A 56,842-nucleotide genomic window follows, 5' to 3' on the forward strand; every position below is an offset into this window, starting at 1 on the left:
GGGCACTGGACTTCAGGGACAGCACGGTCAGCACGGCGAGCAGCAGCACTGTGCCCGCGCTGGCCCAGCCCACAGTGGAAAGCCCCGTAAGGAAAGCGTTCTCGGCAGCGGCAATGAGGTCGTCGGCCACATTGGAGGGCAGGTTCTCGGCCGCTGCCATGGCTCTGGGCAGGCTGTCCCCTGCCGCCGCGGCCGCCTCGCCTGCGACCCCCTCCGGCAGGGAGCCGGGGATGACGGTGCGGTAGACGGCGGTGCCCACCGCGCCCAGCGTCGCCACGCCCATCGCCATGCCCATCTCCGAGCAGGTCTCCGACATCGAGGACGCCGATCCACTGCGCTCCTTGGGAGCAGAGGCGATCACCAGGTCGATGACCAGCACCATGAGCGGACTCAGCCCGAAGGTGATGAGCATGCTCGCGATCACGCCCAGAGCCAGTCCGGACTCCGCGCCGACCTGGGTGAACAGGGCGAAACCGGCCGCGGCCACGACCAGGCCCAGGGCGATGGTGCGGCTGGCCGACAGCTTGGCAGCCACCGCCGGGGCGATCATGGCGCCGACGATGTTAGTGATCGCATAGGGCGCCATCCACAGCCCGGCCTGCAGCGGCGGCAATCCCTGGACCATCTGCAGGTACTGCGCGAACAGCAGCACGAACGCGCCAAGGGTCAGTGTGCCCAACAGCAGGCTGCCCAGCCCCACAGAGAAGGCCCGGAACCGGAAGAGACCGATGTCCATCAACGGGTCGGACAGGACGCGCTGCCTGCGAACGAACACCCAGCCGAACAGCACACCTACGAGCAGTACAGCCACCAGGAGCACGCTCCAGCCGCCCTTCGCGGCTTCCTTGACCGAATAGATGATCGGCAGGATCGCGGCCAGCGACAGGGCCACGCTGAACAGGTCGAGCCGACCCGGCTCGGGGCTGCGGTACTCCGGAAGCAGCAGCGGGGCCGCGATGAGCAACAGCAGCATCACCGGGACACCCATGAGGAAGACCGAACCCCACCAGAACCACTCCAGCAGCGCGCCGCCGATCAGCGGGCCGACGGCGCCGCCGGCGGAGAAGCAGCTTAGCCACACCGCCACTGCCAGGCCACGCTGCTTTGGGTCGTGGAACATGTTGCTGATCAGCGCCAGAGTCGAGGGCATCAATGTGGCGCCGGCGATGCCCAAAAGAGCGCGGGCGGCGATCAGCATCTCGGCGCTCGGCGCATAAGCGGCGAGCACCGAGGCGGCACCGAAGCAAGCTGCCCCGATCATCAGCAGCCTGCGGCGGCCGATGCGGTCGCCCAGGGTGCCCATCGTGATCAGGAACCCGGCGATCATGAAGCCGTAAATGTCGAGGATCCACAGCTGTTGCGTACTGCTGGGGCGCAGCTCGACGGCCAGGTGCGGAAGTGCGAGGTGCAGGACCGTGAAATCCAGTGCGAGCAGGATGGTCGGCAGGGCCAGCACGGCCAGTCCGATCCACTCCCGCGCGCCGGCCTTGGGGCCGGTGGGGGTTTCGGTGTCGGACGACATGAAGGGTCTCCTATCTCGAGGCCTCCGGGGGAGTTATGTACGGGAGGCAGTGGTCAGGATTCATAGGGGTGCAGGTCCCGGTAGCCGCTGAGTGCCCGGCCCCACCAGGTGAGGCGGTCGAGTACTCGCGCCGCCGCGGAGTCGCAGCCCCGCGGGGCCGCGGGCCGGCCCTGATCGTCGTACCGACGCTGGTGGTCGGAGATGCTGACGATGTCGCGCACGGTCACCGCCTCCACCTCGGTGAAGACCAGGCGCAGCTGCGCGACGGCGTGCCGCCCGCCGCTCTCGCCGCCATAGGCGACAAACGCCACCGGCTTAGCCCGCCACTCGTCGTTGAACCAGTCGATGGCGTTCTTCAACGCCCCGGGGAAGCTCTGGTTGTACTCCGGAGTGACGACCACGAAGGCGTCCGCCTCGGTGAGCCAGGGAGAAAGCTGGGACACGGCGGTCGGGCGGGGGTCGCCGTCCTCGGCCAGCACCTCGGGCAGGCCCGTTCGCGCGAGGTCGATGACGTCGACCTCCAGGTCTTCCCGTCGACGGGCCAGCGAGGCGAACCAGGTGGCGGCCGTTGGGGCGAAGCGCCCCTTGCGCGTACTGCCGATGATGACCGCGACGCGGAGCCGCCGATCGGCTGTCCGGGTCTCCTCCACGGCCGCCTCCCCTCATCTCGAAACCGTCGGTCCACCGCCGTGCGCCCACTCTCGCCGCCGAAGGGTCCGGAAAGGCTCCGGTCCGGTTCCGACGGGGCGCCGGCATGGCTGCACTACGGTGATGGCATGCGATTCGGGGTGCTGGGGGCACTGGAGGTCTGGCGCGCTGATGGCGAACCGGTGCGAGTTCCCGAGGCCAAGGTGCGCATGCTGCTGGCCGCACTATTGGTGCGCGAGGGGCGCCCCGTCGCTCCCGAGCGCCTCATCGACGAGCTGTGGGGAGAGGACCTTCCGGCCAACCCGTCCCGTGTGCTCCGGGCGAAGCTGTCGCAGCTGCGCGGCGTACTCGAGCGGGCCGAGGAGGGCGGACGCGGCCGGGTTCTTCACGGCCCGGCCGGCTACCGGCTGGAGGCCGACCCTGACGAGGTCGACGCCGGGAGGTTCCGCTCGCTGGTCGAGCGCGCTCGCCGGGCGGCCGGGCCCCGGGAGTCGGCCTCCCTCTACGCCGAGGCGCTGGCGCAGTGGCGCGGCCCCCCTTACGCCGACTTCCACGACGACTCCTTCGCCGCGGCGCCGGCGGCCCGCCTGATCGACGAACGGCTGAGCGCGGTAGAGGAGCAGGCCGAGGTTCGGCTGGCGCTGGGGGAACACCGACTGCTCGCCGACGAATTGGTCGACCTGGTCGAAGAGCATCCGCTGCGCGAACGGCTGCTGGCGTCGCTGATGCGGGCGCTGTACCGCTCCGGACGCCAGGCCGAGGCGCTCAACGCCTTCGACCGGCTACGCCGACGGCTGGCCGAGGAGCTGGGAGCCGACCCCGCCCCCGAGACCGCCGCTCTGCATCAAGAAATCCTGCGCCAGGTCCCCGACCTGAACACCGGAACCGGACCCGCGGCGCCGCTGCGCTCCCGCACCAACCTTCCCGCCCCCCTCACCTCCATCATCGGCCGTGAACGGGAGGTTGCGGAGGTCCGCGCGCTGCTTGCCGACGAGCGCCTGGTGACCCTGGCCGGTCCTGGGGGAGTAGGCAAGACGCGTCTTGCCCTGGAGGCGGCGTCCGGGCTCATGGATGAGGCCGTCGGCGGGGTGTGGCTGGTGGAGTTGGGTGGGCTGCGCCCCGCCACCGGCATGGCCCCGGGTGAGCGGGTCGCCGAGGCGGTCGCGGCGGCGCTCGGTATACGCCATGACGCACCCGAGCACACCGGCGGCTCCGCCACCCGCTTGGCCGAAGCGCTGCGCGACACCGCGGGGCTGCTGGTGCTGGACAACTGCGAGCATGTGGTGGAACCGGTCGTCGGCTTCGTGCGCGACTTACTGGGCGTTGCGGGGAGCCTGCGGTGCTTGGCGACGAGCCGCGAGCCCCTGGGGCTCACCGGCGAGCGGGTCTATGAGGTCGCTCCATTGCAGATCCCCGACACCGACCTCCGTCTGGATGCCGAGTCTGGCCTACCCAGTGCCGTGAGGCTCTTCGTTGCCCGTGCGGCGGCGGTCGCGCCCGGCTTCGTGCTCGACGCGCGCAGTGCGCCGGCCGTAGCCGCGATCTGTCGGCGTCTGGACGGGCTGCCCCTGGCTCTGGAGCTTGCCGCCAACCGGGTCCGTGCGCTGGGTGCCGTTGAACTCGCCGACCGCCTGGACGACCGCTTCGGTGTGCTCGCCGCCGGCGGCCGTGCGGCACCGCGGCGCCAGCAGACACTGCGTGCGGTCTTCGACTGGAGCTGGGACCTGCTCTCCGACGCTGAGCGGACGGTACTGCGACGGCTGTCGGTCCACACCGAAGGTTGCGCGCTGTCGGCGGTCGAGGCGGTCTGCGCCGAGTCCCCGGCCCAGGCGGGCGGCGTCGTGGAACCGCTGTCTCGGCTCGTGGAGCGCTCCCTGGTCGTCGCGGCGGACGGGACCGACGGGGTGCGCTACCGGCTGCTCGAATCGGTCGGCGCCTACGCCGCCGAGCGCTTGGAGGAGGCCGACGAGGCCAGTGCAGTCCGCGAGCGGCACATGCGCTACTACGCCGATCTTGCCGAGCGCGCCGACCCCTTGTTGCGCGGCCATGATCAGCAGCGGTGGCTGCGGCGGCTGGACCTGGAGAGCGCCAATCTCCGGACCGCGTTCGACACCGCTGTGCGGATCGGCGACGCCGACGCCGCGCTCCGCTTGGCCGTGGCGCCGTTCTGGTATCGCTACCTTCGCGGCAGGTTCAGAGAGGCGCACCGCCTGCTCACCCGTGCGACGGCTCTGGAAGGGGGAGCGCCGGAGATGGTCGCGGCGGCGCGCGCGTGGCGGGCCGCGGCCGAACTCCTGGTCGCCGCGCCCGAGGACCCCGTCGCCGTGGCGCGGGCGGGGCTGGCCGGGTTCGACTCCGGGCCCGGCCGCAGCGAGGACGAGCGGGCGCGTGTGGGATGGTTCCTCGGCTCCGTCCTGCTGGAGTTCGGCGAGGCGGCCGCCGGTGAGGAACTGGTGGAAGATGCACTTCCGGTGCTGCGCTCCCGCGGCGACCGCTGGGGGACCGCGGCGGCACTGAACGCACGTGCCTGGATCGCCCAGGCGAGGGGACGCCTCGCGGAATTCGAGACCGATGGGCGAAGCGCGCTGGAGCTGTTCCGCGAGATCGGCGACCGCTGGGGGCAACTGCAGGCGATGCCGGTGCTCAGTCAGCGGGCGAAGGCTGTGGGCGAGTACGCCGCGGCCTTCCGCATCGACCGGGAGGGCCTGCGCATCGCCGAGGACCTGGGCCTGTGGACGGAGGTCTCCTACCGGATGTCGGAACTGGGCCGGTTGTCTCTGCTCAAAGGCGACTACCGCGGCGCGGAAGAGTTCCACCGCCAGGCCGCCGACCTTGCCAGGGAGCAGGGCGACCGGTTCGGGGAGCGATTCGCCGAGCTCGGCCTGGCTATGGGCGACCGCCGAGAGGGCCGGCTCGACCGTGCAGCGGCCCGCCTCGACGACTGGCTCACCCGGCATCGCGAGTCCCAGGGGCCCTCGGCCCTGGCCCTGGTCTTGGCGGAGCTGGGGTTTGTGGCCGAGCAGCGAGGCGATTCCGAGGAGGCGCTGCGGCTCCACACCGAGGGTCTAGTGGCCGCACACGCCACGGGATCGCCGCTGGCGGTCGCGCTTGCGTTGGAAGGCCTGGCCGGTGCCTGGACGCTGGCGGGCGACGCCGCCCAAGGCGCGCGACTGCTGGGGGCGGCCGCCGTGACACGCGAGGCAGTGGGCGTTCCACTCCCACCGGCCGAGCGGGGCGACGTCGACCGGGTGTCGGTGGCCGCGCGCGAGGCACTGGGCGAGGCGGCCTTCGCTGCTGAGACCGCGGCCGGACGCGCGGCGGGTCCTGAGGCTGTCGATGCTTTGTCGGGCTTTCCAGGTGACGCTACCAGTGCGCGTTGGAGCCATAGTCGGTAGGGAGATCGAGGTGGGCTCCGGCGGATGCGAGGAATCAGGCGCTGGTGAAGAACGTAGACCCTCGCCTGCCCTACGCTTTCCGGCGTGCGGTACTACCGGAGCAGCCGATAACGCACATCCGACCTTCGGCCCCATGCCTGAGACGCCCGTGCATGTCGCAGATACCGAGGGTGTGGCCCGGGGCTTCGCCCTGGGGGTGAGCGGTCGGAGATCAGGTCTCCCACATGTCGCGCAGCGAGTCCCGCAGGGGTATGGTGGGCCGCCATCCCAGCAGGCGCTCGGCCGCCCCGATGTCGGCAAGCGACCACGTTCCTCCTAGCCCGGCCGCCGGTACTCCGCGCTCAGTGACCCTTCTGCGCGGTACACCGGAGACCTCCGCCATCAGCGCGACGAGATCGGTGATCGCCATGACCCGTCCGCTCCCGATGTTCATGACCTGCCCGCGCGCCTGTGCCCGATCACCGGCCGCCACGACCGCCGCGGCGACGTCGCGCACGTCGACGAAGTCGCGCCGCGCGTCAGCGATGGAGAGCGAAGCCGACCGTCCGGCCGCCGCATCGCGGAACACGCGCAGCAGCAGACCGGGAAACGACGCTGGTGAAGGATACGGGCCGCACACGTTGGCCAACCGCAGCACGGACGCGTTGACCATACCGGATCCGGTGGCGCGCAGGACTGCCTCGGAACCGGCGAGCTTGGTGCGCGCATAGGCGTTGGCCGGGTACGGACGGGCCCCTGGGCGTACGGCCTGGCCTGCCTTAGTAGGCCCGTACTCGTGCAGGGTGCCCAGGTGAATCAAGCGCGCCTGGTCAGGTAGCCGCGCCACCGCCCCCAGGAGTGTGCGTAACGGGGCGGAACTCTTGAGGGAGCCGGAATAGCGGTATCGTCGTATGCTACCGGCCGACCGGTCGGTATGTCGGCTCGTTTGGCTCCGAGTGTGGAGGCGATATGGAAACGGCCTACCGGATCTGCCCACTGTGCGAAGCGACCTGCGGGCTGAAGCTCACCATCGACAGCGGCCGGGTCACCGGCGCCCGCGGTGACCGCGACGATGTCTTCAGCTCCGGGTTCATCTGCCCGAAAGGAGCGGCGTTCGGACAGCTCGACTCCGACCCCGACCGGCTGCGTCGGCCCATGGTCCGGGAGGGCGAGACCTGGACCGAAACGGGGTGGGCGGAGGCGTTCGCGGCTGTCGAGCGCGGGCTGATGGGCGTGATCGAGCGGCACGGCCGCCCGTCGGTGGCCACCTACCTCGGCAACCCCAACGTGCACACCCTCGCCGGCCAGATGTACGCGGGCGAGTTCGCGAAGTCGGTCGGCAGCCCCAACGTCTACTCGGCGAGCACCGTCGACCAGATGCCCAAGCATGTGTCCAGCGGTTTGCTGTTCGGCGACCCGCTGGCCATCCCGGTGCCGGATCTGGACCGCACCGACCACCTTCTGATGCTCGGCGCCAATCCGGTGGAGTCCAACGGCAGCCTGTGCACCGCCCCCGATTTCCCCGGCCGCCTCAAGAAGCTGCGTAAGCGCGGCGGGCGGTTGGTCGTCGTCGATCCCCGGCGCACGCGGACGGCCGCACTGGCCGACCAGCACGTGGCGATCCGCCCCGGGACGGACGCCTACCTGCTCTTCGCGATGGTGCACACGCTGTTCGAGGAAGGGCTGGCCGACCCCGGTCCGCTCGCCTCCCATGTCGACGGCGTCGAGTCCCTGCCCCCGCTGGCCGAGGCGTTCGCCCCCGAGACGGTGGAGCAGGTGTGCGGTGTACCCGCCGGCCGGATCCGCACCCTGGCCCGCGACCTGGCGCAGGCGCCGACCGCGGCCGTCTACGCCCGGATCGGCACGACCACCGCCGAGTTCGGCACGCTGACGAGCTGGCTGGTCGACGTGCTCAACCTGCTCACCGGAAACCTCGACCGGCCGGGTGGTGCGATGTTCCCCCTCGCGCCGCACCGGCGGCGCGGCTCGGGCCGCGGGCGCGGCTTCCAGCTCGGTCGGTGGCACAGCCGGGCGCGCGGCCTGCCCGAGGTCAAGGGCGAGCTGCCCGTCGCGACCCTCGCCGAGGAGATCGCGACCCCGGGCGGCGGCCAGGTGCGGGCGCTGGTCACGATCGCCGGGAACCCCGTGCTGTCCACACCCGGCGGCGACCGGCTGGACCGGGCGCTGGCCGGACTGGAGTTCATGGTCAGCGTCGACCCCTACCTGAACGAGACGACACGGCACGCCGACGTCATCCTCCCGCCACCGCCACCGAGCCAGACCGCCCACTTCGACCTGGCTTTCAGCGAACTCGCGATCCGGAACAACGCGCGGTACTCGCCAGCCCCGGTGTCCCTGGCCGACGGCAGCATCGACGAGTGCGAGATCCTCGCTCGCCTGATCCAGATCGCCGTCGGCCGGGGCGCGGCCGCCCCTCCGGGCGAGGTCGACGACCGCCTGATCGAGCGGGACCTCGCCAAGGCCGCCGCCGACCCCGCCTCCCCCGTGTACGGGGCCGAGGCGGCCAAGCTCGCCGAGGAGCTGTACCCGGGCACCCCTGCCGAGCGAAGGCTGGACATGAAGCTGCGGCTGGGGGCCTACGGTGACGGCTTCGGCGCTGCCCCCGGCGGGCTCAGCCTGCGGCGGCTGCTGGCCGAGCCGCACGGTGTCGACCTGGGTCCCCTCCAGCCTCGGATTCCCGAGGTCCTGAAAACGGTCTCGGGGCGGGTCGAGGTGTGCCCGGAGCCCATCGTCGAGGACGTCCGGCGGCTCCGGGAGGGGCTGGAGACGCCGGGCGACGCTCTCGTCCTTATCGGCCGCCGCCACCTGCGGTCCAACAACAGCTGGATGCACAACGTGCCGGCGCTGACGGGCGGAAGCAACACGTGCACGCTGCAGGTGCACCCCGAGGACGCCGAGCGCCTCGGTCTGCGGGACGACGCGACCGCGCTGGTCCGCAGCCGCTCGGGGCAGCTCCAGGTCACCGTGGAGCGCACCGAGGCGGTGCCCGCGGGCGTGGTGAGCCTGCCGCACGGCTGGGGGCACGGCGCTCAGGGCACCCGTATGGAGATGGCGGCGGCCGACCCCGGAGTCAACGCCAACGTGCTCACCGACCCCGCTGTTATCGACCCCCTGTCCGGCACGTCGGTCCTCAACGGCGTCCCGGTCGACGTGCTGCCCGCGCCGTGAGCCGTACGGCGGGCCTCGCGTCCGCGGTCAGTAGGCCCGGACGCGGGGCGTGGACTCGCTGGTCCGGCGGACGCCCCTCGCGTTGCGATGTCCTGTGCCCGTGGCCGAGCACTTCGGGGCAATCCCTTTCTGACACGCCGGGACGTGGTGAAGGATGGGGCGATGACGCACTTTGATCTCATCCTCATCGGCTCCGGCTCGGGCAACACGATTGTGGACGAGCGGTTCGCCGACTGGAGCGTCGCGCTGGTGGAGAAGGGGGTGGGCTCCACCGGTGCCTTCGGTGGTACCTGTCTGAACGTCGGCTGCATCCCGACCAAGATGTTCGTGCACACCGCGGACACCGCCAGCGCACCCGCGCACGGTGACCGGCTCGGCGTGGACCTGCGCCTGGAGGGGGTGGACTGGCCCGCCATCCGGGACCGCATCTTCGGGCGGATCGATCCGATCGCGGTCAGCGGCGAACGCTACCGGGCCGGTGCCGACAACGTCACCCTCTATCGGGGCACCGCGCGCTTCACTGGCGTCAAGCGGTTGGAGGTGCGGACGGCCGACGGGACCGAGGAGATCTCCGCGGACCGGGTCGTGGTCGCCGCCGGAAGCCGCCCGAGCGCCCCGCCCATCCCCGGCCTGGCCGAGGTCAGGTACCTGACCAGCGACTCGGTGATGCGGCTCCCGGACCTCCCGCGCCGGATGATCATCATGGGCACGGGGTTCGTCAGCGCTGAGCTCGCCCACGTGTTCTCCGCCCTCGGGACCGACGTGACCGTCGTCGGCCGGTCCGGCCTGATGCTGCGGCACGAAGACGAGGACGTCGCGACCCGGTTCACCGACCTCGCCGCTCGCCGGTGGGACCTGCGCATGAACCGCACGGCCAAGGGCGTCGAGCGCGATGGACGATCGGTCAGGCTGCACCTTGACGGCCCGGAGGGCGTCGAGTCCGTCGAGGCCGAAGAGATCCTGGTGGCCACCGGCCGCGTCCCGAACAGCGACCTCATCGGCGCCAAGGAGGGCGGGCTCGATCTCACCGGCGACGGGAGGATCAGCGTCGACGCGACCCAGGCCACCTCCGTCGACGGTGTGTGGGCACTGGGCGATGTCAGCTCCCCGTACCAGCTCAAACACGTGGCCAACCGCGAGGCGCAGACCGTTCAGCACAATCTCTTGCACCCTGAGGCGCCGGTGCGGACCGACCACCGGTTCGTTCCGCACGCCGTGTTCTCCGGACCGATGGTCGCCTCGGTCGGCCTCACCGAGGAGGAAGCACGCCACGGCACGCGGGAGTACGTGTCGGCGCGGCAGGACTACGCCGGTGTCGCCTATGGGTGGGCGATGGAGGACACCACCGGATTCGCCAAGCTGCTCGCCGATCCCGCCACCGGGCAACTGATCGGCGCGCACGTCATCGGCCCCGAGGCGCCCACCCTGATTCAGCCGCTTATCCAGGCGATGCAGTTCGGCCTGGACGCCCGCTCCATGGCCGAGGACCAGTACTGGATCCACCCGGCGATGCCCGAACTGATCGAGAACGCTCTCCTCAGCCTGGAGCTGCGGTAGGGCGCGAACGGCGCGCGCCCCGTGGTGGGCCCGGGAAGCGCACCGCACCAGCGCGAGGGTCCAGCGCGTCCACCCCTGCTCGACAGGGAACGGGAACGGGGTCCCGACCGGCGGCGCTGGCCTCGCCCCGTCGCTGACCTATGGGACAGGGCGCGGGACGTGCCTCGGGCGGGTCATGCCCGTGCCCCGTCCGCGCCGTCGCCATTGCCGTGTATGTTCGCGGCGTTGGCCGACACGAGCAGGGTGGCGACGCTGCTGTCCCGGGTCACCACCGCCCGGGCGACCTCCGACAGACGGCGGTTGTGCTCGCGGGCGAAGCCGCGCAGGACGCCGAACGCGTCGTTCATGTCGATCACACGGCGCTCCGAGAGCACGCCCTTGGCCTGCTCGATGACGACCCGGCTGTTCAACGCCGTCTGCAGCTGCTCGGCCAGGCGCTCGCGCTCCTCGGCGGTGCGGGAGTTGAGGATGCTGATGGTGGCCACATCGGCGAGTCCCTGGGCGATCGCGATGTCGGTGTCGGTGAGTCTGCCGGTCTCGTGGCGCAACAGGTTCAGCGCCCCGACGGTGTGCTCGCGCATCCGCATCGGCACCGCCTGGATGGCGCTGTAGCCTTCGCCGAGCGCCGCCTGGGCGAAGCGGGGCCATCGGTGCAGGGCCTGCGACAGGTCGGGGCAGGACACCTGGTGGCCGCCCCGGTAGGCCTCCAGGCAGGGCCCCTGCTCGTTCTGCAACTGCAGGAGTTCCAGGAGGCGCGCCGATTCGGTGGAGGCCGCCATGAACCGCAGACTGCCGCGGTGGTCGGTGAGCATCAGCCCGGCGGCGTCCACGTCCAGCAGGTCTACGCTGCGCCGGGCGAGCATGTGCAGGAAGTCGACCACGTCGAAGTCGACCACCAGTGTGTCGGCCAGCTGGACGAAGGTACTGGCCAGTTCCTGTTCCCTAGGCACCGGGAACCTCCTTGGGAGAAGATTGCGTGGTGACTGACGATTCAGTCCGGTTGCGGGTCGGGGGTGAACCTCAGCCTGCGCCGCACGACGTCGCGCGCGACGTCGGCGAGTGGGCGTTCGTGCCCGAAGGCGTAGGCGCGCAGCCGGACCAACGCCTCGTCGATCCCCACATCGAGCTGCGCCGAGATCATTCCGGCGGCCTGGTGGACTTCGGCCTGGTCATGGAAGGCTGCCGAGCCGTCCCCGAGCGGGCGGTCTTCCACACACGTCTCTGCTCCTCCCTCCAGCATAATGTCCAGTGCCATGTCGGCCAGGGAGAGCGCATCGGACAGCTGAGTGTCGGTGAGGGGTTTCGGTCCGGTCCTATGCAGGCTCAATGCGCCCAGATAGATGGCGCCGGTCCGCAAGGGGAACACGAAGATCGCCCCCAGGCCGGCTTGGATCGCGGCCGGGGTGAACGCGGGCCACCGGCGGCGAGGGGTGGAGTCGCCGAGGTCGGGGGTGAGCACAGGGCCGTCCGAGGACAGCGCGGCCCTGCCGGGCCCCTGCCCCAATGTCGCCTGGATTTCCTCGATCTCGCGGGCCAGCGGCGTCGTGGCGCACAGTCGCTCGACCCGGCCCTGGGGGGAGGTGTTCGCGGTGAGGGAAACCCCGTCGGAAGGGACCTCGGCCGCGCACACCCCGCAGATGTCCTCCAGCGAGACCGAAGCGCCCTGCGGCCAGGCGTGCTCGGCGACGAGCGCCCAGAGTTGGGACAACCTGTTCGTCGTCACGGCGCCCTTCATGGCACACGGAAGTTCGGAATATCTGGCCTCCACCCTACCCCGGAGGGTGCCACGGCTCAGGGGGCGGATGACCGCGGACGACCGAATCGGTGGCCTAATCCCCAATTTGTCCTGCGGAAGAGGGCTTCTCTGGTTTATATTTAATTGTTTCGTCTAACATTTCCCTCCGGGTCCGGACCTCGCCCGCGGGTAAGCCGTGGCTGGGATGGGATCACTCATGTATCCACTGGATGTGGCGATCACGCGCTGGGAGTCGAGCACGCTGGTGCGGGTGACGGGCGAACTCGACCTGTCCAACATCACGTCCCTGGAGAGACGACTGGCCGAGGTGGAACAGGGCTCGGGGACCTCCCTGGTCATCGATCTCACCGCGTTGCATTTCATCGATTCCACCGGGCTGAACTCCCTGGCCCGCCTGGATCAGCGGTTGCGGCGGACCGGCGGCCGGGTCACCGTCATGACCCGGGGCCGGATCGGGCGAATCTTCCACGTCATCGGGTTAGACCAAGTACTCGACGTCCGCTGTGAGGAGTGCGACTGAGGCACTGTGCCGGACGGCCCCGACGACGCGCTGGCCCCCGTAGGCGGCGCGGCTGACCACGAAGACGGCCGTGCCGTCGCTGGGTGCGCGCGTCATCGGCCCCGATGCGCCCAGCCAGACCCAGCCGCTCATCCTGGCGGTGTGGTTCGGTCTGGACGCACGTTCCCGGCCACGTGCCCCGTGCTGGATCCACCCGGCCATCCCGACTGGTCGTCGGCGTCCTTCCTCGGCGCGGACCTCCCCTCAGGCGTGATCGGTGCACTCCAACCGCACGCGGCCCGGCTGTGATCGGGCCCGTGGGTGGGGAAATGTATTTCTGTGGCGGTAAGGCTGTATGCGCCTTACGCGATGGCGATCATTTCTTCGGCCCGCCAGGGTCACCACTGTTCGCCAGTGGACAGATCCCACGGTGGCGGAGGGATAGGTGAAGAAAGATCAAGATCGCGTGTTCCGACGCCATCGGCGCCGGAGTCCCCCGCCCGCTGAGGGGGTGGCGTGCCGGCCCGGCCGGAGGGGCCCGATAGGGGGCCGCCGGGGGCGCTCGCTGAGCGCCCCCGGCGGCGGGGAGCCTGCCGGTGCGGGGAGGGGCACGCCGCCGGGGCGGGGCGACGTGCGCGGAGGGGAGTGCACCGCAGGCGGGCCAGTGGTACGGGGGTCAGTCGTCGATGCCGAGCTCCGCGGGGTCGACGAAGATCCAGCCGTCCTCGGCGTCGGCGTCCAGGCCGAGTTCCTTCTGCCGCTCGGCGCGTTGTTCGGCCTCCGCCTTGATGCCGGAGGTGTACTTCTCTTTTCGGTTGACGAAGATGCGCAGACCGCCGTTGTCCATGTCGGTGCGGAACAGCAGGTGCTCGTCGGTGTAGGAGGAGTCCCCGCCGGTCAGCACCGGCCGCTGGACCGGGTCGACGCGTTCCTGCAGCACCCCCGCCTTGCCGGACTGCCAGGTGACCGGGGTGGACAGGTGCGCGGTGAACTCGAAGTCGTCGGTGACCTCGATGTCGCGCTCGTTCAGCTCCACGCGTGTGCCGATGTCCCCGGTGCCGGGGTTCTCCAGCAGCGTCTGGACACCGAGGACGTTGCCGGTGGGGATGTCGAGCCCGTAGTCGGGGTCGGTCACGACCATCCGGTTGAGTTCCTCGTGCGCTGCGGTGACCACGTAGACCTCGATGTCGGCCTCGTGCAGGGCGTGGATGAGCTCCTTCATGGCCGGGTAGATCTCGGGCGTCGCGACCTCGGTGTCGACGAGCTCGCCGTCCTCCCACATGTTGGTGGCGACCGGCTCGTCGCGCTTCATGAGGTCGTCGACGTAGCCCTTGACCTCGCCCAGGCTCAGCCCGGAGTAGGCCTGCGCGGCCCAGGCGTAGCAGGTGGGGGTGCCGGCCTCGTCGCAGAGCCGGTTGTAGTAGGCGTAGAGGCTCTCGTCCTCCTCGAAGGAAACGATCTTCAGCTGCGGGTCGAGGTTGTCGCGGGTGAGGACGCCCTCGTTCTCCAGGTAGGGAATGAGGGACTCTTCAAGGTCGTGCTTCCAGATGGTGTTGTCGGCGTCGAAGGCGGCGTACTCGCCGCTGTCGCCGTGCTCGGCGATCAGCCCCTCCAACTGGTCGGCGGCCTCGGCGGGCCAGTGCTCCAGCGATGCGCTATCGCCGGCGTCCGCGGTGCAGGCGGTGGCCAGCAGCACGCACGCCGCGGCGGTGACGGCCCCGGGGGCGGCGTGTCCGCGAAACAGTCGGCGCATGGTCCGTCGCTCCCAACCTCGTTCTCGTTAATTGATCACCAACCTTTCTGTCGTGTATGAAGCGATTTGTCCAATTGTGTCTGGATTGATGAACGCGGTGGCCACCGTTCAATAACAAGGGGTGTTTTCGGTCGCCGACCGGGTAGAAGCCATGCTTTTCTCTGGTGCCGCCGGGCCAACGGTGTCCAGCACGTGACCTCGGGGCGCGGCAACAGGCAGCTCAAACACGCTCTCGCCGCGTTCGCGTCCTCGCGCGATCCGGTCCCCCGGGCCCACTACGACCGGAAACGCGCTGAGGGCAAGGAGCACCCCGCGGCCCTCTAGCCCGACCCCGCGGCGCGCGACCATCGGGTGCACCGGTCGCGGATGCCGCGGCGACTCCCGCCCCAGCGCGGATACCGCGGTATCGGTGCCCGGCATCGGCGGTAGGCCGTGCGGCCTCACCGCCGGGCGTCGCGTGCGGCGGCCACGGCGGCCTGGCCGAAGCTGATCCCGCCGTCGTTGGGCGGCACGGAGCGGTGGACCAGGACCCGCAGGCCCATCTGTTCGAGCTCCTCGCGCACGCGGCACAGCAGCAGGACGTTCTGGAACACCCCGCCGGAGAGGGCGACAGCGGAAAGTCCGGTCTCCGCTGAGAGTCGGAAGCAGGCGTGCGCGAGCGCCCGGACGAGACCATTGTGGAAGCGCGCCGCGACCGTCGGGGGGTCGGCGCCGCCGGTGAGGTCGTCCACGAGGTCGCGTACCAGGTCGGTCCCGTGGATGAGCAGGGTCTCGGAGCCGGTGACGGACGCGGTGTAGGCCGAGGTCTCCGCGGGGTCCGCACGCTGTTCCAGTTCGACGGCGGCCTGCCCCTCGAAACTGACCCGGTCGCGAAGGCCGATGAGGGCGGCGACCGCGTCGAACAGCCGGCCCGCGCTCGTCGTCCACGGTGAGTTCACCCCGGACCTCGCCACCGTGAGGACGCGGTGCCAGCGGGCCGCGTTGCGGCGCGCCACCGGCAGGCCTTCGGGGATCGCCCCTCCGTACGCGGCGTCCAGGTAGGCCGCCGCCATACGCCACGGTTCCCGGATGGCGGCCGCGCCCCCGGGAAGGGCGACGGCTTCGAGGTGGCCCCGCCGCTCGAACCCGGCGAGATCGGCCACCAGCAGCTCGCCACCCCACAGCGCGCCGTCGGTGCCGTAGCCGAGACCGTCGAGTGCCACCCCGATGACCGGTCCCGTCTCCCCGTTGTCAGCGAGGCAGGAGGCGACGTGGGCGTGGTGGTGCTGCACCCCCATGAGCTCGACGTCGGCGCACTCGTGGGCGTGCTTCGTCGAGAGGTACTCGGGGTGCAGGTCGTGGGCGATGATGGCCGGGTCGATCCCGAAGAGCCGCCGGAACCGGTCGATGCCGGAGGTGTAGGCGCGCAGCGTCTCGTAGTTCTCCAGGTCGCCGATGTGCGGCGAGACGATCGCGCGCTCCCCGCTGGCCAGGCAGAACGTGGACTTCAGCTCGGCACCCGAGCCGAGCACCGGCCGCCGGGCGGGTTCGGGGAGCGCCAGGGGCGCGGGAGCGTATCCGCGGGACCTGCGCACCGGGTACTCGCGGCTCCCGACGATCCGCACGACGGAGTCATCGGCGCGGGTGTGGATGGGCCGGTCGTGTGCCAGGAGGTGGTCGGCGATCCCGGCCAGCCGTTCGAACGCCTCGGCCTCGGTGCGGCACATCGGCTCGTCGGAGGCGTTGCCACTGGTCATGACCATCGGCCGGGGGAACGCGCGGGTGAGCAGGTGGTGCAGCGGGGTGTAGGCCAGCATGAGCCCCAGGTGGCGGTCACCGGGGGCGACGGCACTGGCGATCCGGGCATCGGGGCGGCGGCGCAGCAGCACGATCGGCCTGCGGGGGCTGCCCAGCGCCTGGGCCTCGGCGGGGTCGACGGCGCACAGCTGCCGGGCCGCGTCCAGCGAACCCACCATGACGGCGAACGGTTTGGCGTCGCGGGACTTGCGGCGGCGCAGCACCCGAACCGCGGCCTCGGACGTCGCGTCGGCCGCGAGGTGGTAGCCGCCGAGCCCCTTGACGGCGACGACGCGTCCGGCGCGCAGCGAGTCCGCCGCTCCCGCGATCGGGTCGCCGCCGGGCACCTCAGTGCCGTCCAGGGACACCAGCCGCACGTGGGGCCCGCACTTCGGGCAGCAGACCGGTTGGGCGTGGAACCGCCGGTCGCCCGGGTCACCGTACTCCGACGCGCAGTCCGGACACATGGTGAACCTTGCCATCGTGGTCGACGCGCGGTCGTAGGGGACGCCGGTGACGATGGTCAGGCGCGGCCCGCAGTTGGTGCAGTTGGTGAACGGGTATCCGAACCGGCGGTCGGCTGGGTCGGACAGGTCGCGCAGGCAGTCGTCGCAGGTCGCCATGTCGGGCGACACCAGGGTGCGGGACGGGCCGCCCGAGGCGCTGCTCGCGATCGAAAAACCGCTTTCGGCGCGGCACGCGATGGTTTCGGCCGAGACGCGCTCCACCACCGCCAGCGGCGGCGCGTGGGTGACCAGGTCGGCGCGGAACCCCGCGACCCGGTCCGGTGGCCCCTGCACCTCTACGTACACGCCGTCCATGTCGTTTCCGACCCGGCCGGTGAGGCGGTATCGGGTGGCGAGCGCGTGAACGAAGGGGCGGAACCCCACGCCCTGGACGATTCCCTGCACACGCAGCCTGCAGCGCAGGGCGTCCTCCCGCTCCGGCACTGCCCGGACCTCCCCTCCTCGCGGCGTGACGAGTGCGGCGCGGATCTCGACCGGAGCGCGCGAACGCGGGGAGTTTTCGCCGCCCGGGTTCGCGCGCGGCGGCGCCGACGCCGAATGAGACCGCCCAACGCTACGCATCACGCGAGCGGGGACGGGGAGCGAACACCCGGAGACCGGGGATTCTTTTCTGGAGCTTGACCGGGAGGGGTGTGAGCAGCGACTTTTCCGCGTCATTACGTCGGAAAGTTGTTCCCCGGGTGGCGCGTCGTGGCGACAGGGCAGTGACGCTCCGCCTACGGTCGCAACTATCTGTGATGTTACGCATGCGGTGAGTGGTGATAGTGCGTGCTGGCGCACTCGAACAGACCACGCGGGAGGAACGGCGATGCACCGGTCGGCCGAGGTCGTTTCCGCGACAGGCGGCCTGCTGGCCGCCCGCGATGCGGCCGGCGAGCGGATCCCAGAAGAGGCGGAGCGAATCGCCGCGGCCTGCCGCGACATGGCGGTGCGATTCCACCGCGGCGGAAAGATCCTTGTTTTCGGCAATGGCGGTGCGGGCGCCGACGCCAATCACGTCGCCGTCGAATTCGTCCACCCGGTCGTGGTCGGAAAGCGCGCCCTTCCGGCGCTCTCGCTGAACAACGACGTCGCCACGATCACCGATGTCGCGCGCAAGGACGGTTTCGCCGACGTCTTCGCCCACCAGCTGCGCTGCCTCGCCGACCCGCGGGACATCGCACTGGGGGTCACGCCCGACGGCCACTGCCCCAACGTCGTCCGCGCCGTGGACACCGCCAAGGAGCTGGGGCTGCTCACGGTCGTGCTCGCGGGTGGGGACGGCGGCGATGTCGCTGGCCGCCCTTCGGCGGACCACGTGCTGCTGGCCCACGCCGACGACCCGCTGGTCGTCAAAGAAGCACACGTCACCATCTACCACATCCTGTGGGAGCTGGTTCACGTGTTCTTCGAGCAGCCCGGCGTCCTCGACCAGGGGGTGAGCGCGTGAGCGCCGACCATCCCGGTGCCGCCGCCACGCCACCGCGGGTCCCCGACTGCCACGACGAAGTCTGCGTCACCTGCTCCGACCAGGCGGTTCCCGTCCGGGTGCGGCGCCTGCTCGGTGACGGCCTGGCCCTCGCCGACACGGGGGCCGGTGTCGAGGAGATCAGTGTCGCCCTGGTGGAGGCGGGCGTGGGCGACCTCGTCCTGGTCCACGCCGGGGAGGCCATCGCACGCCTGGGGGAGGGAGACGGCGATGAGCCTCGGTAACCCGCGCCAGGGGTCGGACGGTGCGGCCCAGGGCCTGTACCCCTTCCTCGACAGCGAACCGGCGAGCGACATCGACGCCGTGACGGCGGAGGTGCGCGATTCCACGGTGGAGAAGGCCCGCGAGGCCACCCAGCTGCGGCGGCAGTTGGTCACGCGGTACCGCGACGAGCTGGCGCGCTGCGCCACCGCGATGGCGGACCGGTTCCTCGCCGGAGGCCGCCTGCTCACCTTCGGCAACGGCGGCAGCAGCACCGACGCCGTCGACGTAGCCACGACGTTCCTGAACCCCCCACGGGGCCGGCCCCTGCCGGCGCTGTCCCTCACCACCGATGTCGCCGTGCTCACGGCGTTGAGCAACGACGTCGGTTTCGAGGTGGTGTTCTCGCGGCAGGTCGCCGCGATGGGGCGGGAGCCCGACATGGCGCTGGGGCTGTCGACCAGCGGCGGCTCGGACAACGTGGTCGGCGCCCTGGTGGAGGCGAACCGCCTCGGAATGCTCACGATCGGTTTGGCCGGCTACAGGGGCGGAAGGTTCGCCGAGCTGGCCGCCTTGGACCACCTTTTCGTGGTCCCCTCAGCTTCGGTACACCGCATCCAGGAGGCCCAGACGACGCTCTACCACGTCCTATGGGAGCTGGTCTCGCGTGCCGTGGCCGAACGGTCGGGCTCCGCGGCGATCGCCGCGGGGAGTGGTGCAGCCCAAGGAGGTAGGCGATGAGTACCGCAGAGACCGAGCAGGACCGACCCACCGTTCACATCCTGTGGATCAACGCTGGCATGAGTTGCGACGGCGACTCGGTGGCGCTGACCGCGGCGAGCCAGCCGAGCATCGAGGAGATCGTCCTCGGCGCCCTTCCCGGCCTGCCCAAGGTCGAGGTGCACTGGCCGCTCATCACCTGGGACTCCGGCCCCGTCCAGGGCGCCGACACGTTCATCGAGTGGTTCTTCAAGGGAGAACGCGGCGATCTCGACCCGTTCGTCCTCGTCGTCGAGGGCTCCATCCCCAACGAACAGATCAAGGACGAAGGCTACTGGTGCGGCTTCGGCAACAACCCCGAGACCGGCCAGCCGATCACGACCAGTGAGTGGCTCGACCGGCTCGCGCCGCAGGCGACCGCGATCGTGGCCGCCGGAACCTGCGCCACCTACGGTGGCATCCACGCCATGGAGGGCAACCCCACGGGCGCGATGGGCGTGGCCGACTACCTCGGCTGGGACTGGCGGTCCAAGGCCGGGCTGCCGATCGTGAACATCCCGGGCTGCCCCACACAGCCGGACAACTTCTCCGAGACCCTCCTCTACCTGCTGTACCAGTTGCAGGGCAACGCCCCGATGATCCCGCTCGACGAGGGCCTGCGCCCCACCTGGCTGTTCGGCCACACCGTCCACGAGGGGTGCGACCGGGGCGGGTTCTACGAGCAGGGCCAGTTCACCAAGGAGTACGGGACTCCGGAGTGCCTGGTGAAGATCGGCTGCTGGGGGCCGGTCGTGAAGTGCAACGTGACCAAGCGCGGCTGGATGGGCGGCATCGGCGGCTGCCCCAACGTCGGCGGTATCTGCATCGCCTGCACCATGCCCGGGTTCCCCGACAAGTTCATGCCGTTCATGGACGAGCCTCCGGGAGGCCGGATCTCGACCACCGCGGTCAAATCCTACGGCGGCGCGATCCGCAAGCTGCGCGCGATCACCCAGAAGACGGTCGACAAGGAGCCGAAGTGGCGCCACACCGGGAGCCGGCTGACCACGGGATACCGGCCGCCGTGGTGACCGCTCTGCGTCAGAGTCCACGGCACCACGGCAGGAGGGCATAGCGAGATGGCAACCACCGAATCGACAGGGAAGCGCGCGAAGGGCAAGCGCGCCAGAGACACCCAACTTGTCGACATGTCCTGGGACCCGATCACCCGGATCGTGGGGAGCCTGGGCATCTACACCAAGATCGACTTCAAGCAGAAGGAGGTTGCCGAGTGCCACAGCACGTCGTCGATCTTCCGCGGCTACAGCATCTTCATGAAGGACAAGGACCCCCGCGACGCGCACTTCATCACCAGTCGCATCTGCGGGATCTGCGGCGATAACCACGCCGCGTGCTCGGTCTACACGCAGAACATGGCCTTCGGCGTGCGGACACCGCCGATCGGTGAGTGGATCATGAACCTCGGCGAGACCGCCGAGTTCATGTTCGATCACAACATCTACCAGGAGAACCTGGTCGGGGTGGACTACTGCGAGAAGATGGTCCGCGAGACTAACCCCGGGGTCCTGGAGTTGGCCGAGCGTACCGAGGCGCCGCACGCCGGCGAGCACGGCTACCGCACCATCGCCGACATCATGCGGGCGCTGAACCCCATGGAGGGTGACTTCTACCGCGAGGCCCTGCAGCAGAGCCGGCTGACCCGCGAGATGTTCTGCCTCATGGAGGGGCGCCACGTCCACCCCTCCACGCTGTACCCGGGAGGTGTCGGCACCCACCCGACCGTGCAGCTCTTCACCGACTACCTGACGCGCCTGATGCGCTATGTCGAGTACATGAAGCGGGTCGTGCCACTGCACGACGACCTCTTCGACTTCTTCTACGAGGCCCTGCCCGGATACGAGAAAGTGGGCCAGCGCCGCATCCTGCTCGGCTGCTGGGGGTCGCTGAACAACCCCGACCACTGCGACTACACCTACGCAAACATGTCGCACTGGGGCCGCCAGATGTACGTCACACCGGGCGTGATCGTCGACGGCAAGCTGGTGACCAACGACCTCGTCGACATCAACCTGGGCATCCGGATCCTGCTGGGCAGCTCGTACTACGACGACTGGACCGACCACGAGATGTTCGTGACCCGGGACCCGCTCGGCAACCCCGTCGACCGGCGGCACCCGTGGAACCAGCACACCATCCCGCACCCGCAGAAACGCGACTTCGACGACAAGTACAGCTGGGTGATGTCGCCGCGCTGGTTCGACGGCAGCGACCACCTGCCGCTGGACACCGGCGGTGGGCCGATCGCCCGGCTCTGGTCGACGGCGCTGTCCGGCCTGGTGGACATCGGCGGGTACGTCCAGGCGACCGGCAGCAGCGTCAAGATCAACCTGCCGCGCACGGCGACCCTGGGCGAGCGCACCTTCGAGTGGAAGATCCCCAAGTGGAGCAACGCGCTGGAACGCAACCGGGCGCGCAGCTACTTCCAGGCGTACGCCGCGGCGGCCGCGATCCACTTCGTCGAGAAGGGCCTCGCGGAGGTCCACGCGGGCCGCACCCAGACCTGGCAGCCGTTCACCGTCCCCGACGAGGCGATCGGGGTGGGGTTCCACGAGGCCGTGCGGGGCGTGCTGTCGCACCACATGGTGATCCGCGACGGAAAGATCGCCAACTACCACCCGTACCCGCCCACACCGTGGAACGGCAGCGTCCGCGACAGCTACGGGACCCCGGGCCCCTACGAGGACGCGGTGCAAAACACCCCGATCTTCGAGGAGAACGGGCCCGACACGTTCAAGGGCATCGACATCATGCGCGCTGTGCGCAGCTTCGACCCGTGCCTGCCGTGCGGCGTCCACATGTTCGTCGGGAACGGCCGGACGGTGCGGGCCCAGCACACGCCGACCGCGTTCGGCGGCAGCGCCTAGACGGCCCCGGAGGAGACACGCATGACCACTGAGAGCGCACTGGATTCGACCAGCGAGCGCGTGGAGCAGCTGCTGGACGAGCTGGCCGGGTCGCACCCCGAGGCGCACGAGCGCGCCGAGGAGGTGATTCGGCTGGTCGTACAGCTCTACGGAACCGCGCTCGGGCGCATCGTGGAGCGTGTCGGTGAGCTCAGCTCGGCCTCCAGTGGCGAGGACGGCGCGCCGCCTTCGCCACTGGAGCCGCTGCTTGACGACGCCCTCATCGCTGGGCTCCTCGTGCTGCACGACCTGCACCCGCACGACACGGCCACCCGCGTGCGGCAGGCCCTGGAGCGGGTCCGGCCCTACCTGGGCTCGCACGCCGGCGACGTCGAGATCGTCGACGTCGACCGCGAACAGGGCGTCGCCGTGCTGCGCCTCCAGGGCAACTGCCACGGGTGCCCGTCGTCGGCCGAGACCGTGCGCAACTCCATCGAGCGGGTGATCGCCGAGGCCGCGCCCGAGATCGGCGAGGTCCGGGTGGAAGGGGTGGCCGAGTCCCCGCCGGACCCGGCGGAACCCGGGTTCGTCCCGCTGGACAGCCTCCGGCACCGTCCGCCCGAGCACTCCATGACCTGCACCGTGCCCGCCGACCTGGCGGGGCCGGCCGTCGCCGGTGACCGCGAGGGGGCCGGGTGAATGCGTCGGGCGCCGCCGCTGGACGGCACACGGGACCGGCCATGCTCAGCCGGTTCCTGGAGCGCAGGGCGCCGCGGCCGCCGGGGGAGCAGTGTGAGATGTGCGCGGAGCCGCTCGACGCCGGGCACCCGCACATCGCCGACCTCGGCCAGCGCAGCGTGATGTGCGCCTGCCGGGGCTGCTACCTGCTGTTCACCGGCGAGGGGGCCGCGGGTGGCCGGTACGTGTCGATCCCCGAGCGCTACCTGCACGACCCGCGGTTCCCCCTCAGCGAGGCACGCTGGGACGAACTGGGGATCCCGGTGGCCATGGTGTTCCTCCTCCGCAACTCGGAGCAGCAGCGGACCATCGCCCTGTACCCGAGCCCCGCCGGGGCCACCGAGGCCGCGGTGCCCGACGGGCTCGCGGCCGAACTGCCCCGGCTCAACCCCGCCTTCGCCGACCTGGCCGACGACGTCGAGGCGCTGCTGCTGCGCCGGCGCGCGGGCTCCTTCGAGTGCTTCCTGCTCCCGGTCGACGCGTGCTACCGCCTCACCGGCCTGATCCGCACCCGCTGGAAGGGCTTCGACGGCGGCGAGGAGGCGTGGACCGCGATCGACAGCTTCTTCGCCGACCTGCGCGAACGCAGCCGCCCCGCCAGCCGCGGCGACGCCCCGGAGGACGGCGATGAGTGAGCTCGACTTCGCGTGCGTGGACGCCGTCGTCGACCGCTACGCCGCCGCCCCCACCCTCACCCTGCGACTGAACGTCACCGACACCGGCGGCCAACCGGTCCACGGGCTCATGCTCCGATGCCATCTGCGGATCCAGCCGCGGCGGCGCAGCTACTCCGAAGGCGAGGCCGCGCGGCTGCGCGACGTCTTCGGCGGACCCGGCGAGTGGGGGCGGGGGTTGCGGCCACTGAGCCTGGCCCAGGTCTCCCTCACCGTCCCGCCGTTCCACGGCACGACCGAGCTCGACCTCCCGGTGCCGTTCACCTACGACTTCGAGGTGGCCGCGACGAAGTACCTCCACGGCGTGCGCGACGGCGACATCCCACTGGAGCTGCTGTTCAGCGGCACAATCTTCCGCCGGGGCGACCAGGGCTTCACCGTCGACCAGGTGCCGTGGGACCGCGAGGCCACCTACCAGCTCCCGGTGCGCGTATGGCGGGAGATGATGGACCACTACTTCCCCGACGCGGGCTGGGTCCGGCTGCGCAGCGCGACCATCGACGCCCTGCACGCGTTCAGATCCCGCAGCGCCCTTCCCACCTGGGACGACGCAGTGCTGCACCTGCTGGGCGAAGCCGCGGAGGTGGGCGATGACGTTTGACCGGGCCCGCCACGTGGCCGACGCCGTCCTCTTCGAGGGGTACCTCCTGTACCCCTACCGCGCGTCCGCGGTGAAGAACCAGGTCCGCTGGCAGTTCGGGGTCCTCGCACCCCCCGGAGCCCGATCGGGCGAGCCCGCGTACGCCACAACCGAATGCCTCGTCGAGACCGGCACCGACCCCGTCCTCGACCTGCGCGTCCGCTTCCTGCGGGTGCGCACCCGCGCCGCGACCCGCGAGGACGCCCGCGCGTGGGACGAGGGGGCCACGCACGAGGTGGACGCCTGCGTCCCGCTGGACGGAGGCGAGGACGGCCGCGAGGTGCCCTTCACCGTGGCGGGCGGCACCACCGTCGAGGACGGGGTGACCTACACGGGGAACCGGGTCGACGGGCTGGTGACGGTGGCCGCCGAACCGCTTCCCGGCCCCTACGGGCTGGTGCGGGTGAACGTGCGGGTGGCCAACCGCACGGCCGGGCACGACCCGGAGTCGTCCCGCGACGAGATGCTGCGGTCCTCGATGGTCGCGACACACACGCTGCTGCGCGTCAGCGGCGGCGCGTTCGTGTCCCTGCTGGAACCCCCCGAATGGGCCGCGTCGGCCGTCGCGACGTGCCGGAACGAGCACACCTGGCCGGTGCTCGTCGGCGAGCCCGGCAGCCGCGACCTCATGCTGTCCTCGCCCATCATCCTCTACGACTACCCCGAGGTGGCCCCGGAGAGCCCCGCGGACCTGTGCGACGCCACCGAGATCGACGAAATCCTCACGTTGCGCACCATGGCGCTCACCGACGACGAGCGGCGCGAGGCGCGCGCGACCGACCCGCGGGCGGCGCGCATCGTCGACGGCGCCGCCGCGATGCCCCCGGAGATGCTGGACCGGCTGCACGGCGCGCTGCGCTACCTAGACGGCGCGGTCACGCCTGGCGGCCCCGGCACGCACGCCGGAGCGGGCCCGGACCAGGTTCCCGGAGGCGCGCCCGACCTCCCCTGGTGGGATCCCGGGCAGGACGCCGCCGTCGACCCGGACACCGACACCGTGACGGTGCCCGGCGGCACCGCGGCCAAGGGCAGCCGGGTCCTGCTGCGCCCCGGGCGGCAGCGCGCGGACGCCCAGGACATGTTCCTGCGCGGCCGAACGGCCACCGTCGCCGGGGTGTTCCACGACGTCGACGGCGGGCGCTATCTCGCCGTCACCCTCGACGACGACCTCGGCGCCGATCTGCACCAGTGGCACGGCCGCTACCTGTACTTCACACCCGACGAGGTCGAGATGCACGGGGGAGGGTCATGAGCGGCGGCACCCTGGTGGCCGGGGTCGGCAACATTTTCCACGGTGACGACGCGTTCGGCGTGGAGGTCGCGAACCGGCTCGCCGCCTGTCCGCCGCCCGGCGACGTCCACGTCGCCGACTTCGGCATTCGCGGCCTGCACCTCGCCTACGAGCTCCTCAACGGATACGACACCCTCATCCTGGTCGACGCCACGCAGCGGGGCGGCGCGCCGGGCACGCTCTACGTCCTCGACATCGACCCCGACGCCGCGCCCGAGCCCGACGCCACCGGCCCGGGCGCGCTGATGGACGGGCATGACCTCACGCCGGAGACCGTCTTTGCGCTGCTGAGATCGCTGGGCGGGCGGGTCGACACCGTCCGCGTCGTGGGGTGTGAACCGGACCGCGTGGACGACCACATCGGCCTGAGCGCGCCGGTGGCCACGGCGGTCGACGAGGCGGTGCGCGTGGTCTGGGACCTGGCCACCGCAAACCAACCGGAGGGGCAGACATGAAGTGGTGGGGCTGGTTAATGGTCGCGATCACGCTGGGCGGCGTAGGTGCCCTCGTCCTGCTGGCGCTACCCGACATCAAGCGCTACATGCGGATCCGGAGGATGTGACGGATGTGCCTGGGGATCCCCGGCGAGGTCATCGAGCTCAACACTGAGCAGCCCGACCTCGCCAAGGTCAACGTCAGCGGAGTCCGCCGGTCCATCAACATCGGACTCCTGGAGGACGAGGAGGTGGGGCCCGGAGACTGGATCCTCATCCACGTGGGTTTCGCGCTGTCCAAGATCGACGAGCGGGAGGCCGAGGCCGCTCTCAACTTCCTGAAGACCATCGGCAAGGACTACGAGGACGAGCTCGACGCGCTCCGCCGGTCGCGGATCGAGTAGGTGGGCGGCACCGCCCGACGATGGAGGCAGACGATGCGGTTCGTCGATGAATACCGCGACGCGGAGCAGGCGAGGGCCCTCGCGGCCCGCATCGCCGAGCTGTGCGAACCGGGACGGCATTACAAGTTCATGGAGGTCTGCGGAGGCCACACGCACACGATCTACAAGCACGGGCTGGAGGACTACCTGCCCGAGAACGTCCAGCTGGTGCACGGGCCGGGTTGTCCCGTCTGCGTCATCCCGATGGGGCGGGTCGACGACGCCATCCACATCGCCGAGCAGCCCGGCGTCACCATGACCTCGTTCGGGGACATGATGCGGGTGCCCGGGAGCGAGCGGTCGTTCATCGACTCCAACGCCGACAGCACCGACATCAGGATGGTGTACTCGCCCCTCGACGCTCTCAAGCTCGCCAAGCGCACCCCGGACCGGCACGTCGTGTTCATGGCCATCGGGTTCGAGACGACAGCGCCGTCGACTGCCATGACCGTCCTGCGCGCGGCCGCCGACGGCGTGGACAACTTCTCCGTCTTCAACAACCACGTGACGGTCATCCCGGCCATCAAGGCCATCCTGGACTCGCCGGACCTGCGCCTCGACGGGTTCATCGGTCCCGGCCACGTGTCGACGGTCATCGGCTGCCAGCCGTACCGTTTCATCAGCTCCGACTACGGCAAGCCACTCGTCGTCGCCGGGTTCGAGCCGCTGGACATCCTCAGCTCGATTCACATGCTGCTGCGGCAGCTCGCCGAGGGCCGCTCCGAGGTGGAGAACCAGTACAGCCGGGTGGTGCCGTGGGACGGCAACCGGGTCGCGCTGCGCGCCATCAGCGACGTCATGGAGCTGCGCCCGCACTTCGAATGGCGCGGCCTGGGGTTCATCTCGCACTCGGCGCTGCGGCTGCGCGCGGAGTACGCCCGCTTCGACGCCGAGCGCGTCTTCGCCCTGCCCGGCGTCCGCGTCGCCGACCCCAAGGCGTGCCAGTGCGGCGAGGTGCTCAAGGGCGTCCTCAAACCGTGGGAGTGCAAGGTGTTCGGCACCGCCTGCACACCGGAGACCCCGATCGGCACGTGCATGGTGTCGTCCGAGGGCGCGTGCGCCGCCTACTACAACTACGGCCGTTTCGAGCGGGAACGCGTCAAGGAGGCCACCCGATCATGACCACACCGCAGCGCTCCGCGCGGTGGGCGGAGCGATCCGTCGCCGAACACTCCCCCGGCGAGCCGCACACCGGCGGCCCGCTCGGAGAGCGCGAACGCCGGGTCCTGGACCGCGTCGACCGAGCGCGCCGCCGCAAGCCCAAAATCACCGACGAGCGCATCACCATGGCCCACGGGGCGGGCGGCAAGGCCACCGCGACGCTGGTGGAGGCGATGTTCCTGGACGCCTTCCACAACCCCGCGCTGGACCAGCTGGACGACGCGGCCCGGGTCGAGGCGGGGGCGGAGCGCCTGGCCGTGACGACGGACTCCTTCGTGGTGTCCCCGCTGTTCTTTCCCGGCGGCGACATCGGCGACCTCGCCATCAACGGCACCGTCAACGACCTCGCGGTCTCCGGGGCGCGTCCGATGTACCTCTCCGCCGGTTTCATCCTGGAGGAGGGGTTCGGCGTCGCCGAGCTGCGGCGGATCACCGCGTCCATGGCGGCGGCCGCCCGCGAGGCCGGGGTGGAGGTGGTCACCGGCGACACCAAGGTCGTCGAGCGCGGGAAGGGCGACGGCTGCTACATCACCACCACCGGTGTCGGTGTGCTGGAGCGCGGGCTGGCGCTCGGCCCCGGCCAGGCCCGCCCAGGCGACGCCGTCCTCGTCTCCGGACCCATCGGCGACCACGGTATGACGATCATGCTGTCCCGGGGCGAACTCGACATCGAGTCCGACATCGAGTCCGACACCGCCCCGTTGCACGGCCTGGTCGCCGCGCTGCTCGACGGCGCCAGCGGCGTGCGGTGCCTGCGCGACGCCACCCGCGGCGGGGTCGCCACGGTGCTGAACGAGGTGGCCACGGCCTCCGAGGCCGCCGTCGTTCTGGACGAGAGCTCCATCCCGGTGCGGGACGAGGTGCGGGGCGCCGGGGAGATCCTCGGCATCGACCCCCTGTACATGGCGTGCGAGGGCCGCCTCGTGGCCGTCGTGGACGGCGCGCAGGCCGAAGACGCCCTGGCCGCGATGCGCTCCCACCCGCTCGGCGCGGACGCCGCCGTCATCGGCACGGTGAAGGACGACCCGCCGACGCTGGTGCTGCTGCGGACCGAGTTCGGCGGTACCCGGATCGTGGACGTGATGATCGGCGACCCGCTGCCCCGGATCTGCTAGCGGCAGCGGGGCCCCGCCCGGGACGGGGCGACCCCCGCCGCGCGGGCGGGACCGGGCGCCCGTTACGGGTCCCGGTCGGCTACCGGCCGGCCGGGGCGGGGACAGCCTGGTGCAGCCAGTCGTACCACGCGCCGGTTCCCTCACCCGTGGTCGCCGAAACCCGCAGGATGTCGGCCCGAGGGTTAGCACGGCACACGCCCGACTCGAAGAGGGCGGCGTCGAAGTCCAGGTGCGGGAGCAGATCGACCTTGCTGAGCAGCACGAGGTCGGCCGCACCGAACATGTGCGGGTACTTCAGCGGTTTGTCCGCCCCCTCGGTGACCGACATGATGACGACCCGGTACGCCTCACCGAGGTCGAACAGGGCCGGACACACCAGGTTGCCCACGTTCTCGATGAGGACCACCGAGTTCGGCGGCGGGTCGAGCTCGCCCAGTCCGGACGCCAGCATCGCGGCGTCGAGGTGGCAGCCGGCGCCGGTGTTGATCTGCACGACCGGGCACCCGGTGGACCGGATGCGCTCGGCGTCGATCAGGGACTCCTGGTCGCCTTCCACGACCGAGGCGCGGACGCGTTCCCCCAGCTCGCGGATGGTGCGCTCCAGCAGCGTGGTCTTCCCGGCGCCGGGCGAGCTCATGAGGTTGACCGCGAGGACGCGCCGCTCGCGCAGCCACGCCCGGTTGTCGTCGGCGATCCGGTCGTTCTTGGCGAGCACCTGCTGTTCCAGGAGGACGGTGCGCGACGGCCCGCCGCTGCCGGCCCCCGCACCGCTGCCGTCCGACCGCGGCCCGCGGCCACCGGACGACCGCGCGGTGGCCGGATCGGGGGCGTGCTCATGCTCAGGCATCGGCTCGCCCGGATGGCCGCGCGGGTGCCCGTTCCCGTGACCGTGCGTGACCGCGTGGCTGTGGGGCTGCTGCTGGTTGGACGTGGCCTCGCTCGTCCGCGGGTGCGCGTGGCGGTGGCCGTGCGTGCACGCCGCACCGTGAGCGGGGGCGTGGCCGTCCTCGGAGCGCGGCGGACCGCCGCCGCGGGTCACCGGGGTGACACGGGGGCCATCGGGGTCGGAGCAGCCACACGTCGCACACATGCCTACAGCACCTCCATCGATCGGATGCGCAGCTCCCGCCCGCCGGTGACCTGGACGTCGGCGCTGCCGCACGGGCACAGCGCGATCGGGTCGTCCATACGGAACTCCGTGGCGCACGCGCGGCAGCGCGCACGGCCCGGGGGTTCCGAGATCTCCAGCCGCGCCCCCGCCAGTGGCGTGCCCTCGGCCGCCAGGTCGAAGCAGAAGCGGACCGCGTCGGGAGCGACGCCGGACATCGCCCCGATCTCGATCGACAGGGCGCGCACCCGCTCACCGTCGAGGCGCTCGCACACGGCGTCGACGATGCTCTGAGTGATGGCCATCTCGTGCACGCGGTCCCCTCGACAGCCGCGGGGCGCCCCTGCGCGGGTGCGGCATCGGCGCCGCCCGCGACGGGAACAGCAAGGTCACTACTGAGCGTAGTTGTTCGGTCGTTGCCCGTCGCCCACGGCGCGCGGTCGCGCGCCCGACCGGATTGGCGACCCGCGCCGGCGGGCGGAGGGGAGGGGGACCGGGGCGGGTCCGGCGACCACGGTGGTGGCTATGGTTCCGATGCCCTCCGCGGTGAGGGTCACGGTGTCGCCGAGCTGGAGCGGAGGCGGGTCCTGGCGGGCGCGGCGGCCCCACAGTTCGGCGAGGCAGCCGCAGGTGCCTGAGTCCAAAAGGTCCCCCCGGGCGCACCCACGTGCTGCGCGCACCGCGAAGACGAGCCGACCGCCGGGCCGGAGGACCCCCCGCGCTCTCCGCGAGGGGCGCTGCGGCGTCGGAGAAGAACGGGAATCCCCGAAGGCCGAGAACACGATGTCGAATAAAGCGTCCGCGAGCGGCAGCCGGAGGGCGTCTTGTGCGCGCTATCCTCGGAAACAGCCGATTAACTCAGCGTGCGTAGTACCCATGCAGTTCGTTGACCTGTTTGAACCAGAACTCTTCTTTCTTCAGCGACGATGCGCCGCGCTCCAGGAGTCCCAGCTCCTCCGCAAACTTGTAGAATCCGGTTCCCGCGTCGTTCCTGTCGAGATAGCGAACCAGAGCCGAAAGCATAAGTCCTGTTTTCGGTAGTTCGCGTTCCACGATCGTCGCCAGCAGGTCTCCCACCGCGGCTCGCTCACTGTCCTGCCCGAAATCGAATCCCCTGAGTCCGGTTCTACGTACCAGAGCGGCATTGAGTTCGGTGTAGGTGGTGAATGTTTTGAGCTGCGCGCGTTCGATGAGGAACGCGAGCCCCGCCTCGACGAGCTGCTCCCACTCCTCGTCTTCCCGGCCATACCTCGGCACTTCTGTACCTCCATGCTAGCCATTATGGCCTGCCCTGGACGACATCTATGACGGTCATCCGCCGACATCGATGCTAAACCGGACACCGGCGATTTGTCTGGCGAAGAATCGAAAAAGTAGAGGATTCTCCGCGCCATTCAGGGGCCCTGGAACTCCGCGGCCTTCACCCGTGCCCTGGGCTGGTTGGACCACCGCCAGGTGGCCGGGCTCCTGTTCGACTCCGATGCGCTGCACCACGTGGGGCCGTGACCTGGCGGAAGGACGAGCTTTGGGCGCGTATCGCCTGGCTTGCGTAGGCGCTGGGGTGCCTGGCCGATACCGCGCGCGACGTGGCTCGCGAGACGCGGGCCCTCGGCCGGGAGGGCCGACTCCGCGGAGTCGGCCCTCCCGGCCGGGATCACTCGGGGTGCGCAGGTCGGTACCGGGAGACGCGGGGGAACTTGTGCCTGTCCAAGCTCCGTGCCTTCACAGACGCCCGTGACGGGTTGTCAGATGTCCAGGCCGGCCGTGCGCTTCGGCGGCGGGCCGACGATGACCAGGTCGAGCTCCTCCTGGAGTTTCTGGAGCTCGGAGGCCGGAGGTGCCCCCACCACCGTGGGCGATGTGTCGTCGGAGTAGACGTGGTCGGTGGTCGGATCGGCGATGTGTCCGAAGAAGGGCTCGAACACGTCCGGGGCCAGGATGCCCAGCATCTCGGTGTGGTGGGAGTCGAAGGCGAAGGTGTGGATGGTTCCGGCCGGGGCGTGCAGGAAGTCGCCCGGTGTCAGCAGGATGTCCTCGCCGTTGGCGTGCAGCCAGATCCGGCCCGACAGGCAGAGGAAGTTCTCGGTGTGCTCCCGGTGGAAGTGGCGCGCGAAGTACTCGCTGGGGCCGCCTTGGCTGAGAAGGGCGAAATAGTGGTGCTGGGTGTTGGAGCCTCGCGACAGATAGGTGTGCAGTCCGCTGGGGTAGGCGAGCCGGTCGCCTTCCCCAGCGCGCAGGAAGTAGGGCTCGATCCCCGCTGGTAGGCGTGCGTCCCACTCCAGGCTGGCCTCCACTTCTTCCAGGTCGGGGAAGGTGATGCCCAGCGGGGTTCCGATTTCGGCCCGGTGTGCGGGGGAGCTGGAGTGGTCGGGCCGGTTGGGGTGGATGTGGCTGTCGACGGGGGAGCCGAGCCGCTGGATGTAGGCGAGGGCGCCGCCGGGGGCCGACCATGTCAGCATGCGGGTGTGGTGCGCGAGCATCCGGTACGCCAGGGGAGTGCCCGGGGGCACGGTGAAGGAGTCGCCCGGCACGAGGACACGGCTCTCGCCGCCCAGCCAAACCTGTACACGGCCCTTGACGACCATGAAGGAGCGCTGGTGGTCGCGGTGGGCGTGGTAGCCGGTCGCGGCCCCGCGCCCGCCACTGATGTAGGCGGCGTCGAACAGTCCGCCGGTGTCCTGGGTGCGGGCGATGATGGTCCACAGCTGTCCGTCGACCTCGTACCGTTCGCCCTCGCCGTTGGCGACGTAGTAGGGCACGGGCGCGCCGGGGAGCTGGTTGCGCAGGGGGGTGAAGTTATGGACAGCTTCGAGATCGCTCGTCAATTCTCGTTTTCCTTGTTGTGGAGGGGTGTCAGGTGGAGGGCTGGGGCCGGCGTCAGCGTGCGAGCAGATGACGCCGGAAGAAGTCGCCCACCACGTCGTAGGAGAAGGCGGCCTTTTCGCTTGAGGGGGCCTGGCCGGGCGCGATGCGGTGGCACACGGCCGGGGGCTCCGGTTCACGCTCCAGGCGGCCTTCCTGCAGAAACGTCGATCGCGGCGGTGATTCGGGCCCGGTGTTCGACGGTCCGGGGAACTCGCTCACGGACGGTGGGTTGAGGAACCCGTGGCCGAAGCCGTCGATGAGGTAGAGGGTGCTCTCGACCCCGGCGGCGGCCAGTGCGCGGTGCAGCAGTGCGCTCTGCCCCGGCCTGATCACGGCGTCCCCTGTTCCGTGCACGATCTGGAACGGTGGAGCCGCAGCCGTCACGAAGCTCAGCGGGGAGGCCGCGCGAGCCCGGTCCGTGAGCTGTGAGGGGGGTCCGCCCAGCAGCCGGGCTTCGGGGCAGTCGGCGCCGGTCATCCCCGGGATGGGGATGCCAGACTCCTCCGCTCCGATGAGGTCGACGGGACCGTAGCCCTCGGCGACCGCGCTGACCGAGGCGTCAGGTTCCGGACCGGTGTCCGGTTCGCCCGGCAGGGACGCCAGGTGACCGGTGACACCGGCCAGCGCCGCGAGGTGGCCACCGGCCGATGACCCCCAAAGGCCGACCGCGCCTCCGTCGATACCGAGCCTGGCGGCGTTGCGACGCAGATAGCGCACCGCGGCACGAACGTCGTGCAACTGCGCCGGGAAAAGGGCGTGACCGCTGAGTCGGTATTCGATGCTCGCCATGGCGATGCCGCGGGAAGCGAAGTAGCGCCGGAGGTCAGGGGCAAGGTGGCGGTCTCCGGTGAACCAGCCGCCGCCGTGCAACCACACCACGACCGGCGGGGCGCCGGACGCGCCGTCGAGAGGCGGCAGGTACAGGTCCAGCACCAGGGGGCCGGTGTCACGCTCGGCGAAGACCAGGCCGGTGCGGACGGCGACGTTGTGCATGTCCCCCATCCTGGGCGCACAACGACGATGACACCAGTACAAGAATCCGCACGGCCGTTAGGCGGAGACGAACGGTCGCGACGCACAGGACCCGGGCATCGAGGTCACCTCCCGGTACGTCCGGAGAGGAAGGGTGATCTTTGCCCCGTCCCTCGCAGTCCTCAGATGGGATGAGCCCGCGCGAAGGGCGGTTAGGCTGACTGGCGCGGTTTCTGGGAGGGCCGGTTGGATCTCACCGTTCAGCAACTCCGCTACTTTGTGGCCGTCGCGGAGGAGCTCCATTTCACGCGGGCGGCCGAGCGGCTGATCATCGCCACCTCCTCGCTCAGCCAGCAGGTCGCGGCTCTCGAACGCCGCATGGGGATGCCGCTCTTCAGGCGCACCTCCCGGCACGTGGAGCTGACGCCGGCGGGGCAGGACCTTCTCCCTCTGGCACGCCGCGCCGTGGGCGCCATGGATGACGTCGTCCACTGGACCACCCAGGCGCGGGACCTGGCCGAGAGGGTCCGGGTAGGCATGGTCGGCGGCACCCCCCTCGCCTCAGCCATCATCTCCGAGGCCGCTCAGTCCCTGCCCACGGTGCGCTGGGAGCTCCGCCGCCTGGAATTCGCCGACGGTGTGGCTTCCCTGCGGAACGACCGCGCCGACGTCGTCCTGGCTCCGTCCGCGATCCCTCCCCGCACCCAAGGGGTCCGGGCCGTCCCGCTGTGGACCGAGAAGCCGGTACTGTGCGTCCACTCCACCCATCCTCTGGCCGAACGTGCGAGCGTCGGCACCGGCGACATCATGGATTGCGACTTCGCGGGCAGAGACACCGGGACTTCATGCCTCCCGCCCGGTCTTATCGAGGCCTGGACAGCGGATCACGCACCGCGGACCGTTCACCCGGTCAGGACGTTCGACGAAGCCGTCGACATCTGCGCAGCCGGCCTGGGCGTCTTCATCACGGGCAGCGCCGCGGCGGTCGGCAACCCCCGGCCCGGACTGACCTACGTGCCGGTCGATGACCTGCCTGACCTGACCGTCTACCTGCTCCACGAGAACACGACCACGACCGGCGCGATCCCGGCGTTGGAACGAATCGCCTCCGACGTCGCCCGCCGCGAGGCGAACCGGTTCGGCGCCCAGGAGGTGGGCCGCCCGAGGAAGGCCGGTGAGCGAAGGCCCGCGCAGCCCCGCCCGCGATCGAGTGGACCTCGCGGCCCAGCACCGGTGCTACGTGGCCCAGACCCATCCGAACTGGCGTCAGACCCCCGCACACCGCCCGGATGAGACGCATAAACGCGCAGATAACGTGGAAAAGTTTTCCACCACACCCTGGCGAGGCACGCCTGGGGCAACCTTTTCAGGGTCGACAAACAGAAACGCGGACTGAGATGATCCTCAGTCCGCGTTGCAACGCAACTCGTGAGTGTCCGAGGGGGGACTTGAACTCCTATCAAGGCAGGAACAACCGGATGCATCCGGACGCATAGGAATCCCTTCTCAACTGGGATTTCCGTCGCTCGACAGTCGTCGAGAATCGTCCGGATGCATCCCGGTACACCGGCGGCAGTATCAGACGAAGTATCAGCCGGAGTATCGGAACAGTAGGGCGCCCGCGCTGGTCATGGTGCGGGCGCCCTCGTTCGCTCGTCGATGCCCTCGATCACGGCGGGCAAGTGCTCTCGGACCTCTGACACCGGCAGAACCCCACGCCTATGCTGTCCGGAAAGCGGTGGACCGCGAGGGACGGGGATTCTCGTGAACGACGGCGGCGCGATCGGTGACCGGCTCCGGGGTATCCGGCGTAGCCGGGGGCTGACTCAGGAGCGTCTTGCCGAACTGGCCGGACTCAGCCCCGGCGTGGTCAAGAAGATCGAGCGTGGCGGGAACGCCCGACTGGAGACCTACCACGCGCTTGCCCGCGCGATGAAGGTCAAGACGTCGGCCCTGTTCGATTCGACCGGTCCCCGGCGGAACACGAACGCCGACGCCGACAAGCTCGACCTGTTGGCCTTGCGACAGGCCATCTCGCCGCCGGTGACCATCACCGGCCGGTTGGGTCTGGACACCGTCGACGAGGAACCCGACCTCGACCGGCTCCGTACGTCGGCCGAGTCGGTCGCTGTCGCCTACCACCGGGACAAGTACCCCGCGATGGGCGAGCTGCTGCCCGAACTCGTCCGCTCGACCCATGCCGCCGTCGACCACTTCGCGACGGGCACCGAGCGGACAACGGCGCTCACCGTGCGGTCCGAGGTGCTGCAAATGGCCGGGCGCTACCTCACCCAGGTGCGCGCTTACGACCTCGCCCATATGGCGTTGCGGGACGCCGTCCGCGACGCGGTGACTGTAGGCGACCGACTCAACGCGGCGTCGGCGATCATCGGCCAAGCATGGATCCTGCTTCGACAGGGGCGTCTTGACGAGGCCGAACAGCTCGCCAGTGAAACGGCCGACGAGGTCGAACCGCGCATCTCCCGCGCGTCGCGTGAAGAACTGGCCGCGTGGGGCTGGTTGCTGCTCCGGGCGTCGGCGGCAGCCGCGCGCAACAACCGCCCCGACGAGGCAAGGGAGCTCGTTCGACTTGCTCAGACGGCCGGTAGCGCGGTCGGCGCCGAAGTCACCGACCACCTTCGCGGCTGGGGCACCTTCGGCCCGCTCACCGTGCGCTTGAAGGCGATCGAGAACCAGATGATCGCCGACCGGCCGACCAAGGTCCTGGCCATGGCCGACTGTCTTCCCGACGGCGTCGGCCGCTCCACATCCGACAACTGGAATCGGCACCGGCTCGACGTCGCGCGCGCACACGCGATGCTCCGTCACGGGGACGAGGCGACACGCGTCCTGGTCGACCTGAGGTCGGCAGCGCCCGAGTGGCTCAAGCACCAACGGCAAGCCGCCGTGACGTTCAGGGATGTGTTGAAGACCAGGAAGCGCACATTGACCCGGGACCAGCGAGAACTGGCCGGATTCCTGGCCGTCGAAGAGTAGAGGGCATGCCCCGTACACCCCCGCCCGGCCGCCTGAGTAAACGGACACGTTCCGTGCCTGTTTCAGCTCTGTGACCGGCCGTAGCTTCGCGGCATGGCTAATCCAACACCCCCCGATCCCGACGCGCTCGCCCTGGTGCGGCTGAACGACAAGTACCCGGACTGGAAGGTGTGGCGTTCGTTCGACGAGCACGGCCGACCGGCCGCATGGGTCGCCACGAACAAGACGGCAGGGTCGGACATCGCGCCGACGCTGCACGCCGACACCGCCGAGAAGCTCGAAGCGCAGTTGAAGAACCCCGGCCACGCGCACGGACTCGCGCACGCCGACGCCGTCACGCGTCGAAAGGGTGAGCTTCTGTGACCACCGTTGCCGCCGCCCGATGGGGGCGCACCCCTGCTCACGCCGACCGCCACGCGCAAGCCGCGCGGCTGCAAGCCCGCTATCCGCAGTTCGTCATCTGGCACGGCGAGCACACCGGGGCGTGGTTCGCGATGACCACCAACGGCCTTATCGAGGCGTCGACGCCCGACGCCCTGACGCGCACGCTGCGTTCGCTGGCCGCTGCGTCCGCCGTGTCGCGCACCGACCGCCGTCCCGCGCTCTCAGGGGCGAGCACGGGCACGCGGCGGCTGTTCCCCCGACCGCGTCCGCGCGTCGGACGCTAAGGACCCCCACGCGCCGTGCGGGTGGGTCGGTGGCCCTGGCTTGCGACGGGGAGCCAGGGCCACACTCGTGAACGCGGGCGCGGTTGCAGTCCGGGCGTGATCCTCGCGCGCGTAGGCGGGGGTGGACCGATCCGCCGACGCGTCGACGCCCCTCGCGCGCGCGTGGGAGGGGGTCGACCGGTCGACCCGGCTTCTCAACCGGCGCCGGTCACGCGGCACTGCGCTTGCGCGAGCATTCGAAGCAGTGGCCGTGACGGTGCGCGTGGTAGCTGTGTTCCCCGCACGTCGGACACGGTTTCGTCGGGCGTTCTTCGGGGGATGCCGTCCCGTCCGTCCCACCCTCGTCAGTGCTGGTCATCGCGGGACGGTTCGGTCCCGGGGACGCTTCGAGCCGTCCCGGTGCGCTCATCCGTCCCGGCTGTGAGCTGGTCGGGGACGCGTGGGACGGTTCGCCCTCGTCGGAGCAGTAGCGTTGCCACGCGTCGGTGAACTTCGCTCTCAGGTAGCCCTTGCCCTGGGTGCCGTCGGGGAACCGGACGTTGCCCGACATGATCCCGTAGTGGCGGAGCATGTCGGCCAGTGCGCGCGTGGTCAGGCCGTTTCGGCCCCACTCACGCCAGGGTGCTTCCGGGTCTTCCTTGAGCGCCTCGACGAGCAATTCCGAGCGGAGCGCGTCGGGGTGCCCGTGGGCGGCGAAGACCGCGCGGCAGTCGGCCAGCATCCGCGCCTTGGGCGACGGCGCCTCACCCTCGTGGGCGCCGGTGAACGCTGTGGCCGCGTCCCGGGCGCGTTGCGGCCAGTCACACCCGGCAGCGTCGGCCATCGCGACGAGCGGTTCCCAGGTGTCGGCCGCGCGGTCTTCGACGGGCATGTCCGGTTCGGCGTCGGCGAGCTCGTCGAGGTGGGAGCGGATCACGTCGTGGGCGCGGTCGCGCAGCGCGTACAACGGGAGTTGGTCGCGCCGGTAGCGGTAGCGCTCGACGTGCTCGCCGGGGAGCCGTCGCCGCATGGTGATCACGACGGCGCGGTCTTCGATGGTGTCGGGCATGGACCCGATCCCGGCCAGTGCCGCCATGGCGAAGGTGGGGAACTCTTCGGCGCGCAGGTTGGCGTTCTGGCCGACCACGCGCAGCGCCGGGCGATTGCGCTGGTGCCCGGCGTTGATCAGTCCGCGCAGGTCCTCGTTGCCCTCTGCTGCTTTCTTGGTGCCGAACAGGGTGTCGGCCTCGTCGAAGAGCAGTGTGGGCGGGTCGTCGGAGTCGATCGATCGGAAGATCGCGGCCGGGGTGGCGTTGACCGCGACCAGCGCATTGCAGCTCAGTGCTTCGACGATGTCGAGGCATCGCGACTTGCCGCACCGCTTTTCCGGCGCCTTGATCACCAGGCGGGGCGCGACGTCGGCGACCGACTGGGCGTGGGTGGCCGCGCACCACAAGACCAGGGCGTCGGCGGCGGCCGGACTGGGCAGGCTGACATACCGGGTGAACGCGGCCCGCATCTCGTCGAGCACGTCGGCGAGGGTGTCGCCCTGGTCGAGGTCGGCGAGCCGGTAGGCGGCGGTGTCGGGTGGGGTGGTGGTCATCGCTGTTCCCCTGTTTTCTTCACGGCGGAACGGATGGTCGCGCGCGACGCGCGTTGGCTGAGTCCGATGGTCTGGGCGACGTCGGCGAGCGGGTCGAGGTCGGTCTCATCCGCTCCGGATTCCAGCGCCCTGCATGCGGCCCAGAACAGGGCGTTGTTCCGGTTGCCCTCCGGTTGCCTGCCCAACCAGGCGGCCAAGCGCTCAACGCCTCGTTCGCCGCCGCTGGTCGGCGCCCGGGGTGTGGGGCGTCGAGGCGTCGGCGGGGCGAGGATGCGCGTGACCTGTTCCCAGTCGACGGGCGCGCCGTCGGGGCGTTCCTCGACGAGCTCATAGGGGCGGCCGTCGACTCTCGACGGCGGGGCGAGCACGTAGCCGCCGCGCGCCTTGAAGTCGATGAAGTGGTCGCCCAGTCGCCCGCACCGCTGGTCGGTCCCGGTGCGGTAGGCGTGAAAGCCGCCCGAGGGGGTGCGCACCAGCGCCAGCGTCCCGGCCATCACCCCGGCGCGCACCAGTCGGGCGAAGGCGGCGAACCCGCTGCCGTCGGGCTTGTTGTCCACGTCGACGACGTCGACGGCCGGGGCGCCGGTCGCGATCGCCACGTTGGCCGACGGGCAGCGCTGCCACCACGCCAGGATCAACGCCGGGTCGGTGGTCGCTTGCTTGAGTCCGTGCGGCACCAGCGCGCCCGCTGGGGCTTTTGCGCCCGGTTCGCAGGGGAGCACCGGCCAACCGCGCGCCGCATAGGCCAGAGCGGAGCGCAGCATCTCGACGTGTGCGGCGTCGACGCTCGCCGGATCGGGTCGGGTGTCGGTTTGTACCGTCATCTGCATCTCACTTCTGTTCGTCGTGAGGGACGTCGGGGGAGGGGTGGTGACCGGGGCGTCGACCCCGGTCACCACCGCTGGTCACGCCGCGTCGTCGAGGTCGAGTCCGGCGAGCTTGAGCAGGGCTTGAACCGGGATCAGCGTCTTGTTGCTGACCTTGACGGCCGGGATGTGCCCGGCCTCGATCGCGCGACGGACCGTGCGCTCGTCGCTGCGCAGTACCGAAGCCGCTTCGGCCACGGTCGCGAACAGCTGGGATCTCAGCTCGTCGATGCTCACGCGCTCACCTCTTCAAGGCGGAGCAGCAGGCGGGCGTAGGCGAGCCGTAAGGCGCCGCGCGGCTGACGCGTCCCTGACTCCCAGCGGGCGACGGTAACGCGGTGAACGCCGAGCTCGTCGGCGAGCCGGGCTTGGGAGACTCCGGCGCGCTCCCGGATGGATCGGGCGTCGTCGGGTGCGGGGAGCCGCCGGTGGGTCCGCACCTCGCGAATCAAGTTCATGAGACATCTCCGCGTTGGTGTGTCACTTGCTGACGCACCGATGTCACCACAACCGCCACAGCCGCCGCTACCGCCGAGCGTCTCAACTCGCCCGCGCGTTCATGAGACACTTCCGCGTCCGTGTTGCACATCCGGTGCGGGTGTGGTTACGGTTCCGGTGTGGCCCACAGCGACCGGTTCAGCTTCGAGATGGAATACGCGCCCGGCGAGGAACTCGTCGAGTCCTACGACTGGGTGCGGGTGAGCGGCGGCGGTCTGGCCGTCCCGATCCTGGTCAGGGTCGCCTACGGGCGCGATGGTCGGCCGATCATGACGGGGCTGATCATCGGTGACGACGGACCCGCCGAGATCACCGCCGACACCCTGCGGAGCATCCGCGTCGGCGCGCTCATGGAGCAGCTGTTCGAAGGGTTCGACCCCGGCGGCCGACCCCCGGCCGACGACTTCGACGCCGAGGTCACATGGGCACTGATGTACGACTTCACCCACCGAACTCCGGCCCCGCCCCCGCCGGAGCGCAGGCAAGGGCGGTCGCGGGGACCGACCGACGAGGAGCTACAGCACTTCGCCGAGGTCTACCGGCGGGAGATCCGACGCAGTCCGCGCCGTGCCATGACCGCGACGGCCGAATCCGTCGGCGTGAGCCGGGCGACCGCGAACCGGTGGGCGAAGTTGTGCAGGGAACAGGGTTATCTCGACCGAGAGGATGATGCGTGACCAGTAAGAAGAAGAGACGGAGCCCCGGAGAGGGAAGCGTCATCACGTTCACCACGGCGAGCGGTGACGTGCGCTACGGGATCAAGTTCGTTCGCCCCCTCGACGACGGCAGCACAAAGCAAGTCTTTCGCCGACGCGACGAGGACAACCAGCCGTGGACGTCGAAGACGGCGGCTCAGAAGGCGCTACGCGACGCGCTGTCGAAGCTCGACCGGGGCGAGTACGTCGATCCGTCGAAGCAGACACTCGGCGAGTACCTCGACGAGTGGGTCGACGGCCTCCGGCTTGGGGCGTCGACGCTGGCGAGCTACCGGAAGAACATCCGGTTGCACATCAAGCCGCATCTCGGCGGCGTTCCGCTGGCGTCGCTCACCCCGGCCAAGATCACGGCTCTCTACCGGAAGCTCGAAACCGACGGGCGACGCGACCACCAGGCGGGCAAGGGCTTGTCGGCGCGCACGGTCCGCTACATTCACACGATCCTGCGTTCCGCGCTCAGCGCGGCCGTTGACGCCGGGTCGCTCACGCGCAACCCCGCCGACAAGGCGAAGCCGCCCACGGCCAAGGAGGCGAAGGCCCCGGAGATGCACCCGTGGACCCGCGACCAGCTTCGGGCGTTCCTCGACTGGGCGAAGGTGAACAGCGCGCTGTACGTCGCTTGGTTCGTTCTCGCCATGACCGGAATTCGCCGGGGCGAGTTGCTCGCCCTCCGCTGGCGTGACATCGACCTCGACACGGGGACGATGGCCGTTCGACGTTCGGTCGGCATCGTGCGAGTGAAGGGCAAGGGCGCCGAGATCACCGAAGGGCCGACCAAGACCAACCGGCCGCGCGTGATCGACCTCGACGAGCCGACGGTGAACCTGCTCCGGGCGCACCGTCGGGAGCGAGGGAGCCTGTCCCTACAGCTCGCGCGGGATGACGCCCTGGTGTTCGGCGACCATGAGGGCGCATGGCGTCACCCGGAGCGGTTCAGCCGGTCGTTTCGGGAGCACCTCATCCGGTGCCGGAAGCAGCTGGCCGACGGGGCGGCGGAAGCCCCGGAGTTGATCAGGCTGCACGACCTTCGGCACACCCACGCGACGGTGCTTCTGTCGCTGGGAACTCACCCCAAGATCGTGTCCGAACGTCTCGGGCACGCCAACGTGTCGATCACCCTCGACACCTACTCTCACGCGCTTCCCACGATCCAGCGCGACGCGGTGTCGAAGCTCTCGGCGCTGATGAGCACGGGCACCTGATTCCAGGGCTCAAGTATCAGACAAGTATCAGAAGGCAGTTCCTACCCCGGAAACGACAAAGTCCCAACGCTTTCACCTGGGAAAACGTGGGACTCTGAGAGTGTCCGAGGGGGGACTTGAACCCCCATGCCCTTAACGGGCACTAGCACCTCAAGCTAGCGCGTCTACCTATTCCGCCACCCGGACAGGGCCGTCGGGCGCTTCCCGCGCCGGACATGGTTAACCATAGCAAAGGTCTGGGGCCCGTCGTACACGCAAGAGGTGGGGGCGGGACTATGGGAGGGTCGGTTGAAGGATGCGACGAGCCCCGAAGGGAGCTGGTGTACGTGGTGGGAGAGACGGAGGGCATGAGTCCGGCCGAGGGTGAGGTTGTGGACCTGTGCCGGGAGCTCATCGCCATCGATACCTCTAACTACGGGGATCACTCCGGCCCCGGGGAGCGGGTGGCGGCGGAGTATGTCGCCGAGAAGTTGGATGAGGTCGGGGTCGAGTCCACGATCTATGAGAAGCATCCGGGGCGGAGCAGCGTCGTGGCGCGGATCACGGGGGCCGATTCGAGTCGGCCGCCGCTGTTGATCCACGGGCATCTGGACGTGGTTCCGGCCGATGCCCACGACTGGACGCATCACCCCTTCTCCGGGGAGATCGCCGACGGGTGTGTCTGGGGCCGTGGTGCGGTCGACATGAAGGACATGGACGCGATGGTGCTGGCCGTGCTGCGGCAGCGCATGCGCGAGGGGCGGGTACCGCCCCGCGACATCGTGCTCGCGTTCCTGGCCGATGAGGAGGCCGGAGGATCGTGGGGTGCGCAGTGGTTGGTGGATGAGCATCCCCAGCTGTTCGCTGACTGCAGTGACGCCATCAGTGAGGTGGGCGGCTTCAGTTTCACGGTTGACGCTGATCGGCGCCTCTACCTGATCGAGACGGCGGAGAAGGGGATCGCGTGGATGCGGCTGACCGCGCGCGGTACCGCCGGGCACGGGTCGATGGTCAATGACGACAACGCCATCACCGAGCTGGCCGACGCGGTCGCGCGGCTGGGGCGGCACGAGTTTCCGATTCGGATGACGAAGACCGTCCGCAGGTTCCTTGAGGAACTGTGCGAGGCCTTCGGGATCGAGTTCGACGAGAACAACATCGAGGCCACCGTCGCCCGCCTCGGTCCCATCGCCAGCATGATCGGCGCCACGCTCCGGCACACGCTCAACCCGACGGTTCTCAACGGCGGGTACAAGGCGAACGTCATCCCCGGCACCGCCACCGCGGAGGTGGACGGCCGCTTCCTCCCGGGGATGGAGGAGGAGTACTTCGCCGAGATCGACCGGCTCCTCGGGCCGAAGGTCGACCGCGAGTTCATCCACCACCTCCCCGCTGTCGAGACCGAGTTCGAGGGCGGGCTGGTGAATGCGATGGCCGACTCGCTGCTGGCCGAGGACCCCGGGGCCAAGGCAGTCCCCTACTGCCTGTCCGGTGGAACCGACGCGAAGAGCTTCCAGCGCCTCGGTATCCGCAACTACGGATTCGCCCCGCTGAAGCTTCCGCCGGAGCTCAACTTCGCTGGGATGTTCCACGGTGTCGACGAGCGGGTGCCGGTGGACGGGCTGCGCTTTGGCGTGCGGGTGCTCGATCGGTTCATCGAGGCGAGTTGAGGCTGAGGCGGTCCTGAGCCGGTGCCGGACCGCCGACCGCTGGTCCCCTGCTGACAACGTGGGCCGCTGCGCCTGCCTGCCTGACGATCGTGACCGACCACCCCGTCCGGTCGCACAGCGGGCGTAGTCGGACACACGGGCACGCCGGTGAAAAAATCCGGCGTGTCTCTCGCTCCACTCTGGGGTCATCGCCCAACGTGATGTTACGGTTACTCTCAGTTCCAATCGGCGATTGGATACACCGGGCGGGCAGGTTACGACGCCACGCCCGACAGATGTCGTCGTACGAAGGAGCATGCATGGTGCTCGCGGGCCGGAAGCGGCGGGGAATCCCCGTCTCGTCGGCCTGCCCGCAACTGTGGCAGGCGCTGGTCCGCCTGGGCGCCATCGCCGGTCTCGCCGTCACCGGTTGGCTGCTGCTCGGCAGCGCCGCCGCCCACGCCGACGAGGCCTACACGGGGGAGCTCCCGGAGCTGGGGCACCTCGCCGCCGACATCACCGAATCCACCGATTCCGCCGGGGACAGTGTCCGGAGCGGAGCCGCGAGCACCACCACCTCCGCTGCCGCGGCAGGCGACGTGCTCCCGGTCGACCTTTCACTCAAGTCGACCACCGCTGCTCTGACCGAGCCGGTCAACGCGACGACGGAGACCGCCGGCACCACCGCCCGCACGGTGGTCAAGGGCGCGGCCCGCGAGACCGGCGGTGTCCTCACCGGAACGGTCCGCACCGGCCAGGAGCTCACGGGGTACGCCGACAAGTCGCTCCGCCGCTCCTCGTCGTCGCTGACCACGACCGTGTCGGAAAGTTTGACCGGTGAGAACGGCCTCGTGGGTGAGAACGGCCTTGTGGGAGAAAAGGGGCTGGTCGGGAAGAAGGGGTTGGCCGAGACCACCGAGAACCTGACGAGCCAGCTCGGCCAGACCATCAGCGGCGCTCCGCGCACCGGCGACCTGCCGCTGCTGTCCGGCGGTGATGCGCCCCCGCCTCGCCCGTTCGGCATCGCCCCCGACTCCGCAGACTACAAGGATCCGCGCTCCACAGTCGAGCGTGGTCCCACGCGGGAACGCGTCGACGAGGTCGCCGCGCACCCGCTGCTCTCCCGGCACTCGACGGCGGACGCGGCGGAGCACGTCGCGACGTTCGCCGCCCAGGCGCCGGAGACAACCGGCGCGCACGAGAGTGACGCCAAGGACGCCGAGCACGACGGCCACGTCTGGCATGGCGGTGTCTCCGACTCCACCTCAACCTCCGCCGGATCGGCGTCCTCCTCGTCGTGGACGCCCACCCCGGCAACGCCCGGCTTCCTGATGAACCGCGCCGACGTGCTGCGTGTTCCCACCCAGCGCGTCGCGCTGCCGGGCGATCCGACGCTGGTCGCGCGCGATATCGCCGACGACCCGTCCTTCTCCCCCGACTAGCAGCTCCTCACGACAGGCGGTCCGGACCCGCCGGACCCGGCCTGCGGCCGTTCATCGTGCCCGCACCCGCCGGCGTCCGCGCCCGCGTCCCAGTTCTTTTCTCCGCCGCCTGCTCCGCACCGCAGCGATCACGCCACCGTGGGCCCGTGCCGATTGCCCTGGCCACGGCCGGGACTGATGCCGCCGCGACTGAAGTCGCCGCTTGCGGGTGTCCCGTATGGCGTTCCGTGACCCTTGAGGACGTGCGTCCACTTGATGTTGAGGAGTGCTGATGCTGACTCCCGTTGCCCCGCTGGTCCCTGACGCGAGCCCGACCCGATTCGGCGGTGCGCGCCCCCCGGGTTAGGCCCGCAAGCTGGGCGGCTTACCGATCTCGGATGACTGGGAGATTGACGCGAGTCCCGCGGCCGCGGCCACGATCGCGGGGTTCACGTCAGCCTCCGCTCAGCCAGAGCGGAGCCGACTGGGCGCACACACGCAGGTTCGTGAACACCGCGAAGGCGTCGCGCGCCCCTCGTTCGGGCGAACCGTACCCGCCAGGTACGCGGACCCCGGGCCACACACCAGGCCACGGCGGCCGTGCTCCAAGCCAGGGGCCAACGGACTCCGAGGTCGACGGGTTCCAACTGAACATCCCATCGAATCAACGTTCATCGGTTTCGAAAGGACAACCCAAATGCGTAGGTGGATTAGTACATCCGCCAAGACCATGCTCCTCGCCGCGGTATTCGCGGCGATGGGGACGGGCGTCTCCTTCGCCGGAAGCGACCCCGTCACCTCCGGCGACGGTGCTGTGCGGAGCGACAGCCAGGTCCTTGGCGACCAGGCGCCCGGTCTCGCGGCCACCGACGAGCCCACGTCTGAGGCCACGTCGGTCGACGAGACCACGCCGACCACGGAGACCACCCAGGTCAAGGAGGCCACTCCGGCCGAGGGCGCCGCTCAAACGGGCGGCATCGGGTCGGGTCAGGGCACCGGTGCGCCACCGGTCCCGCCCCAGCCGGCCGGCCCGCTTAGCGATTTGGTCAGCGCCTTCGGCCTGGACCTGGGGTTGTAAGCGACTCTCCCGGCGCGCTTCGGCGCGTTCGAGGAGGCAAGACCGGCGTGCGGTAGTCATCATCCGTCCTTCTGTCCCGTGAACGATGCGGTGGACAGGCAGGGGGCCGGAAGTGGCGACCGCGAGTCGGAGCGGCCGTTCTGCTGTTCCGTGAACGATGCGGTGGACAAGCAGGAGAACCGGGCGCGACGGCCGCCGAGTCGAGGCGGCCGCCTCCCTGTTCCGTACCTGATGCGGTGGACAAAGCGGGGAGGCGGGCGTGACGACCGCAACGTCGAAGCGGCGAGTCGTCCTGGAATATCCGGGGGGACTCGCCGCTTGCTGTGAACGAGGATGGAGACAATACCGACGACGGCCGCACGGCTGGTGGCGATGGTCCCGCGACCGCCGACGAGAGTCGCGCGGGGCCGAATAGGTGGCAGCGCTGAGAGACGGGTGTCCCGCACGTGGTCCGACACGTGACAGCACGGCGATTCGGGGGTGGCGCACGCCCTCGGGCCGCGCCCGTCGCGTCGTATGTGATGGGAATCACACTGTGCGGACCTGTCGGATGATCCTGCGGCGTAAGGTGACACGCCTGCTGCCGTCGGAATACAGGCGCACCCGGGCTAGCTCCCACCGTCCGTATTCGGCGAACTCGGCAAGGGCCAGCCGGGCCGTGCCGCGTGATGTACCTCGCGGGAACCGGAGTTCGCGGTATTCGTACTCGACCATTGCGCTTATTCTGCGGCTCCCGGCCGGGTTCGTGCCATAGCGTTCGTACCCGTGGATGACCGGGACGCCGATTTCTGGGGAACGATCCGTGTCGACACGGAACCGCACGGTCACGTCGCCTCGGGAAGCGATCCTTGCAGCCGTCGGTTACCGTCGGTGGCTGGGAACCGATGGCTCGCGGTCCGGATTCGAACAGCGATCGCATATGACAGCGCAAGGCTAGATGTAGGGGAAAAGCGTGCCACCCACGAAGGGCAGCGCCGGTAAGAACGGCTCGAAGGACACTGGACGCCAAGGCGGCGGCAACCGGCTCGTCATCGTCGAGTCGCCGGCCAAGGCCAAGACCATCGCCGGTTATCTGGGCCCGGGGTACGTCGTCGAGTCCAGCATCGGCCACATCCGCGACCTGCCGACCAAAGCGGCCGAGATCCCGGCCCGCTACAAGGGTGAGCCGTGGGCCAAGCTCGGGGTGAACGTCGACCACGAGTTCGAGCCGCTCTACGTCGTGCACGCTGAGAAGAAGTCCCACGTCAAGCGGCTCAAGGAGCTGGTGGCCGAGGCCGACGAGCTCCTCCTCGCCACAGATGAGGACCGCGAGGGCGAGGCCATCGCCTGGCACCTGCTCGAAGAGCTCAAGCCGAAGATCCCTGTCAAGCGCATGGTGTTCAACGAGATCACCCGCGACGCCATCCGCAACGCCGCCGAGAACACCCGCGACCTCAACCTGCGCCTCGTCGACGCGCAGGAGACCCGCCGCATCCTCGACCGCCTCTACGGCTACGAGGTATCGCCGGTGCTGTGGAAGAAGGTCATGCCGAAGCTGTCGGCGGGCCGCGTGCAGTCGGTGGCCACCCGTCTGGTCGTCGAGCGCGAGCGTGAGCGCATCGCCTTCACCTCGGCCGAGTACTGGGGGCTGAAGTCGGTCTTTGACGCTGTGGACGCCGCCGGGGGTGTCGACCCCTCGACGTTCACCGCCAATCTCGTATCGGTCGACGGTGCCCGCGTGGCCCAGGGCCGCGATTTCACGTCGCGGGGTGAGCTGCGCTCGACCCAGGGCATCCTCCACCTCGACGAGGAGGCCGCCCGCGGTCTGGCCGAGCGCCTGGTCAGCGCCGACTTCTCGGTCGGTTCCGTGGAGCGCAAGCCCTACAAGCGCTCGCCGTACGCCCCGTTCCGCACCACCACCATGCAGCAGGAGGCCTCGCGCAAGCTCGGCTTCTCCTCGAAGCAGACGATGCAGGTGGCCCAGCGCCTGTACGAGAACGGGTTCATCACCTACATGCGTACCGACAGCACCACGCTGTCGGACAGCGCTATCGCTGCCGCCCGCGACCAGGTCACCCGGTTGTACGGCGCCGACTACCTGCCGCCCAAGCCGCGCCTGTACGCGGGCAAGGTGAAGAACGCGCAGGAGGCGCACGAGGCCATCCGCCCCGCGGGCGACAGCTTCCGGACCCCCGCCGAGACCGGTCTGACCGGCGCGGAGTTCCGGCTCTACGAGCTCATCTGGAAGCGCACCGTCGCCTCCCAGATGAAGGACGCCGTCGGCGAGTCGGTGACCGTGAAGATCCACGGCACCTCCACCTCGGGAGAGCACGCCGAGTTCAGCGCCACCGGCAAGATCATCACCTTCCACGGCTTCCTCAAGGCCTACGTCGAGGGCGCCGACGATCCCGAAGCCGAGCTGGACGACCGCGAGCGGCGCCTCCCGCCGGTCGACGAGGGCGACCCGCTCAAGGCCCTCAGCATCGACGCCGAGGGCCACAGCACCCGCCCGCCGGCGCGCTACACCGAGGCCACGCTGATCAAGGAGCTGGAGGAGCGGGAGATCGGCCGCCCCTCCACCTACACCCCGACCATCGGCACCATCCTCGACCGCGGATACGTGTTCAAGAAGGGGTCGGCCCTGGTGCCGTCTTTCCTCGCGTTCGCGGTGGTGCAGCTGCTGGAGCGGCACTTCGGCAACCTCGTCGACTACGAGTTCACCGCCCGCATGGAGGACGCGCTCGACGCCATCGCCCGCGGCGAGGCCGAGCGCGTGCCCTGGCTGCGCCGGTTCTACTTCGGCGAGGAGGAAGAGACCGGGCTGAAGGAGCTGGTCGGCGACCAGCTCGGGGAGATCGACCCCAAGGAGGTCAGCTCCTTCCCGCTGCCCGACAGCGACATCGTGATGCGCGTCGGCCGCTACGGCCCCTACATGGAGTGGGACGGGCGGCGCGTCAACGTCCCCGAGGACATGGCGCCGGACGAGCTCACCAAGGAGAAGGCCGAGGAGCTGTTCGCCCAGCCCAGCGGCGACCGCGAGCTCGGGACCGACCCGGAGACCGGGCGCATGATCGTCGCCAAGAGCGGGCGGTTCGGTCCGTATGTGACCGAGGTCCTGGAGGAGCCGGAGCCCGCCGCCGAGGGCGAGGCCAAGCCCAAGAGCAAGGCGAAGTCCAAGGCCTCGGCCCCCAAGCCGCGCACGTCATCGCTGTTCAAGTCGATGTCATTGGAGACCGTCACCCTGGAGGACGCGCTGCGGCTGCTGTCGCTGCCGCGCGTGGTCGGAGAGATCGACGGTGAGCAGGTCACCGCGCAGAACGGCCGGTTCGGCCCGTACCTGAAGAAGGGCACCGACAGCCGTTCCCTGGAGACCGAGGAACAGATCTTCACGGTCACCATCGATCAGGCCAAGGAGCTCTTCGCCAAGCCGAAGCAGCGGGGCCGCCGCGCTGCCGCCGCCCCGCCGCTGCGGGAGCTCGGCGAGGACCCGGCCACCGGGAAGCCGATGGTGGTCAAGGACGGCCGCTTCGGGCCCTACGTGACCGACGGCGAGACCAACGCGTCCCTGCGCAAGGGCGACGAGGTCGAGTCGATCACCGACGAGCGCGCCGCCGAGCTGCTCGCCGACCGCCGCGCCAAGGCTCCGGCGAAGAAGAGCACCGCCAAGAAGAGCACGGCGAAGAAGTCGTCGACCACCAAGTCGACGGTGAAGTCGACCACCAAGAAGTCCGCGGCCGCCACGAAGACCGCCACGAAGAAGAGCACGGCCTCGAAGAACGGGTCGGCCACGACGAACAGCTCGGAGTAGGGGAGGGCGTTTTCCCGCGCCTTTGCGGCAACGCGACGGGCCGAATTCCGTCGCGCCGATTCCTCGATCAGCTGCCGAGGGAACCGGACGTGGTCGAAGATGGAGAAGAAGAGGCGGGTGACCGGCCGCCCCGCGGGGTAGCCGCCCGAGCCCGCCCGGCAGTACAGTGCCGCGGACAGCCGATCCGGATGTTCGCGGCACCGTGCGTGTGGCACCAGCCGAGCCGTATCCCGGATCGGGTGCCGCGAAGCATCCGTGACCCAGGTCGCGCGGCACATCCTCGATGGGGCGGCTCACACGCGCCGCCTCGCCTCCCTGTGCCGGTGCGACCACCGCCCGATCACCCGTTCCCGACCGGAAGCGTCGCTACTCTTAATCGTTATGAGCAGATCTGCACCCCCAGGAGCGCCGGACGAGGCGCGCGATGTCCTCTTGATCACGCCGTTCCGCCGGCTGTGGGTCTCGCTTTCGCTGTCCAGCCTCGGCGATTGGCTCGGCCTGCTGGCCCTGATGTCCCTGGCGGCGATCCTCACCCGCGACAGCGGTTCGTTCGCGCAGTACGCCGCGGTCAGCGGCGCGGCGGTGCTCAAGCTCGCGCCGCCGATCCTGTTCAGCCCGTTCGCCGGGCTGCTGGTCGACCGGGTCGACCGCCGACTGACCATGGTGGCCGGCGACGCGCTGCGGGCCCTCCTCTACATCTCCGTCCCGCTGGTGGGACGAATCGACTGGCTGCTGGTCGCCGCCTTCCTGACCGCCATCGCCACGCTGTTCTGGTCACCGGCCAAGGACGCGATCGTTCCCGACCTGGTTCCCCAGGCCAAACTGCGGCAGGTTGACCGCATCGGCCTGGTCACGGGCTACGGGGCCGCGCCGGTGGCAGCGGCGGTCTTCGCGCTCCTGGCGTCCGTCAGCGCTCTGCTCGCCGGACTGTTCCCACCGCTGGACACCCCCGCGGCCGACCTCGCGCTGTACGCCAACGGTGTCGCCTTCCTCGCCGCCGCTGCTGTCGACTGGGGACTGCCGGGGCCCAAGCCGGGTGTGGCGGGCCAGCCGGCCGGGTCGGGCGGTCCCCTCCCGACGGGGGGCACCGAGCCGCCGACGACACCGCAGGCGCCCACCACCCCTCCCACCGCCGACCTCCCGGCGCCGGGGGACGACGAGAAGACCGAACAGATCGCCCCGCTGGGCTCATCGGATGACGAGCGCACTGAGCAGATCAACCACCTGGGCGCCGGGGAGGAGACGACCGAGGAGATCCCGCACCTGGACGCGGGGGAGGAGACCACCGAGCGCGTTGCCCACCTCGGCGCGGGGGAGGAGACCACGGAGCGGATTCCGACCTCCGAAGCGCCCCCGCAGGCGGAAGGGGCCGATCGGGGGCAGCGGAAGCAGGAGGCGTCGGCTCCGCGGACGCCGCCGTCGCACGGTCCGCCGAGCTCGGTGAGCGGGCAGCCGGGGCAGCCGCCGCGGCAGGGCGCGGCGTCCGCGCGTACTGCGGTGGCGCCCGGCCGCGTCCCGGAGAACATGCTTCGCACGTTCTGGGACGGCGTGCGCTTCGCCGGGATCACCCCCCTGGTGCGCGGCCTGCTCCTGGGCATGCTCGGCGCGTTCGCGACCAGCGTCGTCGTCATCGGCGTCGGCCGCGTCTTCGTGGACCGCCTGGGCGGGGGGAACGCCGGGTTCGGTGTGCTGTTCGCCGCCGTCTCCGCCGGGATGGCGCTGGGCGTCTTCGTCGGCCCGCGCGTGCTGCGCTCCTTCAGCCGCCGTCGCCTCTTCGGCCTCAGCGTCGCCGTCTCCGGTGCCGCGCTGCTGTTGACCGGCCTGATCCCGAACATGGTGCTGGCGGCCGTCCTCACGTCGATCGCGGGTGTGGGCGTCGGGATCGCCTGGATCATCGGCATGGGCCTGCTGGCCCAGGAGATCGAGGGCGAGCTCCGCGAGCGCACCCTCGCGTTCCTGCACACCGCCGCCCGGGTGCTGCTGCTGGTCGCGCTCACCGTCGCACCGCTGGTCGCCGGGCTTATCGGCGATCACCGGCTCGACGTCCGCGATCTCGGCTACGACGTCCTGGGTACCGGCGTGGTGCTCGTGCTCGCCGGGCTGACGGCGCTCCTGCTGGCCGTGCTCTCCTACCGGCAGGTGGACGAGGGCTCCGAGGTCCCGCTGCTCACCGAGCTGATCGCGGTCCTGCGCGGTGTCCCGGTCGGCCCGGAGAAGGAGGATGAGACGCTCCCGGGCACCTTCATCGTCCTGGAGGGCGGTGAGGGCGCCGGAAAGTCCACGCAGGCGGGCCAGCTGGCGGTCTGGCTGCGCGACGAGGGTTTCGAGGTCGTGACGACCCGCGAACCGGGTTCCACCAAGCTCGGCATGCGGCTGCGCGCACTCCTCCTCGACAAGGAGCAGACGGGCATGTCCCCGCGGGCCGAAGCGCTGCTGTACGCGGCCGACCGCGCCGACCACGTCGCCCAGGTGATCCTCCCGGCCCTGCGCCGCGGGGCGATCGTCATCAGCGACCGCTACATGGACTCCACGCTCGCCTACCAGGGCGCCGGACGGGAGCTGTCGGTGGAGGAGATCCGCCGGATCAACGAGTGGGCCACCGACGCGCTCGTGCCCGACCTCACCGTGCTGCTCGACGTCCCGCCCGCGGCCGGCCTGGCGCGGCTCGGCGGGGCCACCGACCGCATCGAGTCGGAGTCCGAGGAGTTCCACGATCGGGTCCGGGCCGGTTTCCGTCAGCTGGCCGAGGGCGAACCCGAACGCTACCTGGTCGTCGACGCCCGCGGAGCGCAGGAGGAGATCACCCGGGAGATCCAGCGCCGGGTCCGGCCGATCCTGCCCGACCCGGTCCCCCAGGACGCCGAGGCGATCACGGGGATGATGCCGATCATCAAGGAGTGACCACGTGATGGGGGCGGGGCGACGGCCACGGGCGCGTGCGCCGATCCCGCCCCCGCACCAGCCCCGGAGCCCCGGGGGGCGTTCCCGCCAGCGGCGGGGAGCGCCCCTCGGGGCTCCGTCGTCGAAGTCGCGTTTACGTGGGTGGCGGCGCCTATGCTGAGGGGCGATGAGTGTCTTCGATGACCTGGTGGGCCAGGACACGGTGGTCGAGCAGCTGCGGTCGGCCGTGCGCGCGGCGGACGAGCAGCTGGCCGGTGGTGCGGGCGGCGGGATGACGCACGCCTGGCTGTTCACTGGTCCGCCCGGGGCCGGCCGCGCCGACGCCGCCCGCGCGTTCGCCGCCGCGTTGCAGTGCCGCGACGGCGGCTGCGGGCACTGCGCCACCTGCCACCAGGTCCTCACCGGCACGCACGCCGACGTCCTCTACGTCCGGCCCAGCGGGCTGAGCTTCGGTGTCGCCCAGACCCGCGAGCTGGTGCTGCGGGCGGCGTCGAGCGCCTCCTGGGGCCGCTTCCGCATCGTGCTGTTCGAGGACGCCGACCGCGCCACCGAGGCGGCATCCAACGCCCTCCTCAAGGCCGTGGAGGAGCCCTCCCCGCGCACGGTGTGGCTGCTGTGCACGCCCACCGCAGAGGACATGCTCGTCACCATCCGCTCCCGCTGCCGCCTGGTGAGCCTGCGCACGCCCACGACCGAGGCGGTCCTCGACGCGCTGGTCAACCGCGACGGTGTGGACGCCGCCGCGGCGGCCGAGGCGGCGCGGGCCTCCGCGGGGCAGATCGAGCGGGCGCGGCGCCTGGCCACCGACGAGGAGGCGCGCCGGCGCCGCTCCGAGGTGCTGGCGATCCCGGCGCGCCTGGACGGGCTGGGCGCCTGCGTGTCGGCCGCCGCACGGCTGTACGAGCTGGCCGAGGCCGAGGCGAAGGAAACCACCAGCGCCTTGGACGAGGCGGAGAAGTCCGACCTCAAAGCGGCCTATGGCGAGGGCGCGACCGGCAAGGGCGTCGCCAAGGCCGTCCGGGGGGCGGCGGGCGCCCTCAAGGACCTGGAGGAGCGGCAGAAGCGGCGCGCCACCAGGATCAAGCGCGACACCTACGACGTCGCGCTGATGGACCTAGTCGCCTTCTACCGCGACGTTCTGGCCATCCAGTTGGGCGCGCGGGTGGAGTTGTCGACCGCCAGCCAGCAGGCCGACCTGATGCGGGTCGCCCGGGCGTCCTCGCCCGAGTCCACGCTGCGGCGGATCGACGCCATCATGGAGTGCCGCGAGCGCATCGGCACCAACGTGCACCCGCAGATCGCCATGGAGGCGATGACGGCCGCGCTGTACATGGGGTGAGCGAAAACCACCGCGGCCCGGTTCGCCGCACCTGGTGTGAGCACGGGAACACGACCGTGACATCGGAACGCGCCCCGCTGCTGTGACCGGGATCATAGGGTGAGCGCGTGGGCATGATGATGGCGGTCAGCTTCGAGCGGTACGGGCGGCTCTACTACCTCGATCCGGGCGATGCCCGCCCGACGGTGGGCGACAGGGTCCTGGTGCCCACAGACGCCGGCCCCGAGGTGGCCGAGTGTGTCTGGGCGCCGCAGTGGGTGAGCGAGGACGTCGAGGGCCTGCCCGTCTGCGCGGGCATCGCGACGGAGGCCGACATCGCGCGCGACGAGCGCAACCGACGCCGCCGGGCCGAGGCGCGGGCGGTGGTCAAGCGGCTCCTGCGGGAGCGGCGGCTGCCTCTCAAGGTCGTCGGTATCGACTACGCCGACCACACCTTCCTCGTCTATTTCACGGCCACGCGCCGGGTCGACTTCCGCGGCGTCCCGCGTGAGCTCTCCCGCAGACTGGACGCCCGCGTCGAGCTGCGCCAGGTCGGTGCGCGCGACGAGGCGCGGCTGCAGGGCGGCATCGGCTCATGTGGCCGCGACCTGTGCTGTGCCACCTTCCTCACCGGATTCGAACCGGTGTCGCTCCGCATGGCCAAGGATCAGGACCTGCCGGTGAACCCTATGCGCATCTCCGGTGCGTGCGGCCGGCTGATGTGCTGCCTGAAGTTCGAACATCCCCTGTACGCCGAGTTCCGGGCCGACGCCCCGCGGGCGGGCGCCGAGGTGAGCACGCCGGAGGGCGACGGTGTCGTGGTCGGGCACGACCCGCCTGCGGATAGGGTCGTGGTCCGGCTCAACGACGGAGGACGGCGCTGCGCCTGCGACCGCGCCTCGGTCTGCGGGCCGCGGCGGGCGTATGACGACGCCGAGCGTGAACGTGCCAGGGACGAGAACGGAGCCCAGTGATCAAAACCGGTTGGGTCGGCGGCGCCCTCGCGTTGGTCCTGGTGGCGACGGGGTGCACCGCCGCCACGTCGGTGGGCGGCGAGGACAGCGGCGGGGACAGCGAACCCCTGGCCGACTTCTACCAGCAGGACATCGAGTGGGAGGGGTGCGGCGAGGACTTCGAGTGCGGAAGCTACGAGGTCCCGCTCGACTACGACGACCCCGCCGGCGAACGTCTGGAGATCGCGGTCAAGCGGCTGCCCGCATCTGGCTCCGACGTCCTGGGGTCACTGGTCATCAACCCCGGCGGGCCGGGCGGGTCCGGGTACGACTACGTGGATGCGGCGAGCGGTGTGGTCAGCCGACCGGTCCGGGAGCGCTTCGATGTCGTCGGATTCGATCCGCGGGGGGTCGGCCGCAGCGCCCCGTTGACGTGCTTGGACTCCGACGAGCTGGACGAGTTCGTCGCCATGGACTACGGCGGCGGGGGCGGCGGATCCGATCCGGCCGACGTGTCCGCCGCGGGGCTGGCGGACATGGAAGAGGCGAACCGCGCGTTCGTCGAGGGCTGCCGGGAGCGGTCCGGCGACCTGATGCTGCACGTCGGGACCGCCGACGTGGCGCGGGACATGGACGTGCTGCGCGCTGTCCTCGGCGACGAGGGCCTCACCTACCTGGGGAAGTCCTACGGCACCTACATCGGTACGCGGTACGCCGACCTGTTCCCTGAGCGGGTGCGCGCGCTGGTGCTCGACGGAGCGATCGACCCCGATATGGACCAGCTGGAGCTGAGCGTCCAGCAGGCGCAGGGGTTCGAGACGGCGCTGCGCGCGTTCGTCGCGGACTGCCTCGACACAACGGAGTGCCCGCTGGGCGACGAGGACGCGACCGTGGACGACGGCGTCGACAAGCTCGTCGGCCTGATGGAGAGGGCCGGGGAGAAGCCGCTGCGCAACACGTCCGGGGACGGCCGCGAGGTGAACCGGACCCGCGTCGAGCTGGGGGTGATGGCCGCCCTGTACAGCGAGAGCTTCTGGCCGCGGGTGCGCTCCGCGCTGGCCGACGCGTTCGAGGGCGACGGCACCGGTCTGCTGATGCTCGGCGACGACCTCTACGAACGGTCCGACGAGGAGTCCTACGAGAACTCCGCCGCCGCGCTGGTGGCGGTGAACTGCTCCGACCACCCCGGCCCGCGCGACATCGATGCCTACGAGCAGGCGGTGGACCAGGCGGCGGAGGAGGCCCCGATATTCGGGCCGACGCTGACCTGGGGCGCTTTGACGTGCGCCTACTGGCCGCAGGAAGCGGTGGCCGAGCCCGAGCCGATGGACGCGCCCGGGGCCGCGCCGATCCTCGTCATCGGTACGACCCGTGACTCCGCGACCCCCTACGAGTGGGCGGAGCGCCTGGCTGAGGGGCTGGAGTCGGGGGTGCTGCTCACCCGCGAGGGCGATGGCCACACCGGTTACCGGAAGGGCAGCCCGTGCGTCGACGACGCCGTGGACGCCTACCTGTTGGAGGAGACCCCGCCGGACGGCGGCACGGTCTGTACGGAGTGACGATCCGGGCTCGGCGCGGGCCCGGGGGCACGACCCTGTCGGAGGGAGGGCAATCGTGTGCAAGGCAGGTCTCAGAGCACGCTAGACTAGTCCCTGCCTCGCGCGTGATGCGGAGGTTCGGCCGCCTTAGCTCAGTCGGTAGAGCGATTCACTCGTAATGAATAGGTCGTCGGTTCGATTCCGACAGGCGGCTCCAGATCAAAGGCCCCTTCCGGTCACCGGAAGGGGCCTCTTGCGTGAGTGCCTGACCAACTGACTGACTAGCCGTCCTCGCTGGGGACCGGAAACAGGTCGTCCATGGTCTCCGCGCCAGGCAGCAACGCGGGCGCCGGGG

At 70.3% G+C, this 56,842-nt stretch carries 50 protein-coding genes, 2 tRNA genes and 1 pseudogene (1 of these 53 running past the window's edge); 33 read left to right on the plus strand and 20 right to left on the minus strand.

Annotated elements, in window-relative coordinates; genetic code table 11:
- Nucleotides 1-1,522: the 5' portion of an MFS transporter gene (locus ABD259_RS16665; RefSeq protein ID WP_344163712.1), read on the minus strand. 89 nt of this gene lie to the left of the window's left edge; 1,522 of the gene's 1,611 nt are visible here — the first part of the coding sequence; its start codon is at nucleotides 1,520-1,522; the stop codon falls past the left edge of the window.
- A gap of 53 nt (nucleotides 1,523-1,575) precedes the next feature.
- Nucleotides 1,576-2,172, minus strand: a complete 597-nt coding sequence (locus tag ABD259_RS16670; RefSeq protein WP_344163714.1) for an NADPH-dependent FMN reductase — start codon at nucleotides 2,170-2,172, stop codon at nucleotides 1,576-1,578.
- A 126-nt stretch (nucleotides 2,173-2,298) separates the two neighbouring features.
- Here ABD259_RS16670 and ABD259_RS16675 point away from each other — a divergent pair, with 126 nt between their 5' ends.
- On the plus strand, nucleotides 2,299-5,565 hold the full coding sequence (locus ABD259_RS16675; protein ID WP_344163716.1) for an AfsR/SARP family transcriptional regulator: 3,267 nt from the start codon (nucleotides 2,299-2,301) through the stop codon (nucleotides 5,563-5,565).
- A gap of 211 nt (nucleotides 5,566-5,776) precedes the next feature.
- On the opposite strand, the gene ABD259_RS16680 is transcribed toward ABD259_RS16675, so the two are convergent.
- Nucleotides 5,777-6,541, minus strand: coding sequence for an NAD-dependent epimerase/dehydratase family protein (locus tag ABD259_RS16680; RefSeq protein WP_344100718.1), 765 nt, complete (start codon nucleotides 6,539-6,541; stop codon nucleotides 5,777-5,779).
- Here ABD259_RS16680 and ABD259_RS16685 point away from each other — a divergent pair.
- On the plus strand, nucleotides 6,514-8,733 hold the full coding sequence (locus tag ABD259_RS16685; RefSeq protein WP_344163718.1) for a molybdopterin-dependent oxidoreductase: 2,220 nt from the start codon (nucleotides 6,514-6,516) through the stop codon (nucleotides 8,731-8,733). The two genes, ABD259_RS16680 and ABD259_RS16685, sit on opposite strands and share 28 nt — an antisense overlap.
- Nucleotides 8,734-8,895: 162 nt before the next feature.
- Nucleotides 8,896-10,290: a mycothione reductase gene (locus ABD259_RS16690; RefSeq protein ID WP_344163720.1), complete on the plus strand. Its 1,395-nt coding sequence runs from the start codon at nucleotides 8,896-8,898 to the stop codon at nucleotides 10,288-10,290.
- Nucleotides 10,291-10,463: 173 nt separating this feature from the next.
- Here ABD259_RS16690 and ABD259_RS16695 read toward each other — a convergent pair whose 3' ends face one another.
- Both ABD259_RS16695 and ABD259_RS16700 read right to left on the minus strand, forming a co-directional pair.
- Entirely contained in the window at nucleotides 10,464-11,240 is a 777-nt protein-coding gene (locus tag ABD259_RS16695) for an ANTAR domain-containing protein (RefSeq protein WP_344100712.1), read from the minus strand.
- Between the two features lie 41 nt (nucleotides 11,241-11,281).
- Nucleotides 11,282-12,013: a GAF and ANTAR domain-containing protein gene (locus tag ABD259_RS16700; protein WP_344100710.1), complete on the minus strand. Its 732-nt coding sequence runs from the start codon at nucleotides 12,011-12,013 to the stop codon at nucleotides 11,282-11,284.
- 229 nt (nucleotides 12,014-12,242) lie between these two features.
- Between ABD259_RS16700 and ABD259_RS16705 the strand changes: the two genes are divergently transcribed.
- Nucleotides 12,243-12,566: an STAS domain-containing protein gene (locus ABD259_RS16705; protein ID WP_344163722.1), complete on the plus strand. Its 324-nt coding sequence runs from the start codon at nucleotides 12,243-12,245 to the stop codon at nucleotides 12,564-12,566.
- Here the strand turns inward: ABD259_RS16705 and ABD259_RS16710 are convergent.
- The 3 genes from ABD259_RS16710 to hypF form a co-directional block, all read right to left on the minus strand.
- A complete protein-coding gene (locus ABD259_RS16710) occupies nucleotides 12,525-12,698 on the minus strand; it encodes a hypothetical protein (protein ID WP_344163724.1) in 174 nt (57 codons plus the stop codon). The genes ABD259_RS16705 and ABD259_RS16710 overlap by 42 nt on opposite strands.
- 523 nt (nucleotides 12,699-13,221) lie before the next feature.
- On the minus strand, nucleotides 13,222-14,298 hold the full coding sequence (locus ABD259_RS16715; RefSeq protein ID WP_344163726.1) for an HAD family hydrolase: 1,077 nt from the start codon (nucleotides 14,296-14,298) through the stop codon (nucleotides 13,222-13,224).
- A 440-nt stretch (nucleotides 14,299-14,738) separates the two neighbouring features.
- Nucleotides 14,739-17,024, minus strand: a complete 2,286-nt coding sequence (hypF, locus tag ABD259_RS16720) for a carbamoyltransferase HypF (RefSeq protein ID WP_344163729.1) — start codon at nucleotides 17,022-17,024, stop codon at nucleotides 14,739-14,741.
- 385 nt (nucleotides 17,025-17,409) lie between these two features.
- On the opposite strand from hypF, the gene ABD259_RS16725 reads away from it, so the two are divergent.
- From ABD259_RS16725 to hypE, 14 genes are read left to right on the plus strand one after another with little or no spacing between them, the layout of a single operon-like run.
- Complete coding sequence (locus ABD259_RS16725) at nucleotides 17,410-18,030, plus strand: D-sedoheptulose-7-phosphate isomerase (protein ID WP_344163732.1); 621 nt, start codon at nucleotides 17,410-17,412, stop codon at nucleotides 18,028-18,030.
- Entirely contained in the window at nucleotides 18,027-18,293 is a 267-nt protein-coding gene (locus ABD259_RS16730) for a HypC/HybG/HupF family hydrogenase formation chaperone (protein WP_344163735.1), read from the plus strand. The genes ABD259_RS16725 and ABD259_RS16730 overlap by 4 nt, the downstream gene beginning before the upstream one ends.
- Nucleotides 18,280-19,011 (plus strand): D-sedoheptulose-7-phosphate isomerase, encoded by a 732-nt coding sequence (locus ABD259_RS16735; RefSeq protein ID WP_344163738.1) that lies wholly within the window; start codon nucleotides 18,280-18,282, stop codon nucleotides 19,009-19,011. The genes ABD259_RS16730 and ABD259_RS16735 overlap by 14 nt, the downstream gene beginning before the upstream one ends.
- Nucleotides 19,008-20,060 (plus strand): NADH-quinone oxidoreductase subunit B family protein, encoded by a 1,053-nt coding sequence (locus tag ABD259_RS16740; RefSeq protein WP_344100696.1) that lies wholly within the window; start codon nucleotides 19,008-19,010, stop codon nucleotides 20,058-20,060. The genes ABD259_RS16735 and ABD259_RS16740 overlap by 4 nt, the downstream gene beginning before the upstream one ends.
- 48 nt (nucleotides 20,061-20,108) lie before the next feature.
- Entirely contained in the window at nucleotides 20,109-21,914 is a 1,806-nt protein-coding gene (locus ABD259_RS16745; RefSeq protein WP_344100694.1) for a nickel-dependent hydrogenase large subunit, read from the plus strand.
- 21 nt (nucleotides 21,915-21,935) lie between these two features.
- Nucleotides 21,936-22,592: a NifU family protein gene (locus tag ABD259_RS16750; RefSeq protein WP_344163741.1), complete on the plus strand. Its 657-nt coding sequence runs from the start codon at nucleotides 21,936-21,938 to the stop codon at nucleotides 22,590-22,592.
- Nucleotides 22,589-23,266, plus strand: coding sequence for a DUF5947 family protein (locus ABD259_RS16755; protein ID WP_344163745.1), 678 nt, complete (start codon nucleotides 22,589-22,591; stop codon nucleotides 23,264-23,266). Before ABD259_RS16750 ends, ABD259_RS16755 begins: the two co-directional genes overlap by 4 nt.
- Nucleotides 23,259-23,906, plus strand: coding sequence for a DUF6084 family protein (locus ABD259_RS16760; protein ID WP_344163748.1), 648 nt, complete (start codon nucleotides 23,259-23,261; stop codon nucleotides 23,904-23,906). Before ABD259_RS16755 ends, ABD259_RS16760 begins: the two co-directional genes overlap by 8 nt.
- A complete protein-coding gene (locus ABD259_RS16765) occupies nucleotides 23,896-25,197 on the plus strand; it encodes a hypothetical protein (protein ID WP_344163751.1) in 1,302 nt (433 codons plus the stop codon). The genes ABD259_RS16760 and ABD259_RS16765 overlap by 11 nt, the downstream gene beginning before the upstream one ends.
- Complete coding sequence (locus tag ABD259_RS16770; RefSeq protein WP_344163754.1) at nucleotides 25,194-25,691, plus strand: hydrogenase maturation protease; 498 nt, start codon at nucleotides 25,194-25,196, stop codon at nucleotides 25,689-25,691. Before ABD259_RS16765 ends, ABD259_RS16770 begins: the two co-directional genes overlap by 4 nt.
- A complete protein-coding gene (locus ABD259_RS25900) occupies nucleotides 25,688-25,798 on the plus strand; it encodes a DUF6893 family small protein (protein ID WP_425573537.1) in 111 nt (36 codons plus the stop codon). The genes ABD259_RS16770 and ABD259_RS25900 overlap by 4 nt, the downstream gene beginning before the upstream one ends.
- Nucleotides 25,799-25,801: 3 nt before the next feature.
- Complete coding sequence (locus ABD259_RS16775) at nucleotides 25,802-26,074, plus strand: HypC/HybG/HupF family hydrogenase formation chaperone (protein WP_344163759.1); 273 nt, start codon at nucleotides 25,802-25,804, stop codon at nucleotides 26,072-26,074.
- Nucleotides 26,075-26,107: 33 nt separating this feature from the next.
- A complete protein-coding gene (hypD, locus tag ABD259_RS16780) occupies nucleotides 26,108-27,235 on the plus strand; it encodes a hydrogenase formation protein HypD (RefSeq protein ID WP_344163762.1) in 1,128 nt (375 codons plus the stop codon).
- Entirely contained in the window at nucleotides 27,232-28,389 is a 1,158-nt protein-coding gene (hypE, locus tag ABD259_RS16785) for a hydrogenase expression/formation protein HypE (RefSeq protein WP_344163765.1), read from the plus strand. Before hypD ends, hypE begins: the two co-directional genes overlap by 4 nt.
- A gap of 79 nt (nucleotides 28,390-28,468) precedes the next feature.
- Here the strand turns inward: hypE and hypB are convergent, their stop codons facing one another.
- From hypB to ABD259_RS16810, 6 genes and pseudogenes are all read right to left on the minus strand, one after another.
- On the minus strand, nucleotides 28,469-29,479 hold the full coding sequence (gene hypB, locus ABD259_RS16790) for a hydrogenase nickel incorporation protein HypB (RefSeq protein ID WP_344163768.1): 1,011 nt from the start codon (nucleotides 29,477-29,479) through the stop codon (nucleotides 28,469-28,471).
- Between the two features lie 2 nt (nucleotides 29,480-29,481).
- Nucleotides 29,482-29,802 carry a hydrogenase maturation nickel metallochaperone HypA/HybF gene (locus tag ABD259_RS16795; RefSeq protein ID WP_344163855.1) on the minus strand — a complete coding sequence of 107 codons (321 nt, stop codon included), beginning with the start codon at nucleotides 29,800-29,802 and terminating at the stop codon, nucleotides 29,482-29,484.
- An 87-nt stretch (nucleotides 29,803-29,889) separates the two neighbouring features.
- Nucleotides 29,890-30,312, minus strand: a pseudogene (locus ABD259_RS25905) (hypothetical protein); the annotation flags it as partial.
- Between the two features lie 43 nt (nucleotides 30,313-30,355).
- Nucleotides 30,356-30,754 (minus strand): hypothetical protein, encoded by a 399-nt coding sequence (locus ABD259_RS16800; protein ID WP_344163771.1) that lies wholly within the window; start codon nucleotides 30,752-30,754, stop codon nucleotides 30,356-30,358.
- 488 nt (nucleotides 30,755-31,242) lie between these two features.
- Entirely contained in the window at nucleotides 31,243-32,322 is a 1,080-nt protein-coding gene (locus tag ABD259_RS16805) for a quercetin 2,3-dioxygenase (RefSeq protein WP_344163774.1), read from the minus strand.
- A 52-nt stretch (nucleotides 32,323-32,374) separates the two neighbouring features.
- On the minus strand, nucleotides 32,375-33,355 hold the full coding sequence (locus tag ABD259_RS16810) for an alpha/beta hydrolase fold domain-containing protein (protein ID WP_344163777.1): 981 nt from the start codon (nucleotides 33,353-33,355) through the stop codon (nucleotides 32,375-32,377).
- A 225-nt stretch (nucleotides 33,356-33,580) separates the two neighbouring features.
- Between ABD259_RS16810 and ABD259_RS16815 the strand changes: the two genes are divergently transcribed.
- The 4 genes from ABD259_RS16815 (at nucleotide 33,581) to ABD259_RS16830 (ending at nucleotide 36,999) form a co-directional block, all read left to right on the plus strand.
- On the plus strand, nucleotides 33,581-34,627 hold the full coding sequence (locus ABD259_RS16815; protein ID WP_344163780.1) for a LysR family transcriptional regulator: 1,047 nt from the start codon (nucleotides 33,581-33,583) through the stop codon (nucleotides 34,625-34,627).
- A gap of 471 nt (nucleotides 34,628-35,098) precedes the next feature.
- Entirely contained in the window at nucleotides 35,099-36,331 is a 1,233-nt protein-coding gene (locus ABD259_RS16820; protein WP_344163783.1) for a helix-turn-helix domain-containing protein, read from the plus strand.
- 93 nt (nucleotides 36,332-36,424) lie between these two features.
- A complete protein-coding gene (locus ABD259_RS16825; RefSeq protein ID WP_344163786.1) occupies nucleotides 36,425-36,694 on the plus strand; it encodes a hypothetical protein in 270 nt (89 codons plus the stop codon).
- Entirely contained in the window at nucleotides 36,691-36,999 is a 309-nt protein-coding gene (locus ABD259_RS16830; protein ID WP_344163789.1) for a hypothetical protein, read from the plus strand. The genes ABD259_RS16825 and ABD259_RS16830 overlap by 4 nt, the downstream gene beginning before the upstream one ends.
- Nucleotides 37,000-37,207: 208 nt before the next feature.
- On the opposite strand, the gene ABD259_RS16835 is transcribed toward ABD259_RS16830, so the two are convergent.
- The 4 genes from ABD259_RS16835 to ABD259_RS16850 all read right to left on the minus strand — a co-directional run bounded on the left by ABD259_RS16835 (nucleotide 37,208) and on the right by ABD259_RS16850 (nucleotide 39,905).
- A complete protein-coding gene (locus ABD259_RS16835) occupies nucleotides 37,208-38,581 on the minus strand; it encodes a DUF3631 domain-containing protein (RefSeq protein ID WP_344163792.1) in 1,374 nt (457 codons plus the stop codon).
- Nucleotides 38,578-39,405: a bifunctional DNA primase/polymerase gene (locus ABD259_RS16840; protein ID WP_344163795.1), complete on the minus strand. Its 828-nt coding sequence runs from the start codon at nucleotides 39,403-39,405 to the stop codon at nucleotides 38,578-38,580. Before ABD259_RS16840 ends, ABD259_RS16835 begins: the two co-directional genes overlap by 4 nt.
- Before the next feature lie 81 nt (nucleotides 39,406-39,486).
- The gene (locus ABD259_RS16845; RefSeq protein ID WP_344163798.1) at nucleotides 39,487-39,684 is read right to left on the minus strand and encodes a helix-turn-helix domain-containing protein; all 198 of its coding nucleotides are present in this window, start codon (nucleotides 39,682-39,684) and stop codon (nucleotides 39,487-39,489) included.
- Nucleotides 39,681-39,905: a helix-turn-helix domain-containing protein gene (locus ABD259_RS16850; RefSeq protein ID WP_344163801.1), complete on the minus strand. Its 225-nt coding sequence runs from the start codon at nucleotides 39,903-39,905 to the stop codon at nucleotides 39,681-39,683. The genes ABD259_RS16845 and ABD259_RS16850 overlap by 4 nt, the downstream gene beginning before the upstream one ends.
- 159 nt (nucleotides 39,906-40,064) lie before the next feature.
- Here ABD259_RS16850 and ABD259_RS16855 point away from each other — a divergent pair, with 159 nt between their 5' ends.
- Nucleotides 40,065-40,622, plus strand: a complete 558-nt coding sequence (locus ABD259_RS16855; RefSeq protein ID WP_344163804.1) for a hypothetical protein — start codon at nucleotides 40,065-40,067, stop codon at nucleotides 40,620-40,622.
- Nucleotides 40,619-41,863 (plus strand): tyrosine-type recombinase/integrase, encoded by a 1,245-nt coding sequence (locus tag ABD259_RS16860; RefSeq protein WP_344163807.1) that lies wholly within the window; start codon nucleotides 40,619-40,621, stop codon nucleotides 41,861-41,863. Before ABD259_RS16855 ends, ABD259_RS16860 begins: the two co-directional genes overlap by 4 nt.
- 101 nt (nucleotides 41,864-41,964) lie before the next feature.
- Here ABD259_RS16860 and ABD259_RS16865 read toward each other — a convergent pair.
- Nucleotides 41,965-42,049 (minus strand) — tRNA-Leu (locus ABD259_RS16865).
- Between the two features lie 161 nt (nucleotides 42,050-42,210).
- Between ABD259_RS16865 and ABD259_RS16870 the strand changes: the two genes are divergently transcribed.
- From ABD259_RS16870 to ABD259_RS16880, 3 genes are all read left to right on the plus strand, one after another.
- On the plus strand, nucleotides 42,211-43,512 hold the full coding sequence (locus tag ABD259_RS16870) for a M20/M25/M40 family metallo-hydrolase (RefSeq protein ID WP_344163810.1): 1,302 nt from the start codon (nucleotides 42,211-42,213) through the stop codon (nucleotides 43,510-43,512).
- Between the two features lie 299 nt (nucleotides 43,513-43,811).
- Nucleotides 43,812-44,933, plus strand: a complete 1,122-nt coding sequence (locus ABD259_RS16875) for a hypothetical protein (RefSeq protein ID WP_344163813.1) — start codon at nucleotides 43,812-43,814, stop codon at nucleotides 44,931-44,933.
- A gap of 676 nt (nucleotides 44,934-45,609) precedes the next feature.
- Complete coding sequence (locus tag ABD259_RS16880) at nucleotides 45,610-45,990, plus strand: hypothetical protein (protein ID WP_344100663.1); 381 nt, start codon at nucleotides 45,610-45,612, stop codon at nucleotides 45,988-45,990.
- 528 nt (nucleotides 45,991-46,518) lie between these two features.
- Here the strand turns inward: ABD259_RS16880 and ABD259_RS16885 are convergent.
- Nucleotides 46,519-46,704 carry a DUF5703 family protein gene (locus ABD259_RS16885; RefSeq protein WP_344163816.1) on the minus strand — a complete coding sequence of 62 codons (186 nt, stop codon included), beginning with the start codon at nucleotides 46,702-46,704 and terminating at the stop codon, nucleotides 46,519-46,521.
- A 238-nt stretch (nucleotides 46,705-46,942) separates the two neighbouring features.
- On the opposite strand from ABD259_RS16885, the gene topA reads away from it, so the two are divergent.
- The 6 genes from topA (at nucleotide 46,943) to ABD259_RS16915 (ending at nucleotide 56,704) form a co-directional block, all read left to right on the plus strand.
- Nucleotides 46,943-49,777, plus strand: a complete 2,835-nt coding sequence (gene topA, locus ABD259_RS16890) for a type I DNA topoisomerase (RefSeq protein ID WP_344163819.1) — start codon at nucleotides 46,943-46,945, stop codon at nucleotides 49,775-49,777.
- A 381-nt stretch (nucleotides 49,778-50,158) separates the two neighbouring features.
- Nucleotides 50,159-52,678, plus strand: coding sequence for a dTMP kinase (tmk, locus tag ABD259_RS16895; protein ID WP_344163821.1), 2,520 nt, complete (start codon nucleotides 50,159-50,161; stop codon nucleotides 52,676-52,678).
- A gap of 166 nt (nucleotides 52,679-52,844) precedes the next feature.
- Nucleotides 52,845-54,017 carry a DNA polymerase III subunit delta' gene (locus tag ABD259_RS16900; RefSeq protein ID WP_344163824.1) on the plus strand — a complete coding sequence of 391 codons (1,173 nt, stop codon included), beginning with the start codon at nucleotides 52,845-52,847 and terminating at the stop codon, nucleotides 54,015-54,017.
- Nucleotides 54,018-54,130: 113 nt separating this feature from the next.
- Entirely contained in the window at nucleotides 54,131-54,970 is an 840-nt protein-coding gene (locus ABD259_RS16905) for a PSP1 domain-containing protein (RefSeq protein ID WP_344163858.1), read from the plus strand.
- Complete coding sequence (locus tag ABD259_RS16910) at nucleotides 54,967-56,508, plus strand: alpha/beta hydrolase (protein ID WP_344163827.1); 1,542 nt, start codon at nucleotides 54,967-54,969, stop codon at nucleotides 56,506-56,508. Before ABD259_RS16905 ends, ABD259_RS16910 begins: the two co-directional genes overlap by 4 nt.
- Before the next feature lie 120 nt (nucleotides 56,509-56,628).
- Nucleotides 56,629-56,704 (plus strand) — tRNA-Thr (locus ABD259_RS16915).
- Nucleotides 56,705-56,842 lie beyond the last annotated feature (138 nt).

Source organism: Nocardiopsis rhodophaea, assembly GCF_039530945.1.
GTDB lineage: Bacteria > Actinomycetota > Actinomycetes > Streptosporangiales > Streptosporangiaceae > Nocardiopsis_C > Nocardiopsis_C rhodophaea.

What these genes read in the sequence shown, in the direction of transcription:
- ABD259_RS16675 (WP_344163716.1), top strand. Translation starts at nt 2,299, where the DNA reads ATGCGATTCGGGGTGCTGGGGGCACTGGAGGTCTGGCGCGCTGATGGC.
- ABD259_RS16685 (WP_344163718.1), top strand. Translation starts at nt 6,514, where the DNA reads ATGGAAACGGCCTACCGGATCTGCCCACTGTGCGAAGCGACCTGCGGG.
- ABD259_RS16690 (WP_344163720.1), top strand. Translation starts at nt 8,896, where the DNA reads ATGACGCACTTTGATCTCATCCTCATCGGCTCCGGCTCGGGCAACACG.
- ABD259_RS16705 (WP_344163722.1), top strand. Translation starts at nt 12,243, where the DNA reads ATGTATCCACTGGATGTGGCGATCACGCGCTGGGAGTCGAGCACGCTG.
- ABD259_RS16710 (WP_344163724.1), bottom strand. Translation starts at nt 12,698, where the DNA reads ATGAGCGGCTGGGTCTGGCTGGGCGCATCGGGGCCGATGACGCGCGCA.
- ABD259_RS16715 (WP_344163726.1), bottom strand. Translation starts at nt 14,298, where the DNA reads ATGCGCCGACTGTTTCGCGGACACGCCGCCCCCGGGGCCGTCACCGCC.
- ABD259_RS16725 (WP_344163732.1), top strand. Translation starts at nt 17,410, where the DNA reads ATGCACCGGTCGGCCGAGGTCGTTTCCGCGACAGGCGGCCTGCTGGCC.
- ABD259_RS16735 (WP_344163738.1), top strand. Translation starts at nt 18,280, where the DNA reads ATGAGCCTCGGTAACCCGCGCCAGGGGTCGGACGGTGCGGCCCAGGGC.
- ABD259_RS16740 (WP_344100696.1), top strand. Translation starts at nt 19,008, where the DNA reads ATGAGTACCGCAGAGACCGAGCAGGACCGACCCACCGTTCACATCCTG.
- ABD259_RS16745 (WP_344100694.1), top strand. Translation starts at nt 20,109, where the DNA reads ATGGCAACCACCGAATCGACAGGGAAGCGCGCGAAGGGCAAGCGCGCC.
- ABD259_RS16750 (WP_344163741.1), top strand. Translation starts at nt 21,936, where the DNA reads ATGACCACTGAGAGCGCACTGGATTCGACCAGCGAGCGCGTGGAGCAG.
- ABD259_RS16760 (WP_344163748.1), top strand. Translation starts at nt 23,259, where the DNA reads ATGAGTGAGCTCGACTTCGCGTGCGTGGACGCCGTCGTCGACCGCTAC.
- ABD259_RS16765 (WP_344163751.1), top strand. Translation starts at nt 23,896, where the DNA reads ATGACGTTTGACCGGGCCCGCCACGTGGCCGACGCCGTCCTCTTCGAG.
- ABD259_RS16770 (WP_344163754.1), top strand. Translation starts at nt 25,194, where the DNA reads ATGAGCGGCGGCACCCTGGTGGCCGGGGTCGGCAACATTTTCCACGGT.
- ABD259_RS25900 (WP_425573537.1), top strand. Translation starts at nt 25,688, where the DNA reads ATGAAGTGGTGGGGCTGGTTAATGGTCGCGATCACGCTGGGCGGCGTA.
- ABD259_RS16775 (WP_344163759.1), top strand. Translation starts at nt 25,802, where the DNA reads ATGTGCCTGGGGATCCCCGGCGAGGTCATCGAGCTCAACACTGAGCAG.
- hypD (WP_344163762.1), top strand. Translation starts at nt 26,108, where the DNA reads ATGCGGTTCGTCGATGAATACCGCGACGCGGAGCAGGCGAGGGCCCTC.
- hypE (WP_344163765.1), top strand. Translation starts at nt 27,232, where the DNA reads ATGACCACACCGCAGCGCTCCGCGCGGTGGGCGGAGCGATCCGTCGCC.
- hypB (WP_344163768.1), bottom strand. Translation starts at nt 29,479, where the DNA reads ATGTGTGCGACGTGTGGCTGCTCCGACCCCGATGGCCCCCGTGTCACC.
- ABD259_RS16795 (WP_344163855.1), bottom strand. Translation starts at nt 29,802, where the DNA reads ATGGCCATCACTCAGAGCATCGTCGACGCCGTGTGCGAGCGCCTCGAC.
- ABD259_RS16810 (WP_344163777.1), bottom strand. Translation starts at nt 33,355, where the DNA reads ATGCACAACGTCGCCGTCCGCACCGGCCTGGTCTTCGCCGAGCGTGAC.
- ABD259_RS16825 (WP_344163786.1), top strand. Translation starts at nt 36,425, where the DNA reads ATGGCTAATCCAACACCCCCCGATCCCGACGCGCTCGCCCTGGTGCGG.
- ABD259_RS16835 (WP_344163792.1), bottom strand. Translation starts at nt 38,581, where the DNA reads ATGACCACCACCCCACCCGACACCGCCGCCTACCGGCTCGCCGACCTC.
- ABD259_RS16840 (WP_344163795.1), bottom strand. Translation starts at nt 39,405, where the DNA reads ATGACGGTACAAACCGACACCCGACCCGATCCGGCGAGCGTCGACGCC.
- ABD259_RS16850 (WP_344163801.1), bottom strand. Translation starts at nt 39,905, where the DNA reads ATGAACTTGATTCGCGAGGTGCGGACCCACCGGCGGCTCCCCGCACCC.
- ABD259_RS16870 (WP_344163810.1), top strand. Translation starts at nt 42,211, where the DNA reads ATGAGTCCGGCCGAGGGTGAGGTTGTGGACCTGTGCCGGGAGCTCATC.
- ABD259_RS16875 (WP_344163813.1), top strand. Translation starts at nt 43,812, where the DNA reads ATGGTGCTCGCGGGCCGGAAGCGGCGGGGAATCCCCGTCTCGTCGGCC.
- ABD259_RS16880 (WP_344100663.1), top strand. Translation starts at nt 45,610, where the DNA reads ATGCGTAGGTGGATTAGTACATCCGCCAAGACCATGCTCCTCGCCGCG.
- ABD259_RS16885 (WP_344163816.1), bottom strand. Translation starts at nt 46,704, where the DNA reads ATGGTCGAGTACGAATACCGCGAACTCCGGTTCCCGCGAGGTACATCA.
- tmk (WP_344163821.1), top strand. Translation starts at nt 50,159, where the DNA reads ATGAGCAGATCTGCACCCCCAGGAGCGCCGGACGAGGCGCGCGATGTC.
- ABD259_RS16900 (WP_344163824.1), top strand. Translation starts at nt 52,845, where the DNA reads ATGAGTGTCTTCGATGACCTGGTGGGCCAGGACACGGTGGTCGAGCAG.
- ABD259_RS16905 (WP_344163858.1), top strand. Translation starts at nt 54,131, where the DNA reads ATGATGATGGCGGTCAGCTTCGAGCGGTACGGGCGGCTCTACTACCTC.